General features: G+C 58.3%; 47 protein-coding genes (1 of these 47 running past the window's edge). 20 read left to right on the top strand and 27 right to left on the bottom strand.

Features of this window, described 5'->3' with window-relative positions:
- The 3 genes in view from ACLBXN_RS23200 to ACLBXN_RS23190 are tightly spaced (at most 16 nt apart) and all read right to left on the bottom strand, a layout consistent with a single transcriptional unit that may run on beyond the window.
- A protein-coding gene (locus tag ACLBXN_RS23200; protein WP_447613716.1) for an STY4526/YPO1902 family pathogenicity island replication protein crosses the window boundary here: on the bottom strand, window positions 1-477 show its 5' portion. Its footprint begins 147 nt before the window's first position; the window shows 477 of its 624 coding nt (coding positions 1-477); it begins with the start codon at window positions 475-477; its stop codon lies beyond the left edge, outside the window.
- 16 nt (window positions 478-493) lie between these two features.
- Window positions 494-2,182, bottom strand: a complete 1,689-nt coding sequence (locus ACLBXN_RS23195) for a hypothetical protein (protein WP_447613715.1) — start codon at window positions 2,180-2,182, stop codon at window positions 494-496.
- Window positions 2,183-2,196: 14 nt separating this feature from the next.
- Window positions 2,197-3,090 carry a ParA family protein gene (locus tag ACLBXN_RS23190; protein WP_447613714.1) on the bottom strand — a complete coding sequence of 298 codons (894 nt, stop codon included), beginning with the start codon at window positions 3,088-3,090 and terminating at the stop codon, window positions 2,197-2,199.
- Window positions 3,091-3,447: 357 nt separating this feature from the next.
- Between ACLBXN_RS23190 and ACLBXN_RS23185 the strand changes: the two genes are divergently transcribed.
- On the top strand, window positions 3,448-3,756 hold the full coding sequence (locus tag ACLBXN_RS23185; protein ID WP_407716196.1) for an antibiotic biosynthesis monooxygenase family protein: 309 nt from the start codon (window positions 3,448-3,450) through the stop codon (window positions 3,754-3,756).
- A gap of 93 nt (window positions 3,757-3,849) precedes the next feature.
- On the opposite strand, the gene ACLBXN_RS23180 is transcribed toward ACLBXN_RS23185, so the two are convergent.
- The 4 genes from ACLBXN_RS23180 to ACLBXN_RS23165 form a co-directional block, all read right to left on the bottom strand.
- Window positions 3,850-5,967: an alpha/beta hydrolase domain-containing protein gene (locus ACLBXN_RS23180; RefSeq protein ID WP_447613713.1), complete on the bottom strand. Its 2,118-nt coding sequence runs from the start codon at window positions 5,965-5,967 to the stop codon at window positions 3,850-3,852.
- 137 nt (window positions 5,968-6,104) lie between these two features.
- Entirely contained in the window at window positions 6,105-7,076 is a 972-nt protein-coding gene (locus ACLBXN_RS23175; RefSeq protein WP_447613729.1) for a Bug family tripartite tricarboxylate transporter substrate binding protein, read from the bottom strand.
- A 31-nt stretch (window positions 7,077-7,107) separates the two neighbouring features.
- Window positions 7,108-7,470, bottom strand: a complete 363-nt coding sequence (locus ACLBXN_RS23170) for an AtuA-related protein (RefSeq protein WP_447613712.1) — start codon at window positions 7,468-7,470, stop codon at window positions 7,108-7,110.
- Window positions 7,471-7,473: 3 nt separating this feature from the next.
- Window positions 7,474-8,853 carry an acyclic terpene utilization AtuA family protein gene (locus ACLBXN_RS23165; protein ID WP_447613711.1) on the bottom strand — a complete coding sequence of 460 codons (1,380 nt, stop codon included), beginning with the start codon at window positions 8,851-8,853 and terminating at the stop codon, window positions 7,474-7,476.
- A gap of 80 nt (window positions 8,854-8,933) precedes the next feature.
- On the opposite strand from ACLBXN_RS23165, the gene ACLBXN_RS23160 reads away from it, so the two are divergent.
- On the top strand, window positions 8,934-9,824 hold the full coding sequence (locus ACLBXN_RS23160; protein WP_447613710.1) for a LysR family transcriptional regulator: 891 nt from the start codon (window positions 8,934-8,936) through the stop codon (window positions 9,822-9,824).
- A 343-nt stretch (window positions 9,825-10,167) separates the two neighbouring features.
- Window positions 10,168-11,736, top strand: a complete 1,569-nt coding sequence (locus tag ACLBXN_RS23155) for an argininosuccinate lyase (protein ID WP_447613728.1) — start codon at window positions 10,168-10,170, stop codon at window positions 11,734-11,736.
- Window positions 11,737-11,893: 157 nt separating this feature from the next.
- Here the strand turns inward: ACLBXN_RS23155 and aspD are convergent, their stop codons facing one another.
- From aspD to ACLBXN_RS23140, 3 genes are all read right to left on the bottom strand, one after another.
- The gene (aspD, locus tag ACLBXN_RS23150; protein ID WP_043004286.1) at window positions 11,894-13,495 is read right to left on the bottom strand and encodes an aspartate 4-decarboxylase; all 1,602 of its coding nucleotides are present in this window, start codon (window positions 13,493-13,495) and stop codon (window positions 11,894-11,896) included.
- A 43-nt stretch (window positions 13,496-13,538) separates the two neighbouring features.
- Complete coding sequence (aspT, locus tag ACLBXN_RS23145; protein ID WP_447613709.1) at window positions 13,539-15,224, bottom strand: aspartate-alanine antiporter; 1,686 nt, start codon at window positions 15,222-15,224, stop codon at window positions 13,539-13,541.
- 379 nt (window positions 15,225-15,603) lie between these two features.
- Window positions 15,604-16,587, bottom strand: coding sequence for a DNA-binding protein (locus ACLBXN_RS23140; RefSeq protein WP_447613708.1), 984 nt, complete (start codon window positions 16,585-16,587; stop codon window positions 15,604-15,606).
- 457 nt (window positions 16,588-17,044) lie between these two features.
- Here ACLBXN_RS23140 and ACLBXN_RS23135 point away from each other — a divergent pair, with 457 nt between their 5' ends.
- A complete protein-coding gene (locus ACLBXN_RS23135; RefSeq protein ID WP_447613707.1) occupies window positions 17,045-18,151 on the top strand; it encodes a site-specific integrase in 1,107 nt (368 codons plus the stop codon).
- Here the strand turns inward: ACLBXN_RS23135 and ACLBXN_RS23130 are convergent.
- On the bottom strand, window positions 18,121-19,041 hold the full coding sequence (locus tag ACLBXN_RS23130; protein ID WP_447613706.1) for an alpha/beta hydrolase: 921 nt from the start codon (window positions 19,039-19,041) through the stop codon (window positions 18,121-18,123). The genes ACLBXN_RS23135 and ACLBXN_RS23130 overlap by 31 nt on opposite strands.
- A 27-nt stretch (window positions 19,042-19,068) precedes the next feature.
- Between ACLBXN_RS23130 and ACLBXN_RS23125 the strand changes: the two genes are divergently transcribed.
- Window positions 19,069-20,328 carry an OmpP1/FadL family transporter gene (locus tag ACLBXN_RS23125; protein ID WP_447613705.1) on the top strand — a complete coding sequence of 420 codons (1,260 nt, stop codon included), beginning with the start codon at window positions 19,069-19,071 and terminating at the stop codon, window positions 20,326-20,328.
- A 53-nt stretch (window positions 20,329-20,381) separates the two neighbouring features.
- Here ACLBXN_RS23125 and ACLBXN_RS23120 read toward each other — a convergent pair whose 3' ends face one another.
- From ACLBXN_RS23120 to scpA, 6 genes are all read right to left on the bottom strand, one after another.
- Entirely contained in the window at window positions 20,382-20,846 is a 465-nt protein-coding gene (locus ACLBXN_RS23120; protein ID WP_034355415.1) for a VOC family protein, read from the bottom strand.
- 69 nt (window positions 20,847-20,915) lie between these two features.
- Window positions 20,916-21,728, bottom strand: a complete 813-nt coding sequence (locus ACLBXN_RS23115; protein WP_447613704.1) for a YdcF family protein — start codon at window positions 21,726-21,728, stop codon at window positions 20,916-20,918.
- A gap of 146 nt (window positions 21,729-21,874) precedes the next feature.
- Complete coding sequence (locus ACLBXN_RS23110; RefSeq protein WP_447613703.1) at window positions 21,875-23,923, bottom strand: acetyl-CoA carboxylase biotin carboxylase subunit; 2,049 nt, start codon at window positions 23,921-23,923, stop codon at window positions 21,875-21,877.
- Window positions 23,924-23,950: 27 nt separating this feature from the next.
- The gene (locus tag ACLBXN_RS23105) at window positions 23,951-25,486 is read right to left on the bottom strand and encodes an acyl-CoA carboxylase subunit beta (RefSeq protein WP_050874463.1); all 1,536 of its coding nucleotides are present in this window, start codon (window positions 25,484-25,486) and stop codon (window positions 23,951-23,953) included.
- 80 nt (window positions 25,487-25,566) lie between these two features.
- The gene (gene meaB, locus ACLBXN_RS23100) at window positions 25,567-26,571 is read right to left on the bottom strand and encodes a methylmalonyl Co-A mutase-associated GTPase MeaB (RefSeq protein WP_196250283.1); all 1,005 of its coding nucleotides are present in this window, start codon (window positions 26,569-26,571) and stop codon (window positions 25,567-25,569) included.
- A 37-nt stretch (window positions 26,572-26,608) separates the two neighbouring features.
- Window positions 26,609-28,783, bottom strand: coding sequence for a methylmalonyl-CoA mutase (gene scpA, locus ACLBXN_RS23095; RefSeq protein ID WP_043004296.1), 2,175 nt, complete (start codon window positions 28,781-28,783; stop codon window positions 26,609-26,611).
- 122 nt (window positions 28,784-28,905) lie between these two features.
- On the opposite strand from scpA, the gene ACLBXN_RS23090 reads away from it, so the two are divergent.
- The 3 genes from ACLBXN_RS23090 to ACLBXN_RS23080 all read left to right on the top strand — a co-directional run bounded on the left by ACLBXN_RS23090 (window position 28,906) and on the right by ACLBXN_RS23080 (window position 33,233).
- Window positions 28,906-29,541, top strand: a complete 636-nt coding sequence (locus ACLBXN_RS23090) for a GntR family transcriptional regulator (RefSeq protein WP_447613702.1) — start codon at window positions 28,906-28,908, stop codon at window positions 29,539-29,541.
- A gap of 134 nt (window positions 29,542-29,675) precedes the next feature.
- Window positions 29,676-31,220, top strand: coding sequence for an MHYT domain-containing protein (locus ACLBXN_RS23085; protein ID WP_447613701.1), 1,545 nt, complete (start codon window positions 29,676-29,678; stop codon window positions 31,218-31,220).
- A 66-nt stretch (window positions 31,221-31,286) separates the two neighbouring features.
- Complete coding sequence (locus ACLBXN_RS23080) at window positions 31,287-33,233, top strand: AMP-dependent synthetase/ligase (RefSeq protein ID WP_447613700.1); 1,947 nt, start codon at window positions 31,287-31,289, stop codon at window positions 33,231-33,233.
- 421 nt (window positions 33,234-33,654) lie between these two features.
- Here ACLBXN_RS23080 and ACLBXN_RS23075 read toward each other — a convergent pair whose 3' ends face one another.
- A complete protein-coding gene (locus tag ACLBXN_RS23075) occupies window positions 33,655-34,173 on the bottom strand; it encodes an Rrf2 family transcriptional regulator (RefSeq protein WP_447613727.1) in 519 nt (172 codons plus the stop codon).
- A gap of 609 nt (window positions 34,174-34,782) precedes the next feature.
- Between ACLBXN_RS23075 and ACLBXN_RS23070 the strand changes: the two genes are divergently transcribed.
- Complete coding sequence (locus ACLBXN_RS23070) at window positions 34,783-35,229, top strand: universal stress protein (RefSeq protein WP_447613699.1); 447 nt, start codon at window positions 34,783-34,785, stop codon at window positions 35,227-35,229.
- Between the two features lie 267 nt (window positions 35,230-35,496).
- Here ACLBXN_RS23070 and ACLBXN_RS23065 read toward each other — a convergent pair whose 3' ends face one another.
- A complete protein-coding gene (locus ACLBXN_RS23065) occupies window positions 35,497-35,772 on the bottom strand; it encodes a hypothetical protein (protein WP_447613698.1) in 276 nt (91 codons plus the stop codon).
- Window positions 35,773-35,791: 19 nt separating this feature from the next.
- Window positions 35,792-36,283 carry a DUF2938 family protein gene (locus tag ACLBXN_RS23060; RefSeq protein WP_447613697.1) on the bottom strand — a complete coding sequence of 164 codons (492 nt, stop codon included), beginning with the start codon at window positions 36,281-36,283 and terminating at the stop codon, window positions 35,792-35,794.
- A gap of 79 nt (window positions 36,284-36,362) precedes the next feature.
- On the opposite strand from ACLBXN_RS23060, the gene ACLBXN_RS23055 reads away from it, so the two are divergent.
- Window positions 36,363-36,791, top strand: a complete 429-nt coding sequence (locus ACLBXN_RS23055; RefSeq protein WP_447613696.1) for a helix-turn-helix domain-containing protein — start codon at window positions 36,363-36,365, stop codon at window positions 36,789-36,791.
- Window positions 36,792-37,068: 277 nt separating this feature from the next.
- Here ACLBXN_RS23055 and ACLBXN_RS23050 read toward each other — a convergent pair whose 3' ends face one another.
- The gene (locus tag ACLBXN_RS23050; RefSeq protein ID WP_447613695.1) at window positions 37,069-38,067 is read right to left on the bottom strand and encodes a tripartite tricarboxylate transporter substrate binding protein; all 999 of its coding nucleotides are present in this window, start codon (window positions 38,065-38,067) and stop codon (window positions 37,069-37,071) included.
- A gap of 2 nt (window positions 38,068-38,069) precedes the next feature.
- Window positions 38,070-39,290, bottom strand: coding sequence for a M20 aminoacylase family protein (locus ACLBXN_RS23045; RefSeq protein WP_447613694.1), 1,221 nt, complete (start codon window positions 39,288-39,290; stop codon window positions 38,070-38,072).
- Between the two features lie 94 nt (window positions 39,291-39,384).
- On the opposite strand from ACLBXN_RS23045, the gene ACLBXN_RS23040 reads away from it, so the two are divergent.
- Window positions 39,385-40,278 (top strand): LysR substrate-binding domain-containing protein, encoded by an 894-nt coding sequence (locus tag ACLBXN_RS23040; protein ID WP_447613693.1) that lies wholly within the window; start codon window positions 39,385-39,387, stop codon window positions 40,276-40,278.
- 208 nt (window positions 40,279-40,486) lie between these two features.
- On the opposite strand, the gene ACLBXN_RS23035 is transcribed toward ACLBXN_RS23040, so the two are convergent.
- Window positions 40,487-41,821, bottom strand: a complete 1,335-nt coding sequence (locus ACLBXN_RS23035; RefSeq protein ID WP_447613692.1) for an ATP-binding protein — start codon at window positions 41,819-41,821, stop codon at window positions 40,487-40,489.
- A gap of 95 nt (window positions 41,822-41,916) precedes the next feature.
- Complete coding sequence (locus ACLBXN_RS23030; protein WP_447613691.1) at window positions 41,917-42,711, bottom strand: response regulator; 795 nt, start codon at window positions 42,709-42,711, stop codon at window positions 41,917-41,919.
- Window positions 42,712-42,892: 181 nt separating this feature from the next.
- Between ACLBXN_RS23030 and ACLBXN_RS23025 the strand changes: the two genes are divergently transcribed.
- The 5 genes from ACLBXN_RS23025 (at window position 42,893) to azu (ending at window position 48,941) form a co-directional block, all read left to right on the top strand.
- Window positions 42,893-45,184: a TonB-dependent receptor gene (locus ACLBXN_RS23025; RefSeq protein ID WP_447613690.1), complete on the top strand. Its 2,292-nt coding sequence runs from the start codon at window positions 42,893-42,895 to the stop codon at window positions 45,182-45,184.
- A gap of 124 nt (window positions 45,185-45,308) precedes the next feature.
- On the top strand, window positions 45,309-46,505 hold the full coding sequence (locus tag ACLBXN_RS23020) for an ABC transporter substrate-binding protein (RefSeq protein WP_447613689.1): 1,197 nt from the start codon (window positions 45,309-45,311) through the stop codon (window positions 46,503-46,505).
- A 74-nt stretch (window positions 46,506-46,579) separates the two neighbouring features.
- Complete coding sequence (locus ACLBXN_RS23015; protein ID WP_447613726.1) at window positions 46,580-47,614, top strand: FecCD family ABC transporter permease; 1,035 nt, start codon at window positions 46,580-46,582, stop codon at window positions 47,612-47,614.
- Window positions 47,611-48,411 carry an ABC transporter ATP-binding protein gene (locus tag ACLBXN_RS23010; RefSeq protein ID WP_447613688.1) on the top strand — a complete coding sequence of 267 codons (801 nt, stop codon included), beginning with the start codon at window positions 47,611-47,613 and terminating at the stop codon, window positions 48,409-48,411. Before ACLBXN_RS23015 ends, ACLBXN_RS23010 begins: the two co-directional genes overlap by 4 nt.
- Before the next feature lie 50 nt (window positions 48,412-48,461).
- Window positions 48,462-48,941 carry an azurin gene (azu, locus tag ACLBXN_RS23005; protein WP_447613687.1) on the top strand — a complete coding sequence of 160 codons (480 nt, stop codon included), beginning with the start codon at window positions 48,462-48,464 and terminating at the stop codon, window positions 48,939-48,941.
- Between the two features lie 140 nt (window positions 48,942-49,081).
- Here azu and puuE read toward each other — a convergent pair whose 3' ends face one another.
- Together puuE and ACLBXN_RS22995 are read right to left on the bottom strand one after the other, a co-directional pair.
- Window positions 49,082-50,035, bottom strand: a complete 954-nt coding sequence (puuE, locus tag ACLBXN_RS23000; RefSeq protein ID WP_447613686.1) for an allantoinase PuuE — start codon at window positions 50,033-50,035, stop codon at window positions 49,082-49,084.
- On the bottom strand, window positions 50,032-50,709 hold the full coding sequence (locus ACLBXN_RS22995) for a GntR family transcriptional regulator (protein ID WP_447613685.1): 678 nt from the start codon (window positions 50,707-50,709) through the stop codon (window positions 50,032-50,034). The genes puuE and ACLBXN_RS22995 overlap by 4 nt, the downstream gene beginning before the upstream one ends.
- A 283-nt stretch (window positions 50,710-50,992) precedes the next feature.
- Between ACLBXN_RS22995 and ACLBXN_RS22990 the strand changes: the two genes are divergently transcribed.
- From ACLBXN_RS22990 to ACLBXN_RS22980, 3 genes are all read left to right on the top strand, one after another.
- Complete coding sequence (locus ACLBXN_RS22990) at window positions 50,993-51,694, top strand: GntR family transcriptional regulator (RefSeq protein WP_043373081.1); 702 nt, start codon at window positions 50,993-50,995, stop codon at window positions 51,692-51,694.
- Between the two features lie 956 nt (window positions 51,695-52,650).
- Window positions 52,651-54,186, top strand: a complete 1,536-nt coding sequence (locus ACLBXN_RS22985) for an NCS1 family nucleobase:cation symporter-1 (protein ID WP_447613684.1) — start codon at window positions 52,651-52,653, stop codon at window positions 54,184-54,186.
- Window positions 54,187-54,204: 18 nt separating this feature from the next.
- On the top strand, window positions 54,205-54,999 hold the full coding sequence (locus ACLBXN_RS22980) for an aspartate/glutamate racemase family protein (protein WP_447613683.1): 795 nt from the start codon (window positions 54,205-54,207) through the stop codon (window positions 54,997-54,999).
- Window positions 55,000-55,385: 386 nt separating this feature from the next.
- Here the strand turns inward: ACLBXN_RS22980 and ACLBXN_RS22975 are convergent, their stop codons facing one another.
- Window positions 55,386-55,619 (bottom strand): hypothetical protein, encoded by a 234-nt coding sequence (locus ACLBXN_RS22975; RefSeq protein WP_043004843.1) that lies wholly within the window; start codon window positions 55,617-55,619, stop codon window positions 55,386-55,388.
- 165 nt (window positions 55,620-55,784) lie between these two features.
- Between ACLBXN_RS22975 and ACLBXN_RS22970 the strand changes: the two genes are divergently transcribed.
- On the top strand, window positions 55,785-57,176 hold the full coding sequence (locus ACLBXN_RS22970) for an aminotransferase-like domain-containing protein (RefSeq protein WP_447613682.1): 1,392 nt from the start codon (window positions 55,785-55,787) through the stop codon (window positions 57,174-57,176).
- Window positions 57,177-57,671: the final 495 nt, after the last annotated feature.

The raw sequence follows: 57,671 nt of genomic DNA, 5'->3' as shown, positions 1-57,671 counted from the left end.
AGGCACGGATTGGCTTGTAATTTCGGCCCAGGCTTGATGAATATGATCCCGAACATCAAACTGCTTTGGTAATTTGGCCCTCCCGCCAGTGACGCTTCCACCAACCAATTCACGCAACCTTCGAATATCGTCTGCGGAGCGCTTAAAAAGCCGGGTAATCAGTGCACGCGATGCGCCATTTCGCACAAAATATTCGCAAAGAGCATCGTCTTGCCGTTGTCGATCCAGGCCTTCTAGATGCTGCCGGAGTTCGCCAGGAGAAAATACGAGCTTAACCCTCGTTAACTTAGTAGAAATATCCAGAATATCGCGAGTCTTGCGATGCCGAAGTTGGTCGATCAATTCGGCATCGCAACCCATCTGCAATAACTGATCTATTCCATCCTCGGTTTCGATAGCACGAATCACCTCCGTCAGCAGCAGAAAATTCAACTGCGGATTCGTGTGAATATCGACGGGAACAATATGATCTGTCATTGCTTAACTAACGTGTTTATTCCGTAAATAACGGTTTATAGGCTTCGCGGCTATCCTCTTGCACGGCGATATAAAATTCAGCGAGTGTTTGCATCAGAGCAGACAAGCATCTAGCAACCGCCGCATTGCCGAAGAGATACCCATAATGGTCAGAAGTGACATAAAGCTGCCCATTCTTCCCGCACAGAATTGCTCTATCCGTGCATTCCTGGCGGAACGTATCAACGCCAGCCTGAATAGCCTTTACCCAGCGGCTTTCTGGGTCGCATTTCGAGAGTAGGCTTGCGTTGCACTGCCCGGTTTGCGTTGCAAGAAATGGCCAGAGATACACACGCAGAGTTTCGAGATCTTCGGAGAGCTTTTGATCGCCCACGTAAGACATGCGCTCCGGAATATCGACCATGAACCCGTATGGCAAACCCGGCACAGGCTTCACGAAGTCAGAAAGCGGCACGACGGCGTTGAGTTCCACAAGGTTCTGCGATAGACGTGCGGAAAACGCCGCCAACTTGTCTGCCGGCCCTCCTTCAGCCCCTTGCTTATCAGCCTTGCTGGCGGTGCTTTTGTTAGCAGGTGATGTACTTGATGTCGCACTGGCAAGCATCCCCGCCAGCGGCGCCTGCTTGGCTTGCTGTTGCTCCTTCTTGTTCGCGCTCTCTATCGAGCGCATGTCATCCACTGAAAGCTTAGGGTCCTGGAGGTAGGATTGAACGACTGACTCGATATGGTCGGCGGCAATACCAAAATGCTTCGATGACACCGACTGGATCTGGGTGAGCAGCGATTGAACATCCAGCTTCACTTCAGTCCGGCTTGAAGGATCGGCCTCGGAGTTTGCTTGCTCCATGGCCTCAAGATCGGTTGCGTGCATCAAGAAGATTTCTTCGACTGCTTCCTTGACTTCATCACGTTTATCGAACTTCGCCGCAATATCATGCAGGGCTGCAACTGTTGGTCGAATAGTCGAATTCACGTCATATGCTTGCAGCCAAGGGCCAATCAGTCCGAGATTTTCGACAGCGAAGATGAAATTTTGAACCATCCGAACGCCATAGCTCAATCCAACCTCTTTAAGTGCTTTATTCAGCTCGGTGGCCGAGAATGATTTAGCAGTCTGCTTCTCAATTTCGCGCTTGTAATTCATCACGCCCTGAGCTCGCTCCCAGAACGAAATATCACTTCGATTGTCGTTTTCGCTCAAGTGCGCGGCAATGACAGCAGCCTCGCCAGGCCACTTCCTAGTAACGACATGGATGCGCCGCAGTTTCTCGACGCCTTCATTCACCAGCTCTTTTGCGATCTCCACACGAGTATTTCCGCCACCATATGGAAAATACTTCTCCGTAGGGTTTCGACGCGTCACTGAGAACATATTTGTGATGCCGTCGACCTTCATACTCGCTTTTATTTCCGCCCGCTGAGAATTGACTTTCTTGCGAGGATTCATCGAATATTCATCAATATCAAACACATCCAAGATGATGATGGAGCCATCAATCTCATCCATCGGATCAAAAATGGTAGTTGATCTTTCAGAGTCTCGGTGAAGAGCTGCTTTAGCCGCCTCAAGACGTGCTTGATTTGGCGTCAGCTTTGGTTTATCAGGTGCGGTCATAGCTGACGTCCCTTGTTTATTTCCAGGGGACGTAGTTAGGTTTAACGAGGCTGCCCGTTCACGAGCAGTCATGGTTTCAGGTGTACGCATGCTTTCCTCCTAAATTAATTGGAGGGTGCATTCAGATCAATATATTGGGGGTGGTTAGATGCGTACATCTCCGACACGCTGGGCACAATTTCCCAAAGAAGGGAATGCAGCGTGTTGGACGCTTTCACCGGATCAACCCAATGCACTGGAACTCCGGCACTGGCCGCTTTTTTCCAAGCAGTTGCATCGGGAACATCGGTATCCAGCATCGTGATTTTTCCGCTCAGCTCAATGAAGCTTTCGCGAATCATTGCTGACATTTCCTTGCTATCGCTGGTCTTCTGGCTTTTATTGAGAAATGCCTTCATCTGAGGCATCTTCAAGCCCATGCTAGACACGCTATCGTGGCGTTCAATGAATGCCTTCACGTTTGCGATGAACTCGCGAGCAGAGATCATGTCTGGCGTTGCAGGCACAAGCAGCAGATCAGCAGCAACCACAGCAGCATCTTGCAGATGACCCACAGCACCTTGGGTATCAATAATGACCACGTCATATGCGCTAGCGATTGCAGGGTGCTTCAAGGGGTTCTTGAAACTGAACTGCATGCTCACTGGATTGCGATTGGCCATCCAGACCTGCAAAGACGAGTCCTTGGCGTCAGAGCGAACGATATGCAGGCAACCTCCCTCGCTCTTAGGTGCCTTCTCAAGCTTGCCTTGATAGGAAGTCGGTGGCAGTTGGCAATGCGAGATGCAGTCCGGGGTCAGTGCACCAGACTGCACCAACTGTGTGAGCCCAAAAGGTGCAGCATAGGAAAGCTGGTAATAGCGTGAGAGCGACGGCTGAATATCGCCGTCGATCAGCAGCGTCCTAAAGCCGATGTCGTGCAGCAGCCCGCCGAGATTCGCAGCTGTAGTTGTCTTGCCGACTCCGCCCTTAGAAGCCAGAACAGTGATGATGAACATTGAAAGTCCTCGTTGAATGGTTGTTGATCCATTCAACGGGAGCTGAAGTTCGCTCGCGCATTGGTAGGCCGTTGCGACCAAAACTGAGGCCGCAGTAGCCCTCAGAAGCCACCCATGTTCGATGGTTATTTCGTAACCTTCTGTTCAAACTCAAGCAAAAAACTTGACTTTTCACCTAAAAAAGTGTCAGAAAATATACATCGTATATAGATTATCATCGAGAGCTACGAAAGCCAAAGTTTCTTTAGACATACGGGTTGCGTCTTTATAAGCATCGGCAGGATGCTTGCGCCCTTAGCATCTAAGTGAGATAGGCTCCTCGTGACTATCTTTCGTCGTACCAACAGGAGAAAACTGATGATTGTTGAAATTGCAGACTTCAAGGTGGAGCCAGCCAAGCACAAGGATTTTGGAAGCGCCATTCGTCGGGCCGCAGATGCCGTGCTGAGCAAAGCCACTGGCTATCTCGGCCATACAGTCCTTGCCTGCATCGAGACCGAGGGCCGCTATGTGTTGACCGTACATTGGGAAACTCTGGACGACCACACGATTGGATTCCGCCAGTCCGCCGCTTTTGCCGAGTGGCGCGCCATCATCGGTCCTTATTTTGTGGAACCACCGCATGTAGAGCACTTCACCGTCGAAGACAGCCGGGCTGTCAAGTAACGGAGACGGCCCAGATTGGAGCCTTAACAGCCGCGGATCTCCATGCACAGAGCAACTGGCGCTCAAGCACCAGTTGCCATCATCTGCCCTTCTTTATTCGAAGATTGCTGAGTTTCTTGCTTTCTCGATGATGAGTTCCGCATCACGCTGGAGCAAAAGCCGCTTTTCAACCAGGCCTCGTGCGGCTGCTGAGACCGCTTGCACATATCCGTCCTGGTTGACATACAGCTCTTCGAGAGAGACACGTGTATCACCTGCCGCAATTCTCTGAGCTCGAGTTTTGTGGAACGGTATGTAACTACCCGTCAGATTAGACAAATCAACGATTTTGTCGCTCGCCACATAATTGAACTCAATACTTGTACCGAGCGGCGCAAGTGCTTCTACCGAGTGGATGCCGGCAATCGTGAGGCCGGTTCGAGGGTCAACCTGGGGCACCAGTATTGGATACTGCCGACCCGTTTGTCGGGGCGGCAAGATGCTTGCAATGCCTGACTCATCTTCAGGCCGGTATTGCGGTCCGAACTCCAGCAATTCGTAATTGTTATAGCGGGCGAGGTAGTTGAAAGCCGGTATGGCGGATAGACCCGTGCCGGATTTCCACTGGACTCCCTGCATTGCGGGGAACTGAACTGATCCGGGCTTGACCAATGTGCCGTCGGCCAGCAAAGGGGTCTGGCTTGCCGGAGGCTCTGTGCCTTTGGTAACCCAGTCTTCCAAGGTAAGGAAAAGAGCTCGGAATGTGTCATTGAAATGCACCACCGTTCCGGCAGGATAGACATTACGACTTGGTACGTAGCTGATGCTGGATTCGCCACCCGCCCCACCGTGTTGTGTGCTGGAGTAGTAGTAGATGCGGGCGTTGTCCGGTTGTGCAATGTCCCTGCTTCCTTGCGTATTGGTGAGTACGGGCGAACCTTGCAACTGCCAGAACTCCGTGCCTGACAGTCCCAGAAAGAACTTGGGGCAGGTATTGGACTCGCTGCAGCGACGCATGACCCCGCCTTCGCGGCCACTGATGTCATCGACATAGCTCTTGTCAAGGCCGCGTGGTGCGGTCTGGCCAAACGCGGTATGGTCGGTGCGCAGCCCCCCTCCCCCTCCCGGAACTGCAAAACGCGTGTTGACATTGGTTTGACGTGCCGCGACATGCGCATACATCCCGTCAAATACGCGTGAGCCGTCAGTTGCCTGGTTGAAGCCTAGATGCAGGAAGGTCTTCATGGCATTTCCCGACTGGGACGTACCTTGGCCAAGCGTGTATTTGATGCGCCCAGCCAACGGGTTGGGGCTGCCGTTGCTGTCCTTCTCTGTCGAGCGGAAGAAATGAACAGCATCACGCAATGCAGCAAGCCCGACTCCCATGACTTTGGGGTCCTTGGCAACATAGACCAGTTCATACAGATACAAAGGATCGAAGCCATCCTTCATGCAGACTTTGCCTGCATCTGCGATGCCTGGAAACGGTGCGCTTGAAGTGCAGTCCGCAAACTTCCAATCAGATGCGGGAATCAGTTCTCGCTTGTCCGTTTCATTGATGCGCCGAGTTAACGAATAGCCAGGGGCGGTATTGTCTAGGCTGGCTGGCGCGTATGGAAGCATAGTTCCGTTGAAGACACCACCAGGCAGGCCCATCGTTGACGTGGCAGTACCTGGAACCAGCTCGGTGCGATATGTGCCGGTGATGCTGCTGCCATCCGTATTGATTGCCACTGGCACTTTTGCCGTCAAACGCTCGGCAGAGGATTTGGGCACATCGCCTTGCCAAGCCGCATACAACATCACGTAGCCCCGTTCCATGTAGACAGCGTCACTTGGTGTGCTGCTGGGATTGGGCATGGTCAGGATGTTGCCTCGATTCGGAGCGTCGTAGCGGAGCACGCCGCTGGCTTTGGACATGTTCTTGGGCTTGAGAAGCACGAAGTCCGTTGAATACTCCACCATTCCCCTGGCGTTGACCGGAGCAAGCTCCAGATCTTGAATGATGCGGTTTCTGGCATCTTTCGGGTCGAGCTCCCCAGAGATTGTTCCGCTGACTTTCTCATAGGCTCCAACGCTGCCATAGGTTCCAGGAAAATCCTGAGTGGACGTAATCTGGATAGCCAGCCTGGGCTTGGCAGATTCATTGACGGACTTGCCGCCGTCGCCTCCCCCGCATCCCGCGGCGATTGCCGCTGCCATGGCGGCTATTGTCAGCTTGAACGCATGCATGTTTGTCTCCTTGTTTTTATCGATGAGCCAGGTTTCAGAACGGCGCTGCTATCCCTTGGCATCTGGCGGCCAATTTGAAGATGGACTGGATTGAGTGTGAGCGGCCCGGGTGCTGGGCCGCTGCGCGGTCGCCCGCCTTATTCAGGCGTGATGCCTGCCGCCTTGATGACCTGTCCCCACTTGGTGGTTTCTGCGGCCTGGAACTGTGCCAGCTCCGAGGCAGAGGTGGTCCAGGCTTCGGAGCCGGACATATTGAAGAAGGACTTGGCCGCAGCGCTGTTCACCGCCTTGGTCAGCAGTTGATTGAGTCTGGCCGCGACAGGTGCTGGTGTATTGGCAGGCGTGTAGGCTGCAAACCAGTAGCCCATGTCATAGCCTTTGACACCGGCTTCCGCGATGGTCGGAACATCAGGCAACTGTGCGCTGCGCTTTTGAGTGGAGTAGCCCAGCGGGCGCAGCTTACCGGCCTTGATTTGAGGAACGCCCGTCGAGACGTCGGTAATCATCAGGTTTATTTGTCCGCCGAGAAGATCTGTGAGGGCGAGCGGATTGCTCTTGTAGGGAACGTGAAGGATGTCGACGCCAGCGAGTTGCTTCAGCATTTCGCCAGCGACACGGCTTGAAGAGCTGCCGCTGCCAAAACTCAGCTTTCCGGGATTGGCTTTGGCGTAGCCCAGCAGATCGCCTACGGACTGATAAGGCGAAGTCGCAGGAACGACCAAGACCTGTCCGCCTTTTCCGAGACCCGTGATGGGTGTGAAGTCCTTGACAGGATCGTACGACAGCTTTTTGTATAGATGCTCGTTGGCAGCATGCGTCGTATTGGTCGTGATGAGCACGGTGTAGCCATCAGGCGCGGCCTTGGCCACTGCTTGCGCCGCAATCATGCCGCTGGCACCGCCTTTGTTTTCCACCACGACCGGCTGCTTGGTTTGCTCGGAAACGGCTTGTCCCAAGGCGCGTGCAAGCTGGTCTGTGGCACTGCCGGCGGCAAACGGCACAACAAAGGTAATAGGTTTGTTCGGAAATTCGCCTTGCGCAAAGGCCAAGGGGCTGAGCGCCAGGCTTGCACCGCATGCAAGAACAGTGCGTCGTGTCAGAAATTTCATGGTTTGTCTCCTAGTGGTTGTTGTAGAAAATTCAGGCGCTCGGACCGACAAGCAGTGACTCGAGATGGCATGGAACCACGACAGGCATTTCAAGTACCCTGAAGCACAGCGTTTTTCCATGGCTGTCAAGATTCAGCGAGTCGTTGACCCCCCCATCCAGCACGTTGTCGAGCACCAGATTCATGGCGTGGAGCTTGGGTAGCAGGTATCGCCGAACATGGCTTGGCTTGCGGTCTGCAAACAGGTGCATCACGACGTGTTCGGTGACTTGTTCGCACACCACTTCCCACAAATCCGGATGCCATGCAATGACACTGATATTGGAGCGGTTGCCTTTGTCACCCGTGCGTCCATGCGCAACTCGGTAAAGGGGAACGGTAAGGGTTGAGTTCATGGCTTACTCCTGATGCGGCTTGGTCCAGTGGAAGCCAGTCGTAATCTGTTGCTGAGGTACCAAGCACGACACCATTCCCAGGCGCTGGCGCATATGGGTTCGAACGCCCCCTCCCCCCGCCGGGCCGCAGCAGTACAAAGCGTTTATCTCGCGCAGCAGACGCGCGGCCACCGCATGGTCGGCATGCTGCCAGGCCATGCGAAGCCGGACATCCCGGGATTCGCCGGCAATGCCTTCGTCAGTCAGCCAGTCACTGCTGTCGTTTCCCCAGACGCTGGTCACGCCGATCAGGTCGGTTCTGAGGGGAGCAATATTCGCCAGGCGCCTGGATATGGTCTGGGCCGCCAGACGCGCGCGCTCTTGCGCTCTTGGGCCCGCGTAGGAGATCTCTCCCTCGGCAAACCATCCTGACTCAAAGCAGACATTGACTTTGAGCATCTCCGGCCTCGGATGACCAATGACACCCTCCAGGCGCACCCGGTCAGGCCCAACCGAAATCACTTCTGCCTGAGTGATGTCGGCAACAACGTCTGGCGTGAGGTAGCAGGCAGGGTCATGGATTTCGTAGAGCAGTTGCTCCTTGACCGTGGCTGCAGTGATGCAGCCCCCGGTAAGAGATGGCTTGAAGATGGTGCTGTTGCCCGCGCTGTCGATTTCGGCAATGGGATAGCCCAGGCGTTCCATGCCGGGTACATCTTTGTATCCCGGGTCTGCGAAATAGCCGCCAGAGACCTGGGTTCCACATTCCAGCAAATGCCCGGTCATCGTGGCTCGTGCCAGGCGATTCCAGTCATCCCAGGCCCATCCGAAGTGGGCCATGGCAGGTCCCACCACAAGCGAGGGGTCGGAGACGCGGCCACACACCACAATGTCTGCACCTGCCAGCAGTGCCTCGGTGATGGGCCGTGCACCTATATAGGCATTGGCGCTCACCAGTTGCTGGTCTGGCATGTCCGAGCCCAGAGCTTTTTCGAGCAGCTGGTAGTGCGCGGGTCCGCTGAGGTCATCCCCATGAACAACCGCTATTTGAGGTAGGCGCGTTCCGAGCTCCCTGGCCAATGCAGCAATAGCCCGGGCTGCACCTTGTGGGTTGGCCGCACCAAAGTTGCTGACGATTCGAATGCCATGTGCCAGGCAGTCGGCGAGCACGGGCCGGAGAAACTCCACCATGAGTGGCTCATAGCCTGCATCGGGATTCTGACGACGAGCAAGCTGTGCCAGCGCCAGAGTGCGCTCGGCAAGCGTTTCAAAGATCAGAAAGGCAGGTTTGCTTTGTCGAACCAGTTCCTGCACGACGGGTTGCGCCGCATCAATTCGATCGCCGGAAAAGCCTGCCGCACATCCGATGAGCAACGACGTCGTTTCGTTTTGCACTCTTGTCATGAAACCTCCTGTTGCCCACTATAGGAAAACCGCTATAAGCTGTGAAATCGATAATTGAGATTAATTAATCCGCATTTCAAATGAATCTATCGTCACGTGATGTGCAGGCATTCCTGGTACTTGCCAAGCAGAAGAACTTCACCCAGGCCGCCAGCATGTGCCACCTGTCACAACCGGCTTTCAGCGCACTCATCCGCTCCGTGGAGCAAACGGTAGGTCTCAAGCTGTTCGACCGCAGCACAAGACACGTGGTGCTTACCCGTGAAGGTGAAAGATTCCTGCAGTCTGCGGAGCGCCTCGCCGCAGAATTCGCTGCCTGCGAAAGAGCGATGCGTGATACAGCACAACTGGCTCAGGGGCACGTATCAGTTGCATTGCTGCCATCCCTTGCAGCAGGCTGGCTTCCTGAAGTGCTGAAGGTGTACACGGCGCGGCATCCGGGGGTTCAGCTGGGTGTTTTGGACGTGCTGTCCGAGCCATGCATCGCTGCCGTTGCCAACGGAGATGCGGATTTTGCGCTGGCCGCCATACGCGTGGATACACCCGACCTGAAGGCTGAGCCGTTTTGCAGCGACGGCTTCTACATGGTGTGCCCTGGCGACCATCCACTGGCGGACAAGGTCGAGCTGTCCCTGGAGGATCTGACACCCTGGCCATTTATCCACTTGGCACGCCACAGCAGTGTTCGCCAGTATCTGGATGCCGCTTTTTTTCCTCGAAAGATGCAGACTTTCGTTGAAGTCGAGCAACTGGCCACCGTGATGGGGCTGGTGCAAGCCGGACTAGGCATCACCGTAGCTCCCGCGCTGAGCCTGTTTCACTTCAACAAGCCCGGATTGGTGGCGCGGCACCTGCTGCTGCCGGGTATGGACCGGCAGATCTACATGGTTCGAAAGCGAGAGCGCAGCCTTTCACTGGTAGCTGAAGCGCTCTATCAATTGATGCAGCAGATGCGTCCTGCAAACGCTTGACCTGGCTGATTGCAATATGCACTTTGCCGATGCTGCCCCATCAGCCACAAGACAGAGCCGGCACAAGCTTAGCTGTGCAAAACACGTATCTCGCCTGGGACAGCCGGTGGCAGGCCGCGAGACTCTAATAGCGCCAATCGGCATACAGGGTGAGCAGGAGCTGTGCCCTCTCCTGGCTCCAAGCTTTTTTGCGTCGAGTTCTGCCGTATGGCAATTTCGCGTCGTGAAGACATGCATCATTCGCCATCAGCTCGCCCTCAGCCATCTGCCGTTACAGAGTTATCGAGTCGGTAATACAAGGCATCCAGCCTTGGTCACCATCCCTAGAGCCCAGGAGACATACATGAAATACAGAACCAACCGCAAGCGCAGTGCCGTCTTGTCAAAATTACCCCACGGCCTTGCCGGTGGGGCGTTGCGCAAGCTCCTGGTTGTCTCGTTTGCGCTGGCATCGCTGGCCAATGGCGCGTTTGCGCAGGAGTCGAAGCGCGACGCCTTCTTCTGGCTGGGACAAATCAATAAGGCGTCGGCAGTCATCAATACCGATGAGGGCTTGCTCGACAAGTCCATGACTCCCAAAATTGCGCGAGGTCTCCAGAGCGTCTTGAACGCAGGCGATGCTCCCAATGGCAAACGACCAGGTTTGGTCATCACTTTCGAGCCCCTGCTCATTGATGCAGCTGGTGTGGAAGCCACTCTTCTTCATGCCGGGCGCTCAAGCCAGGATATGTTGGCTACGGTGCGCTCTGCCATACAGCGGGACGATATGCTGCGCCTGAACAAACAGCTGGCACAGACCCGTGCTCATCTGCTGCGGCTGGCCCAGACTTATGCCGACACGGTCGTTCCGAATTACACCAACGGGGTGGCCGCTCAACCTAATAGCTATGGGCACTACCTTCTGGGACACCTTGCCGGTTTTGACCGGGACGCCCAGCGCCTTCACGAGGCATTCGCGCGCATCGACCAGTCGGCAATGGGCACGACGGTTCTCAACGGCACCAGCTGGCCGCTGAATCGCGAACGTATGGCCAAGTACCTTGGCTACCCGGCCACCGTGGACAATGCCTACGATGCCGCACAAATCCTGGCTGCCGAGATGCCGGTGGAAGTGGGAGCAGTCGCTTCGAGCATTGCCCTGCATGTCGGAGCTTTTGTCGAGGACGTGATGGTGCAGTACGCGCAGCCCAGGCCCTGGATTCTGCTCCGGGAAGGTGGAGGCAACACCTATGTCTCCAGTGCCATGCCTCAGAAGCGCAATCCTGGCTTGCTCAACGACACCCGCGCCAACGCTTCACGCGTGCTGGCTCTGGGGGTGGGACGCGTCATCAGCCAGCACAATATTCCGCCGGGAATGAGCGATAACAAGTCGTCCCATGACTCCTCAGCACTGATTGCAGCCACGATTTCCACTCTTCAGGGATTTGACAAGGTCCTCAGCGGCCTGGTGATCAATCCCGAACGCGCACTTGAAGAGCTGAATCTTGACTGGACGGCCTCCCAGGAGGTGGCGGATGTTCTGATGCGCAAGTACAAATTGCCTTTCCGCGTGGGTCACCACTTTGCTTCGGAGGTCGTCAGCTTTGCCAAGGAACGCAATATCACCCCTCGCGACTTCCCCTACGCCGATGCCCAGCGCATCTATGCCGCGACACTGAAACACGAGATGTCCATAGAGAACGGCAGCCTGCCGATGTCGGAGGACGAATTCCGGGCAGCGCTGGACCCTGTGGTCATCGTGAAGAATCGTGTGACTGCTGGCGGCCCCCAGCCTGCGGAGATGACCCGCATGATTGCGCGCTCCAGGCAAATGCTTGCGCAGGAGGAGCAATGGACGGCAGAGCGGAGCAAACGCATCGAGACGGCCATCAAGGATCTTGATCGCGACTTTTCACGCCTGACGGCTCAGTGAAGAGGAAAAGCAGAAAAGAGGCCGAAGCCTCTTTTCAAATGCATTGGCGGCCGGACAGGCCTTTTGCGAGCGACGGTGCCACAAGCCTTTATGCACCGCACCACAGCCTGAATGGCCAAGAGGATCACTCATGGCCATTCAGGCAAGCCCCTCGCCGTCAGCGCTTGTTGCCTTGCTCGGTGTATTGCGCGTACAGCTCGTCAGCCATTTTGCGCAGCGCACGACCTATGGCCGCGTATTCATACTCGTTGAGATTGGCCAAGGAGGCGCGTCCCGATGGACGGTCCGATCCAAAGCCGCGGCCCGGCAGGAGCACGATTCCGGTTTCATCGGCAATCCGGAACAGCATGTCGCCGGTCGAGGACTGCTTGACCGCCCATTGCGAGAATGCTTCGCCATAAAGCTTGGAGGTCACGTCCTGCAGGTCGATCAAGGTGTAGTAATCGACCGCATTTTCGTCTCTTTGCGGAGGCGTGCCCAACTCGCGATACAGCGTTGCTTCACGACGTCGTATCAGTTGCTTGAGCGTGTGCTTGTACTGGTCGCTCTCGTCCATGAGTGCAAACAGCGAGAACAAGGTCATCTGGACCTGTTGGGGCGTGGACAGACCGGCCGTGTGGTTCAAGGCAACCGCGCGGCTGTCGGCAACCAGGCGATCGATGAACTTCAATGAGCGCACATCGGGCAGCAGTGAACGATAGCGATGATCGAGCTCTGTTTTCTCGGACTCAGGCAGCTTGCCCAATGCCAGGTCAAAGATGTTTTCCTTATGTGCAGCCACCACACCCAGACGCCAGCCAGTGGCACCAAAGTATTTGGAGAACGAATAGACCAGCAAGGTGTTGGCCGGGCAAATCGCAAAGAGCGACTGAAAGCCATCGGCAAACGTGCCATAAACGTCATCGGTGAGGATCATCAGATCCGGTCGATGTTCGGCCACGATCTTGCGCACACGCTCCAGACTGCGCTCGTCCATCTTTACTGATGGCGGATTGCTGGGGTTCACGCAGAAGAAGATCTTGATGGCCGGATCCTTGAGCTTGTCCAGCTCGGAATCCGGATATTGCCAGTTCAGGGCCGGGTCGGCATTGATGGCCACCTCCTCCAGCGCATACTGGGCCAGCTCTGGAATTTCTATATATGGTGTGAAAACCGGCATGCCGATGGCCACCTTGTCACCGGCTTTGAGCAGGCCGTTGACCTTCATGCTCTCGAAGATATAGGCCATGGCGGCCGTGCCGCCCTCGACGGCAAACAATTCCACGGATTCGCCCGGCATGGAATCGCCTGCCATTTCGCGGATGATGTACTGGCGCACGATTTTTTCGCTGATTTTCAGCATGCGCGGTGGCACCGGGTAATTGCAGCCCAGAATGCCGTCGACCATTTCATGAAGAAACTCGGCGGGGTCCAAACCCAGCTGATCGCGCACATAACTCAAGGATTTACCGAGAAAACGAACGCCTTCCTGATCACGGTTTTCGGCAATATAGCGCTCGAAGCGCCCTTCTATACCCTCGATCTTTGCCAACCCTCCAACACCCACCGTGGTCATATAAGAATACGAAAGCTCGGACTCGGAAGCCGCAAACAAACCCAGACGGAAAAATGCTCTTCTCGGTGTGGTTGCCAGAAAATTGGGATTGCCCCGCCCCGCATTGAGCATGAGGCGGTTTCCGTCGCCCGAGGCGATCTTGATCAACTCATCCTTGAGCTCGAACGGGCTCAAGTTCGCCAGACTCTGATAATCCTTGCTCATATCGCAACTCCTTCCATTCGTCCTAGTGAATCAGTTCAGGGTTTCACGCAAAGGCGATGACCAACGGACCCAACAAAGTCAGGAACACATTGGCCAAGGCATAAGTGATTGCAAACGGGGTGGTGGGGATTGAATTGCCGGCCTTGTCCAGAACCTCGCCAAATGCGGGGTTGGCACTGCGTGCGCCAGACAGCGAGCCTGCGAACACGGCCACGTTGTCGTAACGCAGCACGTACTTGCCGAACAAAATGGCAATCAGCAGCGGAATGATGGTGACCAGAACGCCCAGCATGAACAGCGTCAAGCCCTGTTCCATGACCGTGCTGACCGCCTGCTGGCCGGACTGCAGGCCCACCATGGCCACAAAACCGGCCAGCCCCAGGTCGCGCAGCAATGTCGAGGCGCTTGTCGGCATATTGCCCATGGTGTGCTTGCGGCTGCGCCACCAGCCAAACAGCAGGCCGGAAAGCAAGGCACCGCCACCGCTGCCCAAGGTAATGGGAATAGCGCCTATGCGCAGCACGAGCAGGCCGATCAGCAGGCCGACAACAATGCCAAAGCCGTGGAACACCCAGTCGGTCTTGTCGCTGGGAACAATGATGGGGCCGGCGGCCTGGGCAGCCTTCTGAACGTCTTGAGGTGTGCCGAACAAGGTGACCACATCGCCAGGCATCACCATGGTCTGCGCAGTGATGGGAACCGGCGATCCCGCGCGAATCAAGCCCTCGGCATAGACGCCGTGCTTGAGATCCTGAGACAGGCTGTCCAGAATGTCCTTGACGCTGCGGTTCAGATACTGGGCATTGGAAATGGCCACATCGCGGCGCACCATCACCACGTCCATGCCCTGGGCTCCGGGCAGCTCATCGCCTACCGTCTGGCCCAGAGACACCACGGCGGGGCGGCGTCCGACCAGCAAAACAATGTCGCCGGCCTCCAGTACCAGGCTGGGGTCCACGCCGACCAGGGCATTCTTTCGCTGAATGCGCTCCACCGTCACCCTGCCCTGGGTCCCTCCGGCTTCGAGATCTGCCACGGTTTTGCCCGATTGGGCGACGCGGAAAATACGCCCCACCAGATCGGGTGCCGCTGGCGATTCACCCACGCCATAGACCCGCACGCCTTTGAGCTGCTCCTGCTCGGCCTGAACCGCGTCGTCCCGGATATTGCGTCCGGTAATCCATGGCAGGACATTGACGCACATGATGATGGCCCCGAAGGAGCCGAATATATAGGTCACCGCATAGCCGATGGCAACGTTGGCCTGCATGCGCTGCACCTCCTCGCCCGAGAGCCCGAGTTTCTCAATCGCAGAACCGGCCGTTCCAATGATTGCCGACTGTGTCAGCCCGCCGGCCGCAAGACCTGCAGCCAGTCCTTTGTCCAGACTGAATACCCGGGCAATCACCACTACCGTGATCAAACCGGACAATGCGACCACGACGGCCATCATGATTTCCTTGACCGAATGGCGCCCCAGAGAATTGAAGAATTGCGGACCGCTTTCAAAGCCTACGGCATATATGAACAAGGCGAAAAGCACGGCCTTGATGCCTGAATCTATCTGAATGCCGATCTGGCTGATCAAGACCGCCGCCAATAAGGAACCTGCCACGCCCCCCAGCTGGAACGAGCCAAAGCGAAACTTGCCGACCCAGTATCCTAGGGCCAGAGACGCAAAAAGTGCAGCCTCCGGTGATTGGTGAAAAATGCTTTTGAGTAAATCCATGGCCACCTCTATTTCCGGATAAAAGGATCAAGCAACAGAAAGTCCGTCCAGGCTTCAATACCAGACCCTGGAAATGCTTGAACTCAGGAGAAAGCGGTTTGCTACTAGGAAGCGTGCATCGAGATCGCCCATCTCAAAACTGATGCCGCATCCATTGGCGGGTTGGTTCTTGTCTTCTTCTATTTCCCACCACTATTAAAGACAAAAGCGTACCGAAATGTAGGACGTTACCGATTAATTATTTCGGGATAGTCATGGTTTGGCCGCTGTGGCTCGGCGTTCGCAGAGGATATTGACAAGCCGCAGCAATAAGAGACAGCCCGTGCGGCGGCATAGAAAACAAGCCGGACTGGGCCGTGGCGGGACTGCCGGATATTGCCTAGCGAAGGGTTCGCCGGTTGATGGAGCGGCGGGTCGCAGCGAGATTGTTTCGACGCGCCAGGGGTTGAGCCGCATTCGAATCCGAGGCCGCGGCTGCAGCCGCAATTCTTTGCTGGGCCTCCAGCAGATTCTTGAGATCGGCTGCACGCTCCTGCGCCAGGGCTGCGGTGTTCTGGGCTGTCTGCAACTGGGCATGCAGATTCAAGATTTCCTGCTCCGATTGGTCCAGGCGGCCTTGCATCTCCTGATAGCGTGACTCGGACTTGCGCTCCTGGTCCTGCAGGCTTTTTCTCGCTGTCGCGAGCTCCTGGCGTGCACGATCGACCTCGTTGAGCATATGGCGTTCGTTGCCCGCGTATTGCTCGGCCATGCGCTGGCGTTCCGCTGCGGCGGACTGAATTTCTTCGCTGTGCTTTTGCTGCTGCAACTCACGCTGGCGCACGGCATTGCCCAACTCGTCACGCAGCTCTTCCAGGCGCTGATCGCGCTCCTGCAGCGTCTGCTGCATCTCGTCAAGACGACGTGCAAGATCCTGGGCGTGGTTCTGGGCCGTCTGCAGGGCTTGGTTCAGCGCATCTTTTTGCGCTTCCATGGTTGCCTCTCGCTGAGCGAGTTGCTCCTGCTGTGCCACAAAGGCCTGCTCCTCGGCTTTCAAAGCCTGCTCACGAAGGTCCAAGGCCTTGCTGGCTGAGGCTTTCGCCTCTTCCTGTGCGGTATTCCAGAGCTCTTCGGCAAGGCGCTGCACAGGGTCCGGCACCGACTGCAGCACGGATGGATCCTGTTCTCCCGCAACCCCCAGGCGACGCCCTAGCGTGGCAAACCAGGTTTCCAGCATGGGACTGACTGTATTCGGAGAGCCTCGCCCTATCTGCTGGCGCACGCGCTCTATGGTCGGGCGCAGACCCTGGGCAATCAAGACATCGGCTGCAGCCCAGACATCGGACTCCTGCACGCCTCTGGACGTGGTTTTGCTTGTATTCATATCTATTCTTCAAATAACTAACGATAAGTGATTGTTATCGTGATCTATTAACTACATACGTAATACACAATACATCTGATGTAATAAATATTACGTAAGAAATTTTCATACAGATGACAACGTACATTAACCCGTTTTTATCCCTTTGATTAAGGGTGGAGTCCGTTCTGCGTTCGAGCGAGAGCAATTTCGTTGCCCTGGACACACCGGCTGTTCTGCCAGGGCCCGTGAACAGGCCGGCCTGGCGCCGCCAAGCAGTGTCCTGATCGCTGTCATTGATAGGTAAGCGATAGCTGCCATCAGCCGCTGGCTTGCGCACTGAGTTGAAGCCACCAGACTTGGCGTGAGTAAAGACAGCCAGAGCAACACGGTCTGCGGTGCTGCACCGCCTTTGCCGACAGCCCCTAAGCTGCCCAACGATTTCAGCCGGCATGCAAGTCAGGGCGAAAATAGCGTCATGGATTCACGCAAGCCCTCGCCCTTCCCTGCTCCAGCGGCCTTTGATGCCAACCGCCTACAGGTGCTGGATATGCCGGCTGGCGCCCTGGCACCCAAAGCGCATGAAGCCATCAAGGAGCTGATGCATGAAGGCGAATCCAGCAATACGCGCAGCAGCTATCAAAGCGCCATGCGTTACTGGGCGGCTTGGCACCTGCTGCGTATGGGCCAGCCCATGCAACTGCCGCTGCAAGTGGCTACGGTGCTGCAGTTCATCATCGATCATGCCCAGAGGCAGAGCGGTGCAGGCCTGCTCAATGAAATGCCGCCCGATATCGACGACGCCCTGGTAGCTGCCGGCTACAAGGGGAAAAAAGGGGCACCCTCGCACAGCACGCTGGTGCATCGCATGGCCGTGATGTCCAAGGCACATCAGGTGCATGCCATGCCCAACCCCTGTCAGGATGGGGCCGTCAGGGAGTTGATGTCACGCACCCGCAAGGCCTATGCAAGACGTGGTGATCTACCCCAGAAAAAAGAGGCGCTGACGCGCGATGTGCTGGAGGCACTGCTGGCCAGCTGTGACGACAGCTTGCGCGGCCTGCGCGACCGGGCGCTGCTGCTGTTTGCCTGGGCCAGCGGCGGGCGGCGCCGATCCGAAGTGGCCGGCGCCGATATGCGTTTTCTGCGCGCCGTGGCTGATGGGGAATTCATCTACACCCTGAGCCATAGCAAGACCAACCAGAGCGGCACCGACGCCCCCGAGAATCACAAGCCCGTCACCGGCCGTGCCGCCATCGCCCTGAGGGCATGGCTGGACGCGGCCGCCATCACCGATGGTCCTATCTTCAGGCGCATTCGCAAAGGAGGCCATGTGGCAGAGCCGCTGACTCCCGCCGCCGTGCGCAATATTGTCAAGGAGCGCTGTGCGCTGGCGGGCGTGGAAGGGGATTTTTCCGCACACTCGCTGCGCTCGGGCTTTGTGACCGAGGCCGGCAGACGCAATCTGCCGCTGGCCGACACCATGGCCTTGACGGGGCACCATAGCGTAAACACCGTGCTCGGCTACTTCCGGGCCGACTCGGCACTCAACAATCAGGCGGCGCGCATGCTGGACGAGGATTGATCAAGCCCCATCAGCTGCAGCGCAGCTCGATGAATGGTGGATTGCGGATCGGCCAGTTGCAGTGGCAAATCAAAGTGGTTGGTCGCTGGCGCTTCCACCCATTGCCCCGGCAGACAGCGTGCCTGCCAGGCAGCCAGATAGTCGCGCGACTGGCGCTTGAATTCATGGCTTTCAAACTCCCCACAGCTCACATGCAACTGGCATTGAGCATGGGTACTCGCATCGGGCAGCAGAAAGCGGGGACTGTTGCGTATGGCGGCAGCGTCGTCGAGTTGCATCCAGCCGTTGATATGGGTCGTCAACAGCGGCTGCAGGTCGAACAGACCGCTCAAGGTCAATACAGACCGAGGCACGGCCTGCGCTGGCAGGTCGTAGTCTTGTTGCCAACCCTTGGCCAGCAGCATGCCCGCCAGATGTCCCCCGGCCGAGCTTCCGCAGACACAGATATTGCGGGCATCACCGCCGTAGATGGCGATATTGCGCACCACCCAGGCATAGGCTTGACGCATCTGATCGACGATATGGTCCAGCGTGACGGACGGGGCCAGATCGTAGTCGGGCACAACGACGATGGCGCCCTCCTGCGTCAGCGCCGGTGCCATGAAAGCCGAATCATCCTTGCCCAAGGCCTTCCAGTAGCCGCCATGGATGAAGATGAAAACAGGCGCAGCTTGTGCGGTACCTGCCTGGGCTGAGGGCAGATAGATATCCAGAACATCCGTAGCCCTGGGGCTGTAGCGCTGGTTGCGAACTGCGCCGGACAAGGCAAATGCGGCCTGGCTTTCCTGCGTGTAGCGCGCCAGATATGCCAGCGGATCCTGCACGCTGGCGCGGGCGTTGTATTGGCGGTCGTAGTAAGCGGTCGTGGAGTCGGTCGAGATGGAAGGCATTTTCTGCGCGGCTTTGGGCTTCGGGCGGTGATCAATCGCAACGCACAGCATAAGCCAGGCGGCAGGCTCTTCACTGCAGCGGCAGCATCAACTACTCAAGCCAGCATCCTCCAATTAGACCTGTTCACCTGTCATGTAGATACATTAAATTACATTCATGCAAATGAAATCAGAGCGTTGGAGCAGGCGTTGAGAAAAGCAAAAGCGGGGGCTGGCTGTGCAGCCATGATGTGGGGGCTCTGCGCCCAGGCCGGCGGCCTTGATAGAACTGGCCAGGACCTTGGGCCTTTGTTTGAAAACGGTCGCTATCTTTCCGTAGAGACCTATACGGTCCGGCCCCGGATCCAGGGCACGGATGCCCTGGGAAAGTCCACCGGGCAAGTCGCCGACGATTACACCCAATGGGGCTTTGCCTACAAGCAGGATGTAAATCCACGCACCTCGGTGCTGCTGATGTTGAGCAAGCCTTTTGGCCTTGACATCGCTTACAGCCCACAGCAATCGCCTCTTTTTGGCGGCACGCAGGCCCGCGTGAGCAGCCATGAGCTCATGGGGGCGCTGCGCTACCGCTGGGATGAGCACTGGGCCGTGCATGGCGGTCTGCGTCTGCAGCGCACCGAAGGACATGTCGCCCTGGGGGGCATGGTATTTGGAGCGCTCAATGGATACCGGGTGGATTTCAGGCCCAGTACCGAGCCAGGCTACTTGCTGGGCATGAGCTATGAGCGCCCGGATATGACTTTGCGCGTCGCTGCGACCTATTACTCGGCCATCAAGCACAAGATCTCAACCCGTGAAAACTTATGGCCGGGCGAAACCAGGACCGCATCTACTGCTCCGCAGAGCTTCAACCTCGATGTTCAGACAGGCATCACGCCAAGCACCCTGCTCTTTGGACAGATCCGCTGGACCAACTGGTCGCAATTCCGGCTACACCCGCAAACCTTGGCAGCGATACCCCCAGGCCGCAGCCTGGCGGACATGGAGGACACAACCACCTACACGCTGGGTCTTGGGCAGAGGCTGGCGGCGAACTGGTCCGGCTTTGTCGCCGTGGCTTATGACAAGCGCAGCGACAAGGCCGCGATGTCGCCATTGCGCCCCACCGATGGCCGCCTTGGCTACACGGTGGGGGTGAGCTATCAGCAAGGACAGTTCAAGCTCACGCCCTGGCTGAGCTACCAGCGTCTGGGCTCGGTTGATATCTCCAGCGGCGGCACGACCCTGGCGGCTTTCGATGCCGAGTCCGCCACGGCGTTCGGGATTAAGCTCGGCTATCAGTTCTGAGAGCAGTCGCCGCTTTCACGCTGCAGCAATCTGCCAGCCGAAGCCTGAAGCGCTCAACCCAGCGCCGCAATCACGTCTGCCGGAGCCTGCACCAGCTCGATCAGCACGCCCTCGCCGGCAATCGGAAACTCGTCATTGCTCTTGGGGTGCAGGAAAGTGATGTCATAGCCTGCCGCTCCCTTGCGGATACCGCCAGGAGCAAATCGCACGCCATTGGCCGTCAGCCATTCCACGGCCTTGGGCAGATCGTCGATCCACAGGCCGATATGGTTCAGCGGCGTGGCGTGCACGGCGGGCTTTTTCTCGATGTCCATGGGCTGCATGATGTCCACTTCCACCTTCATCGCGCCCCGCCCCATGGACAGAATGTCCTCGTCCACGTTTTCGCGCTCGCTCTGAAAGGTGCCGGTCTGCTCCAGACCCAGCATGTCCACCCACAGCTTTTTCATGCGCTGTTTATCGGTGCCACCGATGGCGACTTGCTGAATGCCTAGAACCTTGAAAGGACGATTGCTCATGAATGACTCCTTTAGTGATAGCTTAAAGCGCAATACTGGCAAGCGCTAGAGCTGGTTTTTATTGAAATATCAGACCTCGCCCAGCAACCAGCTGCTGGCCATGGCAAAGTATTCGCGCAGCCAGGCATTGAAACGCGTGGCCAGAGGGGTCGGAGCCGCCACGGGATACACCTGAGGCAGATCCTGCCGCTTTGCAATGTCCATGGCGCGCATCAGATGAAAGTCGCTGCTGACCATGGCCATGGGTGCATCCGCAGCCACGCCGCGCTCGGCCAGTAAGGGCCGGCTGAGCTTGAGGTTCAGCTCGGTGCTCGTGCTGAGCTTTTCCAGCACCAGCCGCTGCGCAGCAATACCGTGACGCTGCTGCAGATAGCGGGCCATGACCTCGGCCTCAGACTCTTTTTCACCCCAATCGACACCGCCACAAACGGCGACCAAGGCCTGGGGCTGCAGCTTGGCCAGTTGCGCCGCCTGATCCAGCCGCGCGGCCAGCACCGGCCTTGGGTGGCCGTCGAGCGTACCGCTGCCCAGCACGACGATGGATTGCACGGGCGGCACTTGCTGTGGCTCCAGCCCCAGGCCGGACAGGCGGCTCCAGAACCAGAAAAGGCTGATCAGCCACAGCACCAGGCCGGCCCAGGCCAGCGACCAGAGCCTTGCATGCAGAGGCCTGGCTGCACGCCAGTGCTGCACCGCCCGCCATTTCCAGCTCAGCCCCAAAGCCACAGCGCCCAACCCGGCGGGCAACACCACCCCTACATTGAAGTGCCCCAGGCACATCAGCACCAATGCGTCGACCAACAGCAGCAAGCCCACCACAGCCAGCAAGGCACGAACGAACTTGGTGCGACCGGGAATCGTTGCAGATGCTTTCAATATCATAGCTACTTACGATTACTGGATAAGGGATATCGCTATTTTCTAATGAAAACTGGAAAGCCCGCAAAGCCAAAGCCTTGCGGGCTTCCGATTTCAGGGCCTGAGGGCTGCGACGGCATTCCATACCGGCCGGCCCCGAAAAGCCGGCATCACTCGAATTCCAGAATGATGTCGTCCACCGCCAGCGAATCTCCCTTGGCGGCGCTGATCTTGCTGACCACGCCGTCCTGGGCCGCGAACAGAATGTTCTCCATCTTCATGGCTTCGATGACGGCCAGCTTCTCGCCGGCCTGCACCTTCTGCCCCGGCTGCACCGCCACGTCGACCAGCAGGCCGGGCATGGGCGAGAGCAGGAACTTGGACAGATCGGGCGGGGCCTTGTAAGGCATGAGCTTGTGCATCTCTGCGCCCTTGGGCGAGAGCACCAGCACATCGGCTTGCGTGCCGTTGTGGATGACGCGCAGTGCCAGCGGGTTCTTGCCATTGCCGCGTTCGATCTGGCAGGTGAAAGCCTTGCCGTTGCAGACGCCGCGCACGACCAGGTCGCGAATGTCGGCATTGCTGCGGAACTCGTAGGCCTTGTCGCCGATGACGACCTTGCAGACGCGTGCCTGGGCATCGAAGTCGGTCACCTCGCCAGTCACATACTGGTTCTTGCCTTCAGCACCTAGAACCACGGCAGTGTACTTCTCGCCCACCTGCACCTGGTGGCCTTGCATCTGGCCGGTGATGGTCGATGCTCGCGCACGGTAGCGGCGATTGCGGAACAGCGCCAAAGCCACCAGGAAGTCGGGATCATCGTGGGGCACGTCCTCGGCATGGAAGCCTTCGGCATAGTGCTGGGCGATGAAGCCGGTGTTGAACTTGCCCGAGACAAAGTCCGGGTGTGCCAGCAGAGCTGCCTGGAACGGAATGTTGGAGCTGATGCCGCGGATGGCAAAGCCGTTGAGCGCTTCACGGGCCTTGGCGATGGCGTCGTTGCGATCCTTGCCGTGCACGATGAGCTTGGCGATCATCGAGTCGTAGTACATGGGGATCTCGCCGCCGTCGTAGACGCCGGTATCCACACGCACACCGTTCAAATGCTCGGCATCGGACTGCCACATGGTCTGCTCAGGCGGTGCAAAGCGAACCAGACGGCCGGTCGAAGGCAGGAAGTTGCGGAACGGGTCTTCGGCGTTGATACGGCACTCGATGGCCCAACCGTCGCGCTTCACATCGGCCTGGGCAAAAGACAGTTTTTCGCCGGCGGCCACACGAATCATCTGCTCGACCAGGTCAAGGCCGGTGATGCATTCGGTCACCGGGTGCTCGACCTGCAGACGGGTATTCATCTCCAGGAAGTAGAAGTCCTGATCCTTGCCGACCACGAACTCCACGGTGCCGGCGCTCTGGTACTTGACGGCCTTGGCCAGGGCCACGGCCTGCTCGCCCATGGCCTTGCGGGTGGCGTCGCTGATGAAGGGCGACGGCGCTTCTTCGATCACCTTCTGGTGACGGCGCTGTATCGAGCACTCACGCTCGTTCAGGTAAACCACGTTGCCGTGGCTGTCGCCCAGAATCTGGATTTCGATGTGGCGGGGCTCCTGCACAAACTTCTCGATGAAGATGCGGTCGTCGCCAAAGCTGTTGCGCGCTTCGTTCTGGCAGGAGGCAAAACCTTCAAAGGCTTCCTTGTCGTTGAAGGCCACACGCAAACCCTTGCCGCCGCCACCGGCCGAGGCCTTGATCATCACGGGGTAGCCAATGCCCTTGGCGATTTCCACGGCCTGCTCGGGCCCGGCGATGGCGTCGTTGTAGCCAGGGATGGTGTTGACCTGGGCTTCGCCGGCCAGCTTCTTGGACGCGATCTTGTCACCCATGGCAGCAATGGAATGCGACTTGGGGCCGATGAAGGCAATGCCCTCTTCTTCGCAGCGCCTGGCAAAGCCCTCGTTCTCCGAGAGAAAACCGTAGCCGGGGTGCACCGCCTGTGCGCCGGTCTGCTTGCAGGCTTCAATGATTTTCTCGCCCAGCAGATAGGACTCACGGCTGGGGGCGGGGCCCAGGCGCACGGCCTCGTCGGCCAGCTTGACATGGCGCGCGTCCTTGTCGGCGTCGGAATAGACCGCCACGGTCTGGATGCCCATCTTGCGGGCGGTGGCGATGACTCGGCAGGCGATCTCGCCGCGGTTGGCAATCAGAATCTTGGTAAACATGGATATATCTCCTGGTTCTTCTTGTTCTTACAGGGGGATGTTCCCGTGCTTGCGCCAGGGGTTGTCCAGCTGCTTGTTCTTGAGCATTTCCAGCGAGCGGCAGATGCGCTTGCGTGTTTCGTGCGGCTGGATCACATCGTCGATAAAGCCACGTGCTCCGGCCACAAAGGGGTTGGCAAAGCGCTCCTTGTATTCCGCTTCGCGTGCAGCCAGCTTCACCGGATCGTTCTTGTCCTCACGGAAGATGATCTCCACCGCGCCCTTGGCACCCATCACGGCAATTTCGGCATGGGGCCAGGCCAGGTTCACGTCGCCGCGCAAATGCTTGGAAGCCATCACGTCGTACGCGCCGCCATAGGCCTTGCGGGTGATGACGGTGATCTTCGGCACTGTGGCTTCGGCATACGCATACAGCAGCTTGGCGCCGTGCTTGATGATGCCGCCGTATTCCTGAGAGGTACCGGGCATGAAACCGGGAACGTCCACGAAGGTGACCACGGGGATGTTGAAGGCATCGCAAAAGCGCACGAAGCGCGCGGCCTTGATGGAAGACTTGATATCCAGGCAACCGGCCAGCACCAGGGGCTGATTGGCCACCACGCCCACGGTCTGACCGGCCATGCGGGCAAAGCCGATGATGATGTTCTTGGCGTACTCGGGCTGCAACTCGAAGAAATCGCCATCGTCCACAGTCTTGAGAATCAGCTCCTTCATGTCGTAGGGCTTGTTGGCGTTTTCGGGCACCAGCGTATCCAGCGACAGATCGGCGCGACCCACGGGATCGGTGGTCTCGCGCACAGGAGCCTTTTCCTTGTTGTTCAAAGGCAGGTAGTTATAGAGGCGACGCAGCATCATCAGTGCCTCCACGTCGTTGTCGAATGCCATGTCGGCCACGCCGCTCTTGGTGGTGTGGGTGATGGCCCCGCCCAGCTCTTCGGCCGTGACTTCCTCGTGCGTCACGGTCTTCACGACTTCGGGACCGGTCACGAACATATAGGAGCTGTCCTTGACCATGAAGATGAAGTCGGTCATGGCCGGCGAGTACACGGCGCCGCCGGCGCTGGGGCCCATGATCATGGAGATCTGGGGCACCACGCCCGAGGCCAGCACATTCTTCTGGAACACATCGGCATAGCCGCCGAGAGAGGCAACGCCTTCCTGGATACGCGCACCACCCGAGTCGTTGAGGCCGATGACGGGGGCGCCGACCTTCATGGCCTGGTCCATCACCTTGCAGATCTTCTCGGCATGGGTTTCGGAAAGTGCACCGCCGAACACCGTGAAGTCCTGGCTGAACACAAAGACCAGACGGCCGTTGATCATGCCGTAGCCGGTGACCACGCCGTCTCCGGGGATCTTGGTGTTTTCCATGCCGAAGTCCGTGCAGCGATGCTCCACGAACATGTCCCATTCTTCAAAAGTGCCGTCGTCCAGCAGCAGCTCTATACGCTCGCGCGCCGTCAGCTTGCCTTTCTTGTGCTGCGCATCGATGCGCTTTTGTCCCCCACCCAACCGAGCGAGTTCTCGCTTGGCTTCCAGCTGCTTCAGGATATCGTCTTGCATGCTTGTCCTCTAACGTGATTTGGGTTGCTTGTCTCGCAATGGTGATGCTGCGATGCTATGGTAATAAGAGCTACTAGCGCCTACTGCATTTGGGCTAGAAGCAGATTTCTTGCTGCGGTACTGGCAGCGATACGACCCGCTGCCACATCGTCCTGAAGGACGGGGAGCATGGCCTTGACCTGCGGATGCTGGCGAAACGCCTGCTTGAGGCCGAAGTCGATGCGCTCCCACATCCAGGCCAGAGCCTGCTTCTCGCGGCGCAGGGCCAGACGGCCGTTGGCGGTTTGCAGTTCCCTGAAGCTGCTGACTGCAGCCCAGAACCCCTCCACGCCCTGGCCCAGCAAGGCACTGATCTGCAGCACCCGCGGCTGCCATAGCGCGCCGGTGTTGGCGTGGTCGGGATTGCCGTGCATGCCCAGCAGGCGCAGGCTCGATGTGATCTGGGCCTGGGCACGCGTGGCGGCATGGGGGTCAATGTCGGCCTTGTTGATGACCACCAGGTCGGCCAGCTCCATCACGCCCTTCTTGATGGCCTGCAGGTCGTCACCCGCATTGGGCAGCTGCAGCACGCAGAACATGTCCGTCATGCCGTGCACGGCGATCTCGCTCTGGCCCACGCCCACAGTTTCGACGATGACCACGTCATAACCGGCGGCTTCGCAGACCAGCATAGCCTCGCGCGTCTTTTCGGCCACGCCGCCCAGCGTGCCGCTGCTGGGACTGGGGCGGATATAGGCCTCCAGCCGCATGGACAATTGCTCCATGCGGGTCTTGTCGCCGAGGATGGAGCCGCCCGAAACGGTACTGGACGGATCAATCGCCAGCACGGCCACACGCAGACCCTTCTCTATCAGGAACAGGCCCAAGGCTTCGATGAAGGTAGATTTGCCGACGCCCGGCACGCCGCTGATGCCAAGGCGAAATGCCTTGCCCGTGTGCGGCAACAGAGCGGTGAGCAGACCGTCAGCCTGTTCACGGTGGTCGGCCCGGGAGGATTCAAGCAAGGTAATGGCCTTGGCCATGGCCCGGCGCTGCACGGCAGGGTTGCCGCGCAGGATGCCGTCTTGCATTTGCTCAGGGGTCACGTTGCGATCGCCTTTGCTATCGATGCTTGCCGGCCGATCAAAGACCGTTGGCCTTCTTGATCTGCTCCAGCACATCCTTGGCGCTGGCCGGAATGGGAGTGCCGGGGCCGTATACGCCCTTGACGCCGGCGTTGTAGAGGAAATCATAGTCCTGGGCGGGAATCACGCCGCCCACGAAGACGATGATGTCGTCCGCCCCCTGCTTCTTGAGCTCGGCAATGATGGCCGGCACCAAAGTCTTGTGCCCGGCGGCCAGAGTGGAGACGCCCACGGCGTGCACATCGTTCTCGATGGCCTGGCGCGCGCATTCTTCGGGTGTCTGGAACAGCGGCCCCATGTCCACGTCAAAGCCCAAGTCGGCAAAGGCGGTTGCGACGACCTTGGCGCCGCGGTCGTGACCGTCCTGACCCAGCTTGGCGATCATCACGCGGGGGCGTCGGCCCATGGCCTGCGAAGCGGTGTTGATCTCTTCCTTGAGCTTGTCCCAGCCTTCGGCCGAGTCATAAGCGGCAGCATACACACCGGTCACCTTCTGGGTATCGGCGCGATGGCGACCAAACGCCTTTTCCATCGCGTCGGAGACTTCACCTACCGTGGCACGCAGGCGCACGGCCTTGATGGACAGATCCAGCAGATTGCCCTCTCCGGATTCTGCCGCTGCCGTGATGGCAGCAAGTGCAGCTTCCACCTGGGCTGCATCGCGCTTCGCCTTGATATTCTTGAGCCGCGCGATCTGGCTGTCACGCACCTTGACGTTGTCCACTTCCAGGATATCGACCGGGTCTTCCTTGGCCAGCTTGTACTTGTTGACACCGACGATGACTTCCTTGCCGGAATCGATACGCGCCTGCTTCTCGGCGGCGGCGGCTTCGATCTTGAGCTTGGCCCAGCCGCTGTCCACAGCGGCGGTCATACCGCCCATTGCGTCGACTTCCTCGATGATGGCCCAAGCCTTGTCGGCCATTTCCTGGGTCAGTTTCTCCATCATGTAGGAGCCAGCCCAGGGGTCGATCACATTGGTGATATGAGTCTCTTCCTGAATGATCAGCTGCGTGTTGCGGGCAATGCGGGCCGAGAACTCCGTAGGCAGGGCAATGGCCTCGTCAAGCGCATTGGTGTGCAGGGATTGGGTGCCGCCAAACACGGCTGCCATGGCTTCGATCGTGGTACGGACCACGTTGTTGTATGGGTCCTGCTCGGTCAGCGACCAACCCGAAGTCTGGCTGTGCGTGCGCAGCATCAGGCTCTTGGGGTTCTTGGCATCGAAGCCCTTCATGATGCGGCACCACAGCAGGCGCGCGGCACGCATCTTGGCCACTTCCAGGTAGAAGTTCATGCCCACGGCCCAGAAGAAGGACAGACGGCCCGCGAAAGCATCCACGTCCATGCCCTTGGCAATGGCGGTCTTCACATATTCCTTGCCGTCGGCCAGTGTGAAAGCCATTTCCAGAGCCTGGTTGGCGCCGGCTTCCTGCATGTGATAGCCCGAAATCGAGATCGAGTTGAACTTTGGCATGTTCTGGCTCGTGTACTCGATGATGTCGCCAATGATCTTCATCGACGGCTTGGGCGGGTAGATATAGGTGTTGCGCACCATGAACTCTTTCAGAATGTCGTTCTGAATCGTTCCGGCGAGCTGGTCCTGCGGGACGCCCTGCTCTTCGGCTGCCACCACATAGCCGGCCAGCACAGGCAGCACGGCGCCGTTCATGGTCATGGAGACGGAGACCTTGTCCAGGGGGATCTCGTTGAAGAGGATCTTCATGTCCTCGACGGAGTCAATCGCCACGCCGGCCTTGCCCACATCACCCGTCACACGTGGATGATCGGAGTCATAGCCGCGGTGGGTGGCCAGATCGAATGCGACGGAAACACCTTGGCCGCCGGCGGCCAGCGCCTTGCGATAGAAGGCGTTGGATTCCTCGGCGGTGGAAAAGCCCGCGTACTGGCGGATCGTCCAAGGCCGCCCTGCATACATGGTGGCCTGGGGACCGCGGATGTAGGGGGCGAATCCCGGCAGCGTGTTGGTGAATGGGAGATCTTCTGTGTCTTCCGCCGTGTACAGCGGCTTGACGGTGATGCCATCCGGCGTGACCCAGTTCAGGTTGTTGATATCACCGCCAGGAGCCGCCTTGTTGGCGGCCTTGTTCCAGGCTTGCAGATCAGCGGGTGCGAATTCTTGTGGGTCCTGTACCGGATTCTCTTGGCTCATGTTGTCTCTCGTATGCGGTGCGCGCAGTGAAGTTTGGAATTGCGGTGAACTACCTAGATGCGCCTAGTGTACATGATTCATAATTATGAATTCAAAATACTTGCAGCATATAATCACGCGTAATGACAAGCAAAACACTTACTCCTCTTGCGCTATATGAGCAGGTCGCAGAGCAATTGCGCCAGCGCATCTTCCGGCGGGAGCTTGAACCTGGTGCCTGGATCGACGAGCTGAAGATTGCCGAGGAATACGGCATCAGCCGCACGCCCCTGCGCGAGGCACTGAAGGTGCTGGCGGCCGAAGGCCTGGTGACCATGAAGCTGCGCCGGGGCGCCTATGTGACTGAGGTCTCACGCAAGGACATCTCCGACGTCTATCGATTGCTGAGCCTGCTGGAGGCAGATGCAGCGGCCGAGGTCGCAGGCAAGGCCACGGATGAGCAATTGCAGCGTCTGCAGCAGACTCATGAAGAGCTGAAACAGAACACAGCCGACGCCGAGCGGTTTTTCGCGCTCAACGAAAGCTTCCATATGCAGATTCTCGACATTGCCGATAACCGCTGGCGTAACCAGCTGGTAGCCGATCTGCGCAAGGTCATGAAGCTCAACCGCCACAAGTCGCTGTTCAAGCAAGGCCGTATCGAAGACTCTCTGGCAGAGCACGAAGCCATCATGCAGGCATTGCTGCGGCGCGATCCAAAAATCGCCATGAGCGCAGTGCAGCAGCATTTCGCGAATGGACTCGATGCGGCGATCTAGACGAGCCCTCTTTGTCAGCCTATGGGAAATTCGCTTTGGTATTTATCCTACAAATTTGAAATATTGGATTACCCGATTCATGCGATGCTCGCAAAGTAACTGAATGTGCTTTCAGTGTTACAGGATCATGATTCATGCTGGCGCAATTTTTCTGGGGCTCCTCTGCTGACGCTCACTTGATCAAGGGCGAATATGACCCTTTGCTTGTAACCCTGTCGCTGGCAGTTTGCTGGATTGCTTCCGGACAGGCATTGCGCCATGCGTCTTTTGCCCGATCAGCCACTTCACGACAATTGCGCTACTGGTCTATTGTGAGCGGATCGCTGGCATTAGGCATAGGCATATGGGCCATGCATTTTATCGGCATGCTCGCTTATTCCCTGCATGCGGCGGTTCAGTATGATTTGACGGTCACGGTCCTTTCCATTATCCCGGGCATTGCGGCGTCTGCAGTGGCTCTCGCCCTGCTGACTCACAATGAGCTCAATATCAGGCAATTGATCCTGGGAGGATTGGCGGTGGGCATTGGCATTGCAGCCATGCATTATTGCGGCATGGCTGCAATGCGCACGCCGGCGACCCACCAGTATTCAGCCGCCTGGTTTTTCATCTCCCTGGTTGTCGGCGTGGCACTGGCTACGCTTGCGCTCTGGGTCCGTTTCGGGCTGGCGCGCTTTAAACTCAAACAGGATCATTGGCGCAAGACACTGGCAGCTGTCACCATGGGCGCAGCAATATCCGGCATGCATTACACAGCCATGCTGGCGCTGCGAGTCACGTCCGACCATGAGATTCATGATGCAACAACATCGAACGACCGCCTGATTCTGGCGCTGACGATTGCCCTGATTACGCTTCTATTCGGAGGATTGATTGCACAGGCCAATGCCTTGATCCATTACCGTAGTCGCTGGCAGAAAGTGGATATGAATGAAGCCAGACTGCAAGCCTTGGTCAATATGGCAGCGGATGGAATTATCTGCATCGACAATCAGGGCCGTGTGACGGATTACAACCCTGCAGCGGAAGTCATATTCGGCTGGAGCCCGGAGGAAGTATTGGGCAAGAACGTGAAAATGCTCATGCCGGCCGCATTAGTCACCCAGCATGATTACTATCTGGAACAGCATGAAGCCGGCCAGCGCAATAACGCGCCCCCTCTGCAGAACAAGATTTCAGAGGTGCTGGGTCAGCACAAGGACGGTACGCTGGTTCCAATGCGTCTGGCATTGAGCCAGGCCGAGGCACGGGGTCAGCGGATGTATGTGGGTCTTCTGACCAACCTCTCGGACCGCAAGCGAACCGAGCGCCAATTGCATATCGCAGCCACGGTATTCGATCATTCCCACGAAGGCATGGTGGTACTGGATGCGAACCGAAAAATCGTGGACATCAATCCGGCTTTTGCGCGTATCAGCGGCTTGAAGCGCCAGGCCGCCAAGAACAAGGAGTTCGCCAGCCTTTTCATCCGTGGCGATGACGATTCGGATGTCCAGTGGTCGCAGATCTGGACGGAAATCGGTAGAAAAGGACACTGGCAAGGCCCGTGCGTCATGCAACATGACATGAACCGGCACCAAATTTCTCTGACGGCAGTGCGCGACGAGCAACAGCGCCTGCACCATTACATTGCCGTCTGCTACCAAAGCATCGATATCCCGCTCGGAGCGGCATTCTGAGTCCCGAATTTTCATAACGCTATCATTCACGTAGCGGGAAACTGCCTGCTTCTTGAAGGTAAGCGCATGAACCAACAAAGTGAAATCGACGTACTGGGCCTCCAGACAGAGAATCGACATCTGACTATCGAGCAGGTGCAGACCTTGCCGGAGCTCCTGGCCATGCGGGTCAGCGCCACGCCAGCGGCCGAGGCCTACCGGGAGTTCGACGAAGCCACGAATGCCTGGAAAAGCCTGAGCTGGGCCGAGACCGCCGAGCGCGTCGCATTGTGGAGCCGCGCCTTGTGCGCATCGAATCTTCCTGCCGGTGCAAGGGTGGCAATCCTGCTACCCAATGGCTTTGATGCGATGACCATCGACCAGGCCTGTCTGCGCTGCGGCTATGTGCCCGTTCCTCTGCATGCCATCGACAATGCCGGCAGCATTGCCTATATCCTTGCCGATTCGGCTGCGTCGTTGCTGGTTGTGGCCGATGCCAAGGCCTGGCAAAAAATTTGCGCTACCGGTCAGGAGCTGCCCGAACTTCAGGCCGTGATCCACGCACAGCAAGGCCGTACCAACGAGTCACCGAGCGCCTCTCCCATACCTGCCGAACAAGCAGAGCAGGAGTCCGTGAAGACCCTGCAGCGAAAGCCGCTCATCGTCTTGTCCGCATGGCTTCAGGCAGGTCAACGGTATACCTCTGCCCTCCCCGAGCCACCAGACAAAACACAGCTGGCAGGCATTGTCTATACCTCGGGTACGACCGGAAAGCCCAAGGGGGTCATGCTCACCCATGACAATGTGGTCAGCGACTTGCACGCTGTGATGCAACGTGTGAAGGCTTTTCCCGAGGACGTCTTCCTCTCGTTTCTGCCGCTCTCACATACTTTCGAGCGCACTGCTGGCTACTACCTGGCCATTGCCACCGGCTCTTGCGTGGCCTATGCGCGTTCTGTCGCACAACTTGCGCAGGATATGAAGCAGGTCAAGCCGACCGTGCTGATATCCGTGCCTCGCATCTATGAACGTGTTTATGCCAAGGTTCAGGAATCGCTTGCCTCCAGCAGCTTCAAGCGCAAACTGTTCGAGGCGGCAGTCAACAAGGGCTGGGAGAGTTTTTGCGCTCGTCAAGGCATCCCCTTGAGCGAGCAGCTCGATGCCCAAGCAAGCTGGGCTTCTGCCTTGCCAGCCTGGCTGCTACGCAGGCTTGTCGCACAACCCCTGCTCGCACAGTTTGGAGGCCGGCTACGCGTGGCCGTGAGCGGCGGAGCCCCTTTGTCTCCGACCATTGCGCGCTGTTTTCTGGGTCTGGGCCTGCCCATGCTGCAAGGTTACGGAATGACCGAAACCGCCCCTGTGGTCAGTGCCAACGGCCTCGACGACAACTGGCCCGATACCGTTGGCCGGGTGCTGCCGGGTATTGAAGTCCGCATTGGCGATGATCAGGAACTGCAGGTCTCTGGCCCTGTGGTGATGCGCGGTTACTGGAACCGTCCAGAAGACACTGCCAAAGCCTTTACTGCCGACGGCTGGCTCAGAACCGGGGACCAGGCCGCCATCGAAAACGGTCGCATCCGAATCAAAGGTCGAATCAAGGAAATCATTGTGACGTCGACGGGTGAGAAAGTGCCTCCCAATGATGTGGAACAAGCCATCCTCGTCGATCCCCTGTTTGAGCAAGTGTTTGTGGTGGGCGAGGATCGTCCTTTCATCGCCTGTATCGCCGTTGTCAGCCAAGTGGAATGGGAAGTGCTTGCCAGGAGTGTCGGACTGAACCCGGATGACGCTTCCAGCCTGCACCATGCCGCAGCTGAGAGAGAAGCACTTGCCAGAATAGAAAAGCAGACACGCAGCTTTGCCCGTTATGCAGTGCCCAGAGCGGTCCATCTGGTCAGGGATAGCTGGAGCATTGACAATGGCTTGATGACCCCTACCCTTAAGCTCAAGCACAAGAACTTGATGGCTTACTACCAAGATGCCATCGAGCAGATGTATGGAAAGCCCATCGAAAGCTGGAAAACCAAAGCCTAGGAATGGGCCAATCCAGGGCTTGGGAGCCTTGGATTAATTCATGTAAGTTACATTAAATAGATCATAATATCTCTTGAAAGCTTGGGAGGCATACATGCACGGGCTAAAGAACTGTTGTTGTCCAAAGCCATGGCCCTGCAACCCTATGCTCAGGCAGTAAAAGTGCCCGCTCGACTATGCAGCCTCCTGGACCCAGGAAGTGCTCAACATCCTCACCCGGTTGCTTGCAGTGTTGATCTTCGCCTCCGCCTCATTACGGCAGTAACACTCGCTTCAGCCGCTTCCTCGCACGGACGGCCTCCTGCTGACCGTAATTGCAGCATCGCAAATGCATAGAGCTATCACCCATGCATTCATGCAATGACTGATGGCGCTATATGAGCTGGCTAAGTTTCATTAATACCTGGGACAGTTGCTGATTTCACTGCTCATCCGCAGATATCTGCACGCCATTGCATGCTTGGCTTGCTTGATTGCATCCACTGCGCATAGCCTGCCCTGCACTCTCCGGAACATGAAAAGCACTAGGGGGACTACTGCCCGCGACCGCTCTCAGCGCATCGACTTTCCACTGCCCTACCCTCGCAGGCAAGAACCTGGCCGGTCGCCGCTGCCAAAGCTTCCACCAGCGCGAAGTCGGTCTCCATTCCACGCACCACGGCGCCGTGATCTGCTGCGGCATATGGGCAAGGCGCGTGCCACCTTCTTTGCCACGCACCGTGACTATCCAGCCTTGCAAGGCAAGTTGATGCATCACCTTCATCAAACGCGCCTCGGAAACTTCATAAGCCTGCTCAAGCTCGGGAATCGTGCACAGCCGCAGGGATCGTCGTGAGACACATCGAAGGATTCCGTTCAAGCGGATTGTCTGGACGTGATCGCTGACTGAGCTGCTGACAGTCCAGCAGGGGGGCCAATCAGCAATGGCACAGAGCGCCACAGGTACAAGGCAAAGGCCAGCCACCTTTATCGGCTGCGCCCAGGCCAAATACCTGCAGCAGCAGACCGTAACTTGCTTCCAGGTTTCGTCAGCATGCAGATTCTGGTGCCGTGTCGATCATTGATGCGAGTCCTTGAGCAGCCGCCAGGGAGTCAAGGCACAGTCGTCACGCCGTCATCAATACGGAACCGACCTTTCTGCAGATAAGGGCCGCCAAGCAGTTGGACCGCACGGTGTTCAGTACGGTGATGCAGCGTGGGCAGCTCAACCGCTATTTGCTGAACCAGAACCACAACAGCAAGGGCCGCCCCACTCTACCCCACGCCCGGTCGATAGAGCCAAACCAGATGCATGTCAGCTACAACAACCTGCAGCAGCGCATTCCACGAAGGAGGCGTCAAGAGTACTGTTTTGATAGCTTCCATCGCTTTATGGGTAAGCGATAGAGGCGCTTTTGATTACTTTTCAAAGTTTTGATTGTTATCAAGAAATCGTCTGGATACTGACTTTGTGTGTTGCTTTGGCCGGCCCGGAGTGTGAGTATGAATACGGCATTCGATCGAATTCATTGGTCAACAACAGGCGCGCTGACGCGCCAGGAGGCGGGATATGTTCAAGCACATTTTGATTCCTACGGACGGCTCGAAACTCTCCGAGGCCGCGCTACGCGCGGGCATGCAGCTGGCCAAGGAGCAAGGTGCACAGGTAACGGCGCTGTATGTAATGCCGGATTACACCGCCATGATCTATGGTGCCGAGGCGATGATGGCCTACAACTCTGCAGAAATGGCCAAGAGCGCCGAGAAGGAAGCCGACCAGGTGCTCAAGATTGCGACGGACATCGCCGCGGCCGAGGGCGTGGACTGCAAGACCGCGCGGGTGACGAATCTCTCTATCAACCAGGCCATCATCCACCAGGCGCAAGACAGCCGTTGCGATCTGATCTGCATGGCATCGCACGGCCGCAAGGGTATCGCCGGCATTCTGCTGGGCAGCGAAACCCAGCGCGTGCTGGTCAACAGCAGCATTCCGGTATTGGTGCATCGCCCCGTGTGATTCACCAACACTGCGAGTGAAAGCCTCAGGCGCTCCTCTCGCCCGAGGCTTTCACCCTTGAAGGATTGAACCAGATCGCAAACATCACCCCCTACGAGCGAATCACCTATCAATGTGTACCGGCGAAACAGCTGCCACTGGCTGATGACTGTGCCAGCCCGATTACCGCGACCCAGGCCATTGGTTCAACCTGCCTGCGTTCTATCAGCAGTCAAAAAGGCAGCAGCACCACGAGCGTGATGGCATTGAACAGCTAGGGGTTCTGAATCAGGGAACAACCCTGCATTGAAAGTCTGACTTCCGTTCTGTTGCTGGGCAGAAAACAGCAGCTCCCCATGTGAATGTCAGCCATGTATTCGCAACCTTCGTTGGCATGAAAGTCAGCGCCGAGATCGAGCTCATCGCCATAAATGGCAGAACCTTGTTGCTCAAGGTCGCGAGCCATGACAAAGCAGCTTGATGGGTGAAGGCATACGCCGGCGTGCAATCCTTTACGCCGCTCGCTTTATGCAGGGTCTTGGCAAGACGCAGAGCATTCTGCATTTGCTGCGCAAATCGAAACCTAGATCAAGGCAATTGCTTTCGCACAAAGATAGAGACTCCCTCCAAAAACAAGATGCGTAGCCAGTCCCACCGCGCGGTTGCGCCACGGACGGGGTGTTTTTCCGCTAGCCACTCCAGCTCCTAGCGCTGGCTGCAGAACGAACCAGGGCAGCGCCACGGTTGCTGCGCCAAATACCAGCGCGGGCACCAGGGCAGGAGCCTCTGTCCACGAAGGATCCGCAATACACAAGAACGTCATGGCAAACAGGATGCCGATCAGGTAGTGCACCGTCCAGCCAATGATTTTTTCGCCATGCGCAGCGGAAGCTTCTCCAATGGACTGGTGGAACCAGGTGCCGCTTCGCCAGTGGAGGCACCAGCGTCCAAGCAGTGCGTAATTCAGGGTGGCAACGCCCATGCGGCGCAGCATTTCAGACCACAGGTCCATCAGCAATGTCGCGCCGATACCGACAGCCAGAGCCGGTGCAAAAATACTCGTCAGACTAATCATTTCCTAGCATCGCTTCTGAGGATTACAGTGATGTAAACCACTGTAGGTGCTCAAGTGCACTTGAGCGCAATAGCTGAATATGGAAATCTCAGAAGTAGTAAAAAGAACCGGGCTACCCCCATCGACACTTCGCTTCTACGAAGAGAAGGGATTGATACATTCCATCGGCCGACAGGGACAGCGACGCCTGTTCGATGCTCAGGTACTAGAGCGACTGTCAGTCATCGCTCTTGGGCGCGCTGCCGGGTTCTCACTGGACGAAATCCGCTCAATGCTGCCCCCTGACGGCAAAGTGCAGGTCAGTCGCGAAATGCTGCTTGCCAAGGCAGATCAGGTGCAGCAGTCCATCAAGCGGCTGAAGGCCGTGCGTGACGGCTTGCGGCACGCGGCCAATTGCCCCGAGAAAAATCATCTGGATTGCGCTACGTTTCAAGGACTGATGCATGCAGCCCTGGCAGGGAAAATCACGCCATTAACAGTCGCAGCCAGCAAAGCCAAAGGGGTTTGAGCTCTTGCCCTGATGGTTCACCGAGCAAACCACAGCCAAGCTCTGCAGGTCCCCCAAGCCTGCAAGAATGTCCGCCGAGACAAACGTTCTGGATCGCCGCATCCCGGCCGTGCCTGCTAGTGGCACCCCGCCGGTCATGTCCTGGAAGAGTCAGTCGCAAAGCTTGGCGAGCTGAGTGCGACCTTTTGAGCTTCAGGCAGCCCAGGCTGAACTTCGTGCGCGCGCCGCTGGCCGCCGCACTTGCCAAAACGTCCTGTACGGCGTCAGCCTTTCCTGCTTACTGCGGCTGGAGTTGAATGTTTTTGGCCATGGCGCGAAATTTGACGGTGTCTTCTTTGAGTTTCCGCTCCGCCTCAGCCAGCGTCTGGGGCTGCGGCGCTTCCGATCCGGTGGCCGCAATCTGACGCCGTACCTCGGGATCACGCAGCACTTCGGCCAGTGCCCTGTTCAGACGTACCACCATGTCCTCGGGAGTTTTACGGCTCACCATGAGGCCGGCCCAGGTGGAATGGCTGAAGTTCTTCAGAATCTTGCCTTCTCCAAGAGCGGGCACGGAAGGATCCAGCTCGCTGCGTGTGGGAGCCAGCCACCCGATGAGCCTCAGGCGCCCCTGCTCGGACATTCCCTTGAAGCTCGTTGCATAGGGCAGGATGGCAAAGTCGATGCTGTTTCCTCCGACATCCTGCACCATGGGGGCCATGCCCTTGTAAGGCACATGTGTGACGTGGATCTGGGTCTGCTGCGCCATGCTTTCAGCCAACAGGTGATACATGGAGCCCATGCCGACGCTGCCATAGGACAGACCTTTGTCCTGGGACTTGGCATAGGCGATGAATTCATCGACGTTGCGCACGGGCAGTGTGGCACGTGTCAGCAAAACCAGCGGATTCACTGCCACTTGGCCCAGCATGCGAAAGTCTTCGGCTCTCAGCTTCACGGCGGCGTTGACCATGGGCGAGAGAATCACCTCGTTGGGCGAGCCGAGAAAGATCATGTGCCCGTCAGCGGGCGCGTTCAGCACCTTCTGCGCGGCCAGTGAACCGCTTACGCCGCCCAGGTTGTCCACGATGACTTGCTGATTCAGGGCCCGACCCAATGCCGCGCTTATCGCTCGGGCGATGGAATCCGACAGGCCTCCGGCCGGGTACGGAACGAGCAGAGTCACCACACGCTGATCGGCTGCCCGCGCAGCGCCCATTGCGAATGTGGCCACACACAAGGAACCAAGCGACAGGACGAGAGCATGTCGACGGAAGATGGAGTCTGGTTTTTTCATGATCAGCTTCGGGCGCGGGTTGAAAGAAAGGAATGGGCCAGAGCCGTCCAGAATGTGGCGCCGGTTTCGAGGTTGCGATCGTTGAAGTCGAAACTGGGGTTGTGCACATTGCAGGGTCCCGAGGCGCAGCCATGTGTGTGACCGTTGTCACCATTGCCTATGAAGAGGTAGCAACCAGGGCGCTCTTCCAGCATGTATGCGAAATCTTCACTCGCGCACAGCGGATCGGCATTGGCTACGACCCGTGCGTCGCCGAACAGCGACCGGGCTATATCCATCGCAAACTGGGTTTCAACGGGAGAGTTGACCAGCACCGGATAGCCGCGTTCATAGGTGATGTGACACTGTGCGCCAAAGCTGTCGGCCTGACCTTGCGCCACCGCCCGAATCCGCTCCTCCAGCAGATCGCGTACCTCGGGCTTCAGGGCCCGGATGCTCAGCTCCAGTTCGGCGGTCTCTGGGATCACGTTGTAGGTTTGTCCGGCCTGAAGGCGTCCCACGGTGACTACTGCCGATGCCAGCGGATCTACATTGCGTGCGACGATGCTTTGCAAGGCCATTACCGTGGACGCGGCAACCACCGTCGGATCGGTCGCCAGGTGCGGCATGGCGCCGTGGCCGCCGCAGCCCTCGAACACCAGAGTTGCCCTATCGGAGGAGGCCATGCATGCCCCTTCACGAAACAGTATCTGGCCCTGCTCCATGCCTGGCATGTTGTGCATGGCAAAAACCGCGTCGCAGGGAAAGCGCGCAAACAGTCCCTCCTTCATCATGCGCTGGGCGCCGCCCGCACCGCCCAGTTCCTCCGCAGGCTGGAAGATCAGATGCAGCATGCCATCCATGGCATGCTTGCCTTCGCGATGTAGCTTGGCTAACGCCTGTGCCGCGCCAAGCAGCATGGTTGTATGACCATCGTGCCCGCAGCCGTGCATTTTTCCGGGCACCTCGCTGGCCCATGGCAGGCCAGTGTCCTCCTGAATGGGCAGTGCGTCCATCTCCGCACGCAGTCCCAGGCGTCTGGAACCAGGGCCAAACTTCAGGGAGCCAACCAATCCTGTTCCCGCAAGGCCGGTGGTGACCTCATAGCCCCACTCGCGCAGGCAACGCTCGACCAGTGCACTGGTCTGGAACTCTTCAAAACCCAGTTCGGGCTGACGATGGATGGCGTGGCGCCATGCGTGCATGGCATCGGTATCTATGTAGGAGCTGAATTTCGAGTGCATGCAAAAACTGTAGCGTCTCGGTCATCGCACCAAAAGCCGGTATATTTTCCGAGGAGACAACCAAAATGATTCACCCGATGAAAACCCTGCCCTCATGAAAAATCATCAGATTCGGGCTTTCACCCAGGTCGCCGAAAGCGGCTCCATACGCGCTGCTGCCCGTGCACTCTTTCTGAGCCAGAGCGCCCTGACCAAGTCGCTTCGCGAACTGGAGGAGGATGTAGGTGCAGAGCTGCTGGTACGCAGCTACAGGGGCATTGAATTCACCCCGGCTGGCAAAGTGCTGCTATCTCATGCACGCCTGGCGCTATCGATGCTGGACAAGGCGCGCGAAGAGGTACGGCTGATCCGTGGCGGCTCGGGCGCCCGGGTGGCCGTTGCGATGTCACCCCTGGTTTCGATCAAGGCACTGCCCGAAGTCTGGAAAACGTTCGAACAACTGGCACCGGGTGTGCAACTGGCGCTCAGTGAAGGCTTTCTTAGCAGCTTGATTCCGGCTCTGCTCGAGGGACGACTGGACTTCGCGCTGGCCATTGCCGACCCCACCGATCTGCCTTATGAACTTGTCTTCAAACCACTGATGGACATAATTGCCATGCCCGCCGGAAGGCAGGGCCATCCGCTGGCCAAGGCGAAAACCTGGGATGAGCTTCGTGACGCGACCTGGGTTTTGAACTACTCAGCGGGCAGCCAGAGCGAGACGCTGGTGAGCTGGCTTCGAGGCCAGGGCTTGGCTGAGCCGCGCAAGATGGTCAACTGCACCTCGTCCACGCTGATGAGCGAACTGATGAGGCGCACAGACGTACTTGGCTTCTGCCCCGAAATTCTCCTGAACGACAAGATTTATGGAGCAGGACTACAGCGTCTGCAGGTGGAGCCACTGCCACCACCCATGGCGCTTGGCTTGGTCCAGTTGCGCGGTGTGCCGTTGAGCAGCGCAGCGAAGCCACTGGCTGCGCTGTTCATGAAGTATTTCCGCAAAACTTAGGAAGTGATTCGACATGTTTATATCGGCCCAGCGCTCTGAAAATCATTGCGCAGACTGATATCCGACCCCGGGGCTGCTTCAGGCTACGGACAGCCGCAGATTCTCCTGCGATCCAGATGTAGCCAGTCCATGAACAGCGACGTGCTCATGGACTGCATCCGCCGCGCCGCTAGTGCCTGACTCAATGCCACAACCTCAGCCCAGGCCGTCACTGGCGCGGCAACTTCAGCGTTGCCTCCAGGCCACCGCCCGGTAGATTGCGCAACAGCAACTGGCCTCCATGTGCATGCGCCACGGTCTGCGCAATGGACAGGCCGAGCCCCACTCCACCCGAGGAGGCATTGCGCGAATGCTCCACGCGGTAGAAGGGCTCCAGCACACGAGAGATCTGATCCGGCGGGATCCCGGGACCACGATCGCGCACGCTGATGCTCAGAAAATCTTGGGCGTCGCTGACATGCAGTTGCACCTCATGGGCATAGCGCAGCGCATTCTCGATCAGATTTTGCAGACAGCGGCGCAGGCTTTGCGCATAGCCGACATAAGGACCGCCTGCCTGCCCATGGATGGGAATCTCCTGTCCACTGGACTCATGTATGTCCTGTGCCATCCCCTGTATCAAGGCATTGATATCCACTGGCTGACGCGGCCCCTGAGCATCAGCGCCGGTAAGCATGTCCAGCGTGGAAGACACCATATGCTCCATTTCCTGCAGATCATTGCGAAACTTGGCCCGCAAGGCCTCGGTTTCCAGCATTTCGGCACGCAGGCGCAACCGTGTGATGGGAGAACGCAGGTCATGCGACACCGCCGCCAGAAAGCGCGTTCTCTCGGCCACTCCCTCTGAGATCTGCTTTTGCATGGCATTGAAAGCCTGCGCCGCCTGTTGTACCTCGCGCGGTCCATCGGTCTCGAGTGGAGGGCTTTGCAAATCTCGACCCAGAGCTTCTGCGGCCCTGGCCATGCGCTGGAGCGGTCGCATGGCCAGGCGTACTGCCACCAATGCAAACGCCACGATCACGAGACTGCGCAGCAGATAGACACGCAGCACATAGTCGGCCAAGGCATGCAGCGGCCGTACCGGATAGCCAATTTCGCTTTCCTGTGCACTCACCACCAGCCACTGCTTGTCGGCAAGTTGCATGGCCATGCGTACATGAGCCTCTGGTCTACCCGATGTCAATACATTGGCTGAGTGAGAACCGTCCACTTGCTCCTCCCCACGCAGGCCCAGCTGTAGTACCCTCACAGGCACAGTGCGGCCCAAACGCTCCTGCAGAACCTGAGCGATCAAGACCTGCGCCTCTGCGATGAAAGACTTGGTCTCGTCGGCTGTCGGGGGTATCTCATCGAGCAACTGCAGTGAGTAATGGTTGGTATTCCATTGCTCCAACAACGTATTTCGCTGTTCGCGCGGCATGGCAGACAACAGCACCGAGGTATCGGCTGCACGAGCTGCCACCAGCCTCAGCGGCACTTCCAGCAGCTGACTTTGCCGCACCTCCCACCAGATGGTTCCGGTCAGCGCCTGCGCAGCCAGCATGCCAATGATGAGGATTGCTGCGATGCGGCCAGACAGCGTTTGCGGCCACAACCTTGTCAGCAGGCTGCGGAGCCATGCCGATGCAGCGGACGCACTCACTCCAGTGTCTCGACATCGCAAGCCAGCAAATAGCCTGCATTGCGGACCGTTCGTAGTACCTGCGCCTTGCGCGGGTTGGCCTCCAGATGATGACGCAGGCGGCTGATGCAAACGTCAATGGCACGATCCAGCGCCATGCGCTCGCGGCCGAAGGCATACTCGGCCAGATAGTCTCGGCTCAGTGTCCGATGCGGGTTCTGGACCAGGGCACAAAGCACGCGGTAGTCCGACTGGGCCAAGGTTACCAGCACGCCATCGGGAGAGTGCAACTCGCGCGTGTGCATGTTCAGCGTCCAACTGGCAAAGCGCAGCGTGGCCAGCCGCTCGGGTTCGTGCAGAGAGGCTGGCACCTGCCGCGTGCGACGCAGCACCACCCCAATGCGCGCCAGTAGTTCGCGGGGATCAAAGGGCTTGGGCAGATAGTCATCAGCCCCCATCTCCAGACCAAGGATGCGGTCCATGAGCGCACCGCGCGCCGTGAGCATCACCACAGGAATGTGGGTCCGCTCACGCAGACTACGGCATAGCGTCAGCCCGTCCACGCCCGGAAGCATCAGGTCCAGCACGATGAGATCTGCGCTGTGGCGCGCCAGCCAGTCCCACATAGCCTCGCCATTCGCAACCGCAGACGGCTGCATGCCGTTGGCCTGCAGATAGTCACACAGCAACTCGCGGATCTCTGGGTCGTCATCCACGACCAGAATGCGAGCCCTGGCGGCGGCATGCGACGACGCTACGGAGCTTTTCGGGGGAAATGTAATGGATTGTGTTGAAGCAGCTAGGGAAAACATTGCATTGCAAAGCTGCCCTCGCCTGTCTGTCGGAGGGGCGCTTGCCTCACTAGAGTGACGGCTCATCTATCAATAAGAACGATTTTCATTCTAGTTTATTGCAGTCATGAGCATCTCCGTCCCCTCCATGCCAGCGCGCGATTCGCGTGAATTTTCATCGGCTTCACGTTTGGAGCCTTCATTGTCTCCTGCCTTGGCCAGCCTGATGCTGGTGCTGGGCCCCACGCTGCTGGCGACGAGCAGCCAAGCCCTGGCCGCCGACGATGCGGCCACGATGCCTCTCGTGGAGGTGCGCGCCAATCGCGACAAGCCCGACTATCAGGCTCAATCCGTGCAGTCGCCAAAATTCACCCAGCCGCTGCGCGACACACCTCAGAGCATCACGGTGGTGCCGGCTGAAGTACTGCGCCAACAGAATGCGCAAACCCTGCAGGATGTGCTGCAGAACGTGGCTGGCATCACCTTCAGCTCCGGCGAAGGCAATCTGGGTTGGGGGGACTTCTTCACCATTCGCGGTTTCTCCGCTGAGCAGAGCATCACCATCGACGGCGTGCGCGACGCGGGCATGGCCAGCCGCACGGATACGTTCAATCTGGAGCAAGCCGAAGTCTTCAAGGGCACGGGGTCGGTCGAATCGGGAGTGTCGGCCGTCGGCGGCAGCGTGAACCTGGTGAGCAAGGAAGCCGAGCGTGATACGTTCTACAACGCCAGCTTCGGCCTGGGCAGCGATGGCTATGCTCGCGCCACCGCCGACCTGAATCGCCCCATCGGTGAGACCGGTGCACTGCGCCTGAATCTGATGAAGCACAAGAATGAGGTCGCCGGCCGCAATGTGGTCGACTTCGACCGCTATGGCGCGGCGGCATCCTTCGCCCACGGCCTGGGCACGGACACGCGCGTTGTCGTCAACGTGCTGCATCAGTCCGATGACAACACTCCTGACGGCGGCCTGCCCATACAACGCGGCACACGCGGCAACCTGATGCCCGGCATCGCACGCAATGCCTGGTTTGGCTCTTCCAATCTGTACACACAGCAGGCAAGAACAGACAGCATCACGGCCCGAATTGAGCGAGACCTTGCTGCGGACACCACCATCCGCAACCAGTTCCGTTACGAACGCGTCGACAGCTGGAGCGTGCTTTCCCCCGCGCGATTCAATGCGGCCGGTACGCGCAACAGCCTGGGTTATATCGGCAAGGGGCCGCTGGTGACAGCCCCTGGCAATATCGCTTCCTATGGCGACTACGACTTGGTGGACACCACAGGCCAGCCGATCTCGCTACGTCTGGCCGCCATGTCGAGCTCCAAGCGCTACACCATCGCCAACAATCAAACGGATGTGCGCACCCAGTTTGAGACAGCCGGATTGCAGCACCGGCTCACAGCCGGTCTGGAGCTCTACCGAGAAACCTACGGCGATCACGAACGCAGCCTGGACCTGCCAAATGGCACGCTGAGCTTCGACCCCGCCAACCCCGACACGATCTTCGCCGGCACACCCACCATCGTGGGTGCAGGCAGCGCGAGTGCATCGGTACAGAACATGGGTGTGTATGTAAATGACACCATCACCTTCAACGAACGCTGGCAGGCACAGACAGCCCTGCGCTACGACCGCTGGAACGCGAAGAACGTCGACAGAAGCCGCACCGACGGTGCGCTCAGCGGTCGCCTGGGCATCGTCTACAAGCCTGCCAGGCAAGGCTCGATCTACGCGGCCTACAGCCGTGCCGCTCAGCCATCGGCGCTGGGCGTGACCACCAACAATGCCATCAATGGCACGGCGGCACAGTTCGACTACCAGCCTGCGCTCTCTCGTACCTGGGAAGCTGGTAGCAAATGGGATGCGCTGGACGGACGCCTCTCCGTCACCGGTGCCGTCTTTCGCACCGAGCTCACCGACTCCTGGGAGTACAACCCGGACAACAGCTCTCCCGTACGCTCTCTGCCAGCCAAGCGCGTACAGGGCTTCGAGCTGAGTGCGCAAGGCGAAATCACGCCGCGCTGGTCTGTGATGGCCAGCCTTTCGCACCTCAAGAGTCGTATCACCAAAGGTGTGAATGAGGGCGCCGAAGCCAAGAACGTGCCCGACTGGGCCGGTAGCGTCTGGACTTCCTACCTGCTCACGCCTGCCCTCACGGTGAGCTATGGCGCGCAGTATGTAGGCCAGCGTCGCTATGCCGACAACGTGATGGTCGGTGGTCTGAACAACAACTCAAGCACCGTCTCGGGGCCGAACGGCGCCCACCCGATCTATGTGGTGGACCGCGAAAAAGCCCCAGGCTATGTGGTGCAGAACCTGGCCCTGCGCTGGCGCATCAACCGTCAGATGACTGCCAACTTCAATATCAACAACATCGCCAACCGCTTCTACTGGAGCCGCATAGGTTCGTCCCTGGACGGCTTCCAGCTGTACGGCATCCCCGGTGCAGGCCGTACCTACACGGCCAGCCTCGATATGTCGTTCTGATCTCGGCCAAGTTGCTTCGGACGCTCTCATAACGCAGCGCTTGCACGGCAGTTGCAGGTCGCGCTGCGAACGAACGCATGCCAGCACCTGGCAAGCAAGCATTGACTTTTGAATGCCCTCTCTCATGACCTTTCACTTTTCATTCTCCAGACTGCAGCAGCTATTGCAGGCCACAAGTCTGGCCATGCTGACCGCCTGCGTGATCGGCACACCCGTCCATGCACAAGGCACTGCTCCAGCCGCATCACAGCCCGTCGAAGTCTCGGTTGTGGACATCGTGGGCCGCACGGTGCGCATTCCTGTCAAGGTTGATCACATCCTGCTGGGTGAAGGTCGATTTCTCTACGCGCTCGCGCTGATGGAGGGTACCGACCCGCTCAAGCGCATTGTGGGCTGGCAAGGCGAGCTGGCATTTGCCGATCCGAATGGCTGGGCTGTCTACAAACAGCGCTTCCCGCAAATTGAACGCATCCCGCTGATCGGGCGCACCTCGGAAGACAGTGTGAGCTTCGAAAAGTCGGTATCGACCAAGCCTGACATTGCCATCTTTGGCCTTGGTGGCCACGGGCCAGGGCGCCAGAGCGGTCTGGTCAAGGAGCTTGAGAAGTCCGGTGTGCCCGTTGTGTTCATCGACTTCCGCACCCAACCAGTGCGCAACACCGCCAATAGCATCCGCATTCTGGGCAAGGCTGTGCACCGTGAAGCGCAGGCCAACGCCTATGCCGGCTTCTATGAAGAGCATCTGCAGCGTGTGCAGTCGCGTGTGAAGGACATCCCCGGGAACAAACGCCCGCGCGTGTTTGCGGAGCTGCTGGCGGGCGTTTGGGATGGCTGCTGCCACACGGCAGGCAAGGGCAACATCGGCGAGTTTATCGACGCAGCAGGCGGCATAAACATCGCCCAGGGCAAGATTCCCGGAGCTATCGGCGACCTGCACCAGGAGGCATTGATTGCACAGGACCCCGATGTATACATCGCCACCGGCAGCCGCCCGCAAAGCGGCCGCCCCATGCTCAAGGCGGGCGAAGGAGTGAGTGCCGAACTGCTGGGCACCAGTCTGAAAGAGCTGGCCCTGCGCCCCGGTTTCGAAGTGCTCAGCTCCGTGCGCTCGGGCCGTGCCCATGGTCTCTGGCACAACTTCTACGATGCGCCCACCAACATTCTCGCCATAGAAGCCATGGCCAAGTGGTTCTACCCGGACCTCTTCAAGGACGTCGATCCTCAGGCCACCATGACGGAAATCAATCAGCGTTTCCTCAACGCCCTGCCCATGCAAGGTGCTTACTGGGGTGATATTGCCAGTCGCGGAGCCAGCAAATGACAGCTTCTGCCGCTACGCTCAAGCAAGACCTGACAGCCAGTGTGCAGGCCCGTCAACCGCTGCAACCGGATCCCATGCAACTTGCACGGGCCTACAAGCGCCTTTCAGGTTGGCGACTGCTGGTGCTGGTCTTGCTGGGCACCGCCATTCTTGGCGCGCTGCTGACAGACTTCACCACCGGGCCTTCTGGCCTGGAACTACCGACCTTGCTGCACACGCTGCTCGCGCCCGACGCGACTGAGCCCGCGCTACGCGTCATTGTCTGGAACATCCGCCTGCCCTACGCACTCATGGCCGTGATCGTCGGTCTGGCCCTGGGCCTTGCCGGCGCGGAAATGCAGACTGTGCTGGCCAATCCGCTGGCAAGCCCGTTCACCCTGGGCCTGTCGTCAGCTGCCGCGTTCGGGGCCGCGCTTGCCATCGTGCTGGACTGGAGCCTACCAGGAATTCCCGCTGCCTGGGCCGTGCCCGCCAACGCCTTTGTCTTTGCCATGGCATCCGCTTTGCTATTGGATCTGGTCGCGCGCTGGGGCGGCATGAGCACGACGGGTGTGGTGCTGTTTGGCATCGCTCTGGTGTTCAGCTTCAACGCCTTGGTGGCGCTGCTGCAGTTCATTGCCACGGCAGAAGCACTGCAGGGCCTGGTGTTCTGGACCATGGGCAGCCTCTCGCGCGCCACCTGGCCCAAGGTGATGGCCCTGGCCATGGCACTGGCTCTGGTGTTGCCGTTTTCCATGCGCAATGCCTGGCGACTCACCGCACTGCGTCTGGGCGAGGATCGGGCCGCAAGCTTTGGCGTGGATGTGCGTCGTCTGCGTCTGGGCGCACTGCTTCGCATCAGCTTGCTGGCCGCTCTTTCGGTGGCCTTTGTGGGCAGTATCGGCTTTATCGGACTGGTTGCGCCGCATATTGCACGTCGTCTGGTGGGGGACGATCATCGTTTCTATCTACCTGCCTCGGCTCTCACAGGGGCCCTGGTTCTCTCGCTCGCCTCTGTGGCCTCCAAATCGCTGGTACCTGATGTGATCGTGCCTGTGGGTATCGTCACCTCGTTGGTAGGTATTCCGTTCTTCCTGGCCATCGTGCTGAAGACCAGGGGACGCGCATGAACACCCAGGAACTGAACATCACGCAACTGAACGTCGCGTATGGACGACGCACCATCATCCCGTCGCTTAACGTTCTCGATCTGCAACCTGGCTCCGTAACCGTAGTCCTGGGTCCCAATGGCAGCGGCAAGTCCACCATGCTGCGCGCGCTGGCCGGTCTGGCCAGTGCGCATGGATGCATTGCATTCGAGGGCATGGAACTGGACAAAGCCAGCTTGGCCGAGCGTGCCAAGCGCGTTGTGTATCTTCCGCAGGCTCTGCCTGCACCCGTCCATCTGCGCGTCATCGAATCGCTGCTGGCCGCGCGCAAGGCATCGCCCCACTCTCCTTGGACAGCCGACAACGAACTGCCCTCCGATGCCGTAGAGCAAGGCGCCGTGCTGCTGCAGCGCCTGGGCATAGGCCATCTTGCCATGCGCCATCTGGACGAGCTCTCGGGTGGGCAGGCTCAGCTGGCTGGCCTTGCACAAGCACTGATTCGCCAGCCACGCGTGCTGCTGCTGGACGAGCCTCTGTCTGCGTTGGACCTGAACCACCAGTTCCATGTGATGTCGCTGGTCCGGGAAGAAACCCAGCGCCATCGCATGATCACGCTGGTGGTGCTGCACGACCTCAGCATTGCCCTGCGCCATGCCGACCGAGTGCTGGTGCTCAAGGACGGAGAACTGCTGGCCGACGGCCCGCCACATGAGGCCGTCACCCCCGAACTGCTGGCGCGCGTTTATGGCGTGCTCGCGCGCGTGGAGAAGTGCTCACGCGGCACGCCACAGGTGATCGTGGACGGACTGGCGGCCTGACCCCTTCTCTCGACCAGACATTGAATTCCACTCAGCAACAGAGACCGACCATGAAGCGCTTCACTTCAAGCATCTGCCATCTCACCGCATTGGCCGCACTCTACCTCCCCGGCGGCCCCGTCCTGGCGCAGCAGACCGACCCTGTTTGCCAGGCCTATATCCAGGGCCAGCCCGGCAAGAAATTCGACATGACCGAGCTGCGGGTCAGCAAGCGCTGTGAGCAGTTCACCGTGCATCTGGTGCATACCGGCAAGAAGCCCTGGCAGGCAGCAGGCCACAACTGGGTACTCACCCGAAGCAAAGACACGGAAGCCGTGATTCGCGAGGGCCTGCAATCCGGCCCTGAGCATGCCTGGCTCAGCCGCAGCGATGCCCGCATTCTTGCCGCGACACAGATGCTCTCTGGCGGCGAGCATGCCTCGGTGACCTTCCCCGTCCAGCGTCTGGTCCATGGCGAGGACTATATTTACTTCTGCTCTTTCCCCACCCACGCCCAGCCAATGCGCGGCAAGTTGGTGGTAATCGACTGAAGACCGGGCCCAGATACCCTCGGCCAGCCCTTCTTCAGGCTCCCAGGGTTATCGGGTCGCACAGATTGAAGGCGCGGATTCGCGCCCATCCATGATGTCTAAGTCGCTGCCTGACTAGGTATTGCTGAGTCGAGGCTTGTTCATCGCATAGGGAAACGCTCGGCCCAGTGACGAGCCAAATCAATACGGCGGCACACCCACACGTTGTCGTGCTTCTGGATGTGATCGAGGAAGCGCTGCAGCGCTGTAATTCGGCCGGGACGGCCCAGCAGTCGGCAGTGCATGCCGATGCTCATCATCTTGGGGGCGTTGTCGCCGCTGGCATTGCCCTCGGCGTACAGGACATCGAATGTGTCCTTCATGTACTGGAAGAACGGATCGGCATGCGAGTAACCCTGGGGCAGCGCAAAGCGCATATCGTTCACGTCCAGCGTGTAGGGAACGATGAGCTGGTTGTGCGTCGTGCCGTCGCTCTTGGCGACCTTCATCCAGAAGGGCAGGTCGTCGCCGTAGTAATCGCTGTCGTAGGTAAAGCGACCGGCATCGGCCACCAGGCGGTGGCTGTTGGGGCTGTCGCGGCCGGTGTACCAGCCCAGGCCGTGGTCACCGTCGTGGCCGTACAGCTCTTCAAAGATGTTCACGCATTGCTGCATGTGGGCGCGCTCGATCTCCTCGGGCACGTTCTGGTAGTGAATCCACTTCAGGCCGTGGCAGGCCACTTCGTGACCGAGTTCGTCAAAGGCCTGGGCCAGCTCGCGATGCTTTTGCAGCGCCGTGGCCACGCCGAACACGGTCAGCGGCAGACCGCGCTTCTCGAACTCTTTCAGAATGCGCCACACGCCGGCGCGCGAGCCGTATTCATAGATGCCGTCCATGCTCATGTGACGGTCCGGGTAGCTGGCGGGATTGAACATCTCCGACAGAAACTGTTCGCTGCCGGGGTCGCCATGCAGGATATGGTTCTCACCGCCTTCTTCGTAGTTCAGCACGAACTGAACGGCCACGCGGGCTTTGCCGGGCCATTCGGGATGGGGCGTGTTGCGGCCGTAGCCAATCAGGTCGCGTGGATAGGAGGCGGTGGAATCGTAAGTCATAGGGATACGGATGAAAGTGCCATCGACAGATCGCGCGTTGGCAAAATACGGTTGAAGGACATGCCCTCTTCCATGTGATCGAGGTGCTGCAACATCAGCTGCACCGCATGTTCGGCATCGCCCGCAGCCAGCGCGGTCACGATGTCGGCATGTTCTTCGTGCGAATGCTCGGCCGCCGATGCAGACTGGTACATCAGGGTGATCAATGCGCAGCGGGAAATCAGCTCGCCCAGCAGCTGTGCCAGCACCTCATTGCCCATGAGCTCGGCCATGCGCACGTGGAAGTCGCCCAGCAGCTCTGTGCATTGGCCCACGTCATTGGCTTCCATGGCCTTCCTCTCGGCCGCCACATGCGCCTTGAGTTCCAACAAGCAGGAAGGTGTCTGCTGCGCAGCAAAATTGCGCACCATTTCGGCCTCCAGCATGCGGCGCACGGCAAACACCTGGCGCGCTTCCTCGACCGAAGGCGTGGCCACAAAGGCACCGCGCGTAGGCTCCAGCTTGATCAGGCGGTTCTGCGACGCCTGAAACAATGCCTGGCGAACCAGAGTGCGGGAAACGCCAAAGTGGTCGGCCAGCTTCTGCTCCGACAGCTTGGTACCCGGCATCAGTCGATGTTCAACAATTGCTTTGGTCAGACTTTCAGCGATAGACCAAGTGAGTGAGGTTTCCATTGCTTCATCATAGATCTTGAACTCAACACTTGTATACAACATCAATAAAGGAAAGCCTAGGTGTTCTCCCTTGATTCATCTTCGCAGTTCACCAAGCAACCGTCAGCGGACGATAAAGAGATAGCCCGCCCGGCCTGTTTGGCCTACTCTCCTCCCTCGGAGACCGAGCATTACATGGCCTTCTGCATGCAACCTTTGCCAGCTGCTATAACGAACACGGGCGAACTCTTCCACGCTGCAGAGCAACCACTTAGGCATGGTACGGTCGCATAAAATCAATTGAATGAGTACTCCAGTCATCACTAAAACCAAGATCGCCGAGCGTCTCATAGAGTCGATCCTGACAGCCAAGCTACGTCCAGGAGAGAAGCTTGGTGAACAAGACATTGCGGACTTATTTCAGGTCAGTCGAACCTTGGTCCGCGAGGCATTGATGCATCTGCAAACCCGAGGTTTTGTAGAGGTCCGATCCAGGGTTGGCTGGTATGTTGCAGAGCCTTCGTTTGAAGAGGCTCAGGAAACCTATGCGGCGCGGCGCGTTGTTGAGCCAGGCATGCTACGTGACGCTGGTCAGCCCTTGCAGACAACACTGAAACGCCTGCGCAAACACATCGCGGAGGAACGCAAAGCCATTGCCTGTGGAGATGCGGAAGCTCGCAGCTGGCTGCTGGCCGACTTTCATATCTGCCTGGCCGAGTGTCTTGGCAATCGTTTTTTGACTTCCATGATGGTCGACCTCTCTGCAAGAACGACTCTGATTTCGGATCTATACCAATCGAAAACCGAGGCCAAGGTTTTCAATGACGACCATGCCGCCATCGTTGATGCGCTGGCGGAAGGCGACAATTTAAAGGCTGAACAACTAATGATTGCTCATATCGATGCCTTGGCATCGCGCCTTGATGAAAGTCTGATCGGTCGTCGCGGAGCCCGCAACCGACTACGCTCGATCCTGGCTCCTGAAGATTCGTCTTCAGCTAAATAAGTGTTTCGACGCCAACAGGCGTCCACGGCTGCAGCCGAATCGAGCCGCTTGGCTAATCTTGGCCCTAGTTCCCAACACTTCCCGGCGAGCCAGCATTGAAGCTCGAAGCGCTAGCCCTACTAGGGGCAATACCTGCAGCGATTGAGTTCACCATCTGTGCCGGTGATGACTTACGCGTTCGCTGATAGCGCCGTGGAATGGGTTGCCTGCAAGAATTGCCAATGCCACTGAACGCAACGCTGCGCCAGTTTCCACAGTCCCTGCCGAACAGGTTGCCCAGCTATCTCCGCTGCTGCAACGTCTGGTGAATGCTGCGGCCAAAGTCTTGGCCTTCATTCCAACTGATCTCACCGCCATAGAAAAATCAGCGCCGATTACTCCTTGGCAAGTAATAGTGCCGCGATGCAAGCAGCCCGAATGCTGGCTTTGCAGCCGCTGGGAAATGACTGCGCTGCTCAGCTTCGAGGCTCTCTTCTAAGACACAGCAATTTGCACGGCGACCCAGCAGTGCCTGGCGGTGGTTGTCGGCGATTCATAGATAGAGATCCGCGCAAAACAGCCGTGATCAAAGTGTAGGTTCCCGTCTTCGCCTGTGACCGAAATGCCCGCCAGAGCTTGCTAAGCCTGATAGCGACCATTTTTCACCGCCCCCAAGGATTGCGCCAAACCTGGATTCACTACCCATAGAACAAGGGTTCTTACTAGCGCCTTGAATTCATGCCTTGTATACATTGAATGCATGTCAGTGATGTGTTCAACGCGTCGCTGAACAAACTTGCTGAAACAGGTGTTCATGAGGCAAATTTGATTGACTTCATGAGCTTCGGCAGCAAACACATGGCTGCAGGCTTGCATCGTCTGTGGCCGTTAATAACGGTAGACAAACATGGTCTTGCTCAGCCGAAATGAGGCCATGGCAAAGGGGCTCCACGGTGCACCCTGATGGAAGGCGGCATATGAACAACCTAGTACTGGACACCCATGGTGAGTCATTGACCTCGGGAGCCAACACCACAAGCCATAAGCGCGATAAAGGTCTGCCGGCCGGGGTCTCTCCCGCGCTGTACAACCATGATCTGGCTCCCACCTCGAAACAGGGACGCACCTGGGGCAGCTACAGCCTGTTCACCCTCTGGGCCAACGATGTACACAGCCTCGGCAACTACGCCTTTGCCATCGGTCTTTTCACGCTTGGGCTCGGCGGACATCAGATTCTGATGGCACTGCTGCTGGGTGCAGCATTTCTGTTCGTACTGCTGTCCCTCTCCGGATTTATGGGGACCCGTACAGGAATCCCTTTTCCGGTGATGAGCCGCATCAGCTTCGGTACACGCGGCGCTCAGATTCCTGCACTGATCCGCGGCGGAGTCGCCATTGCTTGGTTTGGCATTCAAACCTATCTGGCATCCATGGTGCTCGACGTGATGCTGATCACACTGTTTCCCGGCTTGCAGTCGCTGAAAGAACAAGTCGTGCTGGGCCTGCCACTGCTGGGCTGGATCAGCTTTTCCATCCTGTGGGTTGTGCAGGTGCTCATTGCCTGCTGGGGCATGGAGAGCATACGAAAGTACGAGGCCTTTGCGGGACCAGTGATTCTGCTGACCTTCATTGCCCTGGCAGGATGGATCTTCTACAGCGCCAAGTGGACCCTGCACTGGTCTGCCCCGTTTGCAAGCAGCGGCGGAGCCATGTGGCTGCAGATCCTGGGCGCTGCTTCGCTATGGGTGGCGATCTACGGAACCTTCGTGCTGAACTTCTGCGATTTCACACGCGCAGCCACCTCAAGCAGCGCCGTGGTGAAAGGCAATTTCTGGGGCATTCCGATCAATATGCTGATCTTCGGCTTGATCGTGGTCATCCTGACAGGCGGCCAGCTTGCCATCGACGGCACGCTGATTCAAAGCCCGACCGACATCGTCCAGAACATTCCCAATAAGCCGCTGTTGATGTTGGCCAGTCTTTCGCTGCTGATCTTGACCATTGCCGTGAACCTGATGGCCAATTTCGTGGCTCCTGCCCTGGCGCTGGCCAACCTCATGCCCAGACATCTGAACTTTCGCCGGGCAGCTCTTGTCAGCGCAGTCCTCGGCTTCGTGATCCTGCCCTGGAACCTCTACAACTCTCCGCTGGTCATCGTCTACTTCCTGGGCGGACTGGGTTCGTTTCTGGGTCCGCTGTTCGGCATCGTGATGGCCGACTACTGGCTGATCCGCAAACAGCGTGTGAATGTGCCGGCGCTCTATACACACGACCCTGCAGGCCCCTATCACTACCGCAATGGCATCAATCCGAAGGCAATTCAGGCCCTGATTCCCTCGTCCCTTATCTCGCTGCTCTTTGCGTTCCTGCCGACCTTGCAATCGCTGTCCCAGTTCTCCTGGTTCATCGCAGCCGGACTAGGCGCCCTGTTCTATTGGATGGTTGCACCAAAAGGACTCACCTACGAAGACCAGGATGGCGAAGCCATTTCCGTAGCCTCCGACAAGCACTGAGAAAGAAAGTTAAAAATCATGCGCATTTTGATCGTGAACGTGAATACCACTGAGTCGATGACCCATGCCATCGGCATGCAGGCTCAGAAAGTCGCTGCGCCAGGCACGGAGATAGTCGCTCTGACCCCGCGCTTTGGGGCCGAGTCGGTTGAGGGGAATTTCGAGAGCTATCTTGCCGCGGTCGGAGTTATGGATGCGGTGATGAGCTATGGCCAACCCTTTGACGCCGTCATTCAAGCTGGCTACGGTGAGCATGGCCGCGAAGGCCTGCAGGAGTTGCTGGACGTTCCCGTAGTGGATATCACCGAGGCAGCTGCCACTGCTGCCATGTTCCTGGGCCACAAATACTCTGTGGTCACGACGCTGGATCGCGCTGTGCCATTGATCGAGGATCGACTCAAGCTCGCTGGCCTGAACGACCGCTGCGCATCGGTTCGAGCCAGTGGCATGGCTGTGCTGGAGCTGGAGACCCAACCCGAGCGTGCGGTCGAGGCAATTGTTCGCCAGGCCGGCCTTGCCGTCAGCGAAGACCACGCGGAAGTCATTTGCCTTGGCTGTGGAGGTATGGCCGAGCTGGATGCCAAGATCCGCGAACTCACCGGTGTGCCGGTAGTCGATGGTGTGGCTGCTGCCGTGACCATTGCTGAGTCACTCGTGCGTCTGGGTCTGAGCACATCCAAGGTACGAACCTACGCCCCGCCCCGCGCCAAGCGTGTGACGGGCTTCCCCTTCACGGGTCACGCCCCAGGATTTACTGCCCGGAGTTTTTCGAATGGCTCCAGGTCTCTTGCACCAGTCAAGCAAGTGTCTTGATGCACAGTCCTCAACGCCTCGAAGAATTCCGGGGTGATGAGCCGGAACGGCCCTGAAAACAAGACCATGGCATGGTCGATATCTCCGACCATTCTGCATGGCCCGGCCTTGCCGTAGCAACATACAAAAAGCGCTTCATTGAAGCGCCTTTTTGTTCTGGGGAGCTCAGGAGCTTTCACAAAGCCGTTGAGAGGGCCGCTTCACGCGGTCAGCCCGGGCCCAGCCTCGTGCACTCAGGTAAAAGATGTCCCGAAGTCTGAAATCAAAGGCAGTGCGCCACGGCGACACCAGACAGATTGCCATAGCCGTCAAGTCACCATTCAAGGTTAGTCCGACAGTTGCAGGGTTGCTTGCATTGCCGGCTATCAGCTACCCAGTCTGTCCGGTCAAGGAAGACTCAAATCCATACCGAGCATCCTGGCGAGGCCAAAGGTAAAGAACAGCACACCCAGCAGTGCGAGCAGGAAGATGGCAGCCAGCTTGGCACTCGTGCGTAGTAGCGCGCGCCGGTCCACGCCCTTCTTCCCTTGGTCGTAATGCCACTTGATGGCGAAGAACATGCATGTGCCGAAGATGAGCACCTTGAACGTTACGAAGACTACAGGGACCCAATCGATCATTTTGAGAATTTCCAGCCTAAGACTGACACTGTCTGTTGCGAGGTACACACCTCCCGGGCGCGAGAGGCAAAACGTCAGCGATTGCCATACAAGAGTGATGTCGCTGCTGCGTCGAGACATATTACTTAAAAGCAATTTCCATACATTGAGACAAAATGTATGTATATGAAAGCCATACAAGATGACCGTTTGCCCGCGTGGTTGCCGCGATTGTCCGCGCATGGCGGGCCGCGTTTTCTGCAGATTGCAGATGCCTTGCAGGCAGCCATGGCAGACGGATCCTTGAGTCCGGGCGACCGTCTACCTCCACAGCGCCAACTGGCAGCACAACTGGACATCGACCTGACAACGGTCACGCGCGCGTATGACGAAGCCAGACGCCGCCACCTGCTGGAAGGCCGCGGCGCCCGAGGCACCTACGTCGCAGCGCCGAAAGTCGAACTGACCACTATCCTCGACCTGAGCATGAACACCCCACCGCCGCCGGACGGGGTGGACTTTGACGATATGTTGAAGCAAGGCCTGTCCCAGGTGCTGATGAGGGCAGATGCCAACCTGCTGATGACTTACCACCTGGGCGGAGGGAGCGACTCCGACCGCAAGGCGGGAGCCAGATGGCTTGAGCCCATGCTTGGGAAGCTGGATCCAGAGCAGGTTGTTGTCTGCCCAGGCGCACAAGCGGCAATCGCTGCATTGATTCTTGCGCAGACCAAGCCTGGCGATGTGATCCTGGCGGAACCGATGGCCTATCCGGGCCTACGTACCGCAGCGACACAGTTTGGCCGACACATCGTTGCAGTGGACGCTGACCTGCACGGGATGGTGCCCGAAGCGCTTGAGCAGGCATGCCACGAGCACATGCCTGGGCTGATCTATCTCAATCCGACATTACAGAACCCGACATGCATCACCATTCCTGAGCACCGCCGCAGGGAACTCGCCAACGTCGCGAAGCGCTGCAATGTACGCATTGTCGAAGATGACCCCTACTGGCTGCTTGCAGATGCCCCGCCGCCGCCTATTGCCTTCTTCGCTCCAGAGCAGGTGTGCTACATCTCGACCCTGTCGAAATGCCTGACTCCGGGCTTACGCGTGGCCTTCGTCCTCGTCCCTGATATGCATGAACGCGAACGCTTTCTCGCCGCGCTCAGATCATTTGCGCTGATGGTCGCGCCTCTGACGGCCGCACTAGCCACGCAGTGGATCTTCGATGGTTCGGCAACTGAATTGATGGAAGGAGTGCGCAAGGAGGCCCGTCTGCGCCACTGGATGGCCAGAGACATTCTGGCGGGACGTTACATCGGCGTCGGAGATGGCCTGCATGTATGGCTCGAATTGCCAAGCTACTGGAGCTCCTCGCAGCTTGCTCGTGCCGCAGGCAGCGAAGGCATAGCAGTCACGCCGGCGGAGGCATTCGCCACTGGCAAACGTTCCGTGAACGCCATTCGCATCTCTTTGGGCAGCATCAAGGACCGTGCACGCTTGCAAGCCGGTCTTCACCGGCTGTCTCATCTGCTGGCGCGACAGCCCGATTCGTTGATTGCCGCCGTGGTCTAGCGTCCAGCAAGCGGCTGTTCGAGTAGTAGACATGCGTCCTAACTGGTGATTCCGAGGCCTCCGGCCTGCGGATATCCAAAGTAATCGCGCTTCTGGCTCCATGATTCCCACAGCCATGTCTTCGCCAAAGCCTTGCTCGTGAAAGTCTGCGCCTCTGTGTGCACAATACCTCCCTTATCTTTTGGGCGAATCTGGGCCGGCCGTATATACGCTTGGGTCATCTGCCCTTTCCTGGCTGAAATGGTCCCCATAGTGAAAGCACTCAGGGACAAAATATTGGGGTTTCTGGGTGTTTTTCAGGGCGCTGTATGGTGCTGCAAGCCCACAGATTTCATCAATGAACAAAGAAAATATCCAAACAAATCAACCAGTTCACAGCATGTGGCGCATGTCGGTGGCCCCTATGATGGACTGGCTACACTGAAATTCAAGGTGTTGATTTAAAAGGAGTTTTCAGAATACCCAAGAGAGCTCGTAGCACTGTCGCAGCACCGA

Source organism: Comamonas sp. C24C (assembly GCF_053345995.1).
Note: the sequence above shows the minus strand (reverse complement) of the source record. Positions and strands in the feature narration are given on the sequence as shown.

Bases quoted from the DNA above. Each gene is read 5' to 3' on its own strand.
- aspT (WP_447613709.1), bottom strand. From the start codon at position 15,224: ATGGATTTACTCAAAAGCATTTTTCACCAATCACCGGAGGCTGCACTT.
- ACLBXN_RS23085 (WP_447613701.1), top strand. From the start codon at position 29,676: ATGCTGGCGCAATTTTTCTGGGGCTCCTCTGCTGACGCTCACTTGATC.
- ACLBXN_RS23065 (WP_447613698.1), bottom strand. From the start codon at position 35,772: ATGCAGAATGCTCTGCGTCTTGCCAAGACCCTGCATAAAGCGAGCGGC.
- ACLBXN_RS22985 (WP_447613684.1), top strand. From the start codon at position 52,651: ATGAACAACCTAGTACTGGACACCCATGGTGAGTCATTGACCTCGGGA.
- ACLBXN_RS23195 (WP_447613715.1), bottom strand. From the start codon at position 2,182: ATGCGTACACCTGAAACCATGACTGCTCGTGAACGGGCAGCCTCGTTA.
- ACLBXN_RS23090 (WP_447613702.1), top strand. From the start codon at position 28,906: ATGACAAGCAAAACACTTACTCCTCTTGCGCTATATGAGCAGGTCGCA.
- ACLBXN_RS23020 (WP_447613689.1), top strand. From the start codon at position 45,309: ATGACCTTTCACTTTTCATTCTCCAGACTGCAGCAGCTATTGCAGGCC.
- ACLBXN_RS23185 (WP_407716196.1), top strand. From the start codon at position 3,448: ATGATTGTTGAAATTGCAGACTTCAAGGTGGAGCCAGCCAAGCACAAG.
- ACLBXN_RS22990 (WP_043373081.1), top strand. From the start codon at position 50,993: ATGAGTACTCCAGTCATCACTAAAACCAAGATCGCCGAGCGTCTCATA.
- ACLBXN_RS23070 (WP_447613699.1), top strand. From the start codon at position 34,783: ATGTTCAAGCACATTTTGATTCCTACGGACGGCTCGAAACTCTCCGAG.
- ACLBXN_RS22995 (WP_447613685.1), bottom strand. From the start codon at position 50,709: ATGGAAACCTCACTCACTTGGTCTATCGCTGAAAGTCTGACCAAAGCA.
- ACLBXN_RS23155 (WP_447613728.1), top strand. From the start codon at position 10,168: ATGAAATACAGAACCAACCGCAAGCGCAGTGCCGTCTTGTCAAAATTA.
- ACLBXN_RS23130 (WP_447613706.1), bottom strand. From the start codon at position 19,041: ATGCCTTCCATCTCGACCGACTCCACGACCGCTTACTACGACCGCCAA.
- scpA (WP_043004296.1), bottom strand. From the start codon at position 28,783: ATGAGCCAAGAGAATCCGGTACAGGACCCACAAGAATTCGCACCCGCT.
- ACLBXN_RS23080 (WP_447613700.1), top strand. From the start codon at position 31,287: ATGAACCAACAAAGTGAAATCGACGTACTGGGCCTCCAGACAGAGAAT.
- ACLBXN_RS23015 (WP_447613726.1), top strand. From the start codon at position 46,580: ATGCAACTTGCACGGGCCTACAAGCGCCTTTCAGGTTGGCGACTGCTG.
- ACLBXN_RS23170 (WP_447613712.1), bottom strand. From the start codon at position 7,470: ATGAACTCAACCCTTACCGTTCCCCTTTACCGAGTTGCGCATGGACGC.
- ACLBXN_RS23050 (WP_447613695.1), bottom strand. From the start codon at position 38,067: ATGAAAAAACCAGACTCCATCTTCCGTCGACATGCTCTCGTCCTGTCG.
- ACLBXN_RS23175 (WP_447613729.1), bottom strand. From the start codon at position 7,076: ATGAAATTTCTGACACGACGCACTGTTCTTGCATGCGGTGCAAGCCTG.
- ACLBXN_RS22975 (WP_043004843.1), bottom strand. From the start codon at position 55,619: ATGATCGATTGGGTCCCTGTAGTCTTCGTAACGTTCAAGGTGCTCATC.
- ACLBXN_RS23105 (WP_050874463.1), bottom strand. From the start codon at position 25,486: ATGCAAGACGATATCCTGAAGCAGCTGGAAGCCAAGCGAGAACTCGCT.
- ACLBXN_RS23110 (WP_447613703.1), bottom strand. From the start codon at position 23,923: ATGTTTACCAAGATTCTGATTGCCAACCGCGGCGAGATCGCCTGCCGA.
- ACLBXN_RS23190 (WP_447613714.1), bottom strand. From the start codon at position 3,090: ATGTTCATCATCACTGTTCTGGCTTCTAAGGGCGGAGTCGGCAAGACA.
- ACLBXN_RS23060 (WP_447613697.1), bottom strand. From the start codon at position 36,283: ATGATTAGTCTGACGAGTATTTTTGCACCGGCTCTGGCTGTCGGTATC.
- azu (WP_447613687.1), top strand. From the start codon at position 48,462: ATGAAGCGCTTCACTTCAAGCATCTGCCATCTCACCGCATTGGCCGCA.
- ACLBXN_RS23140 (WP_447613708.1), bottom strand. From the start codon at position 16,587: ATGAATACAAGCAAAACCACGTCCAGAGGCGTGCAGGAGTCCGATGTC.
- ACLBXN_RS23180 (WP_447613713.1), bottom strand. From the start codon at position 5,967: ATGCATGCGTTCAAGCTGACAATAGCCGCCATGGCAGCGGCAATCGCC.
- puuE (WP_447613686.1), bottom strand. From the start codon at position 50,035: ATGACTTACGATTCCACCGCCTCCTATCCACGCGACCTGATTGGCTAC.
- ACLBXN_RS23035 (WP_447613692.1), bottom strand. From the start codon at position 41,821: ATGCTGGCTGCGCAGGCGCTGACCGGAACCATCTGGTGGGAGGTGCGG.
- ACLBXN_RS23030 (WP_447613691.1), bottom strand. From the start codon at position 42,711: ATGTTTTCCCTAGCTGCTTCAACACAATCCATTACATTTCCCCCGAAA.
- ACLBXN_RS23045 (WP_447613694.1), bottom strand. From the start codon at position 39,290: ATGCACTCGAAATTCAGCTCCTACATAGATACCGATGCCATGCACGCA.
- ACLBXN_RS23055 (WP_447613696.1), top strand. From the start codon at position 36,363: ATGGAAATCTCAGAAGTAGTAAAAAGAACCGGGCTACCCCCATCGACA.
- ACLBXN_RS23135 (WP_447613707.1), top strand. From the start codon at position 17,045: ATGGATTCACGCAAGCCCTCGCCCTTCCCTGCTCCAGCGGCCTTTGAT.
- ACLBXN_RS23010 (WP_447613688.1), top strand. From the start codon at position 47,611: ATGAACACCCAGGAACTGAACATCACGCAACTGAACGTCGCGTATGGA.
- aspD (WP_043004286.1), bottom strand. From the start codon at position 13,495: ATGAGCAAGGATTATCAGAGTCTGGCGAACTTGAGCCCGTTCGAGCTC.
- ACLBXN_RS23115 (WP_447613704.1), bottom strand. From the start codon at position 21,728: ATGATATTGAAAGCATCTGCAACGATTCCCGGTCGCACCAAGTTCGTT.
- ACLBXN_RS23120 (WP_034355415.1), bottom strand. From the start codon at position 20,846: ATGAGCAATCGTCCTTTCAAGGTTCTAGGCATTCAGCAAGTCGCCATC.
- ACLBXN_RS23040 (WP_447613693.1), top strand. From the start codon at position 39,385: ATGAAAAATCATCAGATTCGGGCTTTCACCCAGGTCGCCGAAAGCGGC.
- ACLBXN_RS22970 (WP_447613682.1), top strand. From the start codon at position 55,785: ATGAAAGCCATACAAGATGACCGTTTGCCCGCGTGGTTGCCGCGATTG.
- ACLBXN_RS23160 (WP_447613710.1), top strand. From the start codon at position 8,934: ATGAATCTATCGTCACGTGATGTGCAGGCATTCCTGGTACTTGCCAAG.
- ACLBXN_RS22980 (WP_447613683.1), top strand. From the start codon at position 54,205: ATGCGCATTTTGATCGTGAACGTGAATACCACTGAGTCGATGACCCAT.
- ACLBXN_RS23165 (WP_447613711.1), bottom strand. From the start codon at position 8,853: ATGACAAGAGTGCAAAACGAAACGACGTCGTTGCTCATCGGATGTGCG.